The sequence below is a fragment of the Ruegeria sp. CDSB022 genome (assembly GCF_059611145.1).
This window is the reverse complement of sequence record NZ_JBXWOZ010000015.1, coordinates 1-56,845: the sequence shown is the minus strand read 5'-3', so window position 1 is coordinate 56,845 and position 56,845 is coordinate 1. Positions and strand designations below refer to the sequence as shown.

General features: G+C 55.8%; 56 protein-coding genes and 1 tRNA gene (1 of these 57 cut by a window edge). 40 read left to right on the top strand and 17 right to left on the bottom strand.

Annotated elements, in window-relative coordinates:
• From secY to rplQ, 6 genes are all read left to right on the top strand, one after another.
• Positions 1-1,039 carry the 3' portion of a preprotein translocase subunit SecY gene (gene secY, locus AC2FIZ_RS17410; protein WP_271951986.1) on the top strand. Its footprint begins 326 nt before the window's first position, so the window shows 1,039 of its 1,365 coding nt (coding positions 327-1,365); its start codon lies beyond the left edge, outside the window; it ends in the stop codon at positions 1,037-1,039.
• Positions 1,036-1,680: an adenylate kinase gene (locus AC2FIZ_RS17405; protein ID WP_142639768.1), complete on the top strand. Its 645-nt coding sequence runs from the start codon at positions 1,036-1,038 to the stop codon at positions 1,678-1,680. The genes secY and AC2FIZ_RS17405 overlap by 4 nt, the downstream gene beginning before the upstream one ends.
• A gap of 200 nt (positions 1,681-1,880) precedes the next feature.
• The gene (gene rpsM, locus AC2FIZ_RS17400) at positions 1,881-2,249 is read left to right on the top strand and encodes a 30S ribosomal protein S13 (RefSeq protein ID WP_142639766.1); all 369 of its coding nucleotides are present in this window, start codon (positions 1,881-1,883) and stop codon (positions 2,247-2,249) included.
• Between the two features lie 14 nt (positions 2,250-2,263).
• On the top strand, positions 2,264-2,653 hold the full coding sequence (gene rpsK, locus AC2FIZ_RS17395; protein ID WP_037311698.1) for a 30S ribosomal protein S11: 390 nt from the start codon (positions 2,264-2,266) through the stop codon (positions 2,651-2,653).
• 115 nt (positions 2,654-2,768) lie between these two features.
• Positions 2,769-3,785: a DNA-directed RNA polymerase subunit alpha gene (locus tag AC2FIZ_RS17390; RefSeq protein ID WP_281995981.1), complete on the top strand. Its 1,017-nt coding sequence runs from the start codon at positions 2,769-2,771 to the stop codon at positions 3,783-3,785.
• 118 nt (positions 3,786-3,903) lie between these two features.
• Positions 3,904-4,326 (top strand): 50S ribosomal protein L17, encoded by a 423-nt coding sequence (rplQ, locus tag AC2FIZ_RS17385; RefSeq protein ID WP_142639761.1) that lies wholly within the window; start codon positions 3,904-3,906, stop codon positions 4,324-4,326.
• Positions 4,327-4,430: 104 nt separating this feature from the next.
• Here the strand turns inward: rplQ and AC2FIZ_RS17380 are convergent, their stop codons facing one another.
• Entirely contained in the window at positions 4,431-5,030 is a 600-nt protein-coding gene (locus AC2FIZ_RS17380) for a TetR/AcrR family transcriptional regulator (RefSeq protein WP_496690416.1), read from the bottom strand.
• Between the two features lie 657 nt (positions 5,031-5,687).
• Between AC2FIZ_RS17380 and AC2FIZ_RS17375 the strand changes: the two genes are divergently transcribed.
• The 9 genes from AC2FIZ_RS17375 to AC2FIZ_RS17335 all read left to right on the top strand — a co-directional run bounded on the left by AC2FIZ_RS17375 (position 5,688) and on the right by AC2FIZ_RS17335 (position 15,650).
• Positions 5,688-7,070, top strand: coding sequence for a trypsin-like peptidase domain-containing protein (locus tag AC2FIZ_RS17375; protein ID WP_281973751.1), 1,383 nt, complete (start codon positions 5,688-5,690; stop codon positions 7,068-7,070).
• Positions 7,071-7,074: 4 nt separating this feature from the next.
• Positions 7,075-8,388 carry a replication-associated recombination protein A gene (locus tag AC2FIZ_RS17370; RefSeq protein WP_281973750.1) on the top strand — a complete coding sequence of 438 codons (1,314 nt, stop codon included), beginning with the start codon at positions 7,075-7,077 and terminating at the stop codon, positions 8,386-8,388.
• 109 nt (positions 8,389-8,497) lie between these two features.
• Positions 8,498-9,541: an RluA family pseudouridine synthase gene (locus tag AC2FIZ_RS17365; RefSeq protein WP_281973760.1), complete on the top strand. Its 1,044-nt coding sequence runs from the start codon at positions 8,498-8,500 to the stop codon at positions 9,539-9,541.
• The gene (locus AC2FIZ_RS17360; protein ID WP_496791408.1) at positions 9,538-10,209 is read left to right on the top strand and encodes an HAD-IA family hydrolase; all 672 of its coding nucleotides are present in this window, start codon (positions 9,538-9,540) and stop codon (positions 10,207-10,209) included. Before AC2FIZ_RS17365 ends, AC2FIZ_RS17360 begins: the two co-directional genes overlap by 4 nt.
• Before the next feature lie 4 nt (positions 10,210-10,213).
• Entirely contained in the window at positions 10,214-10,921 is a 708-nt protein-coding gene (locus AC2FIZ_RS17355; RefSeq protein ID WP_281973748.1) for an ATP12 family chaperone protein, read from the top strand.
• Between the two features lie 206 nt (positions 10,922-11,127).
• A complete protein-coding gene (locus AC2FIZ_RS17350; RefSeq protein ID WP_142639749.1) occupies positions 11,128-12,144 on the top strand; it encodes an amino acid ABC transporter substrate-binding protein in 1,017 nt (338 codons plus the stop codon).
• Between the two features lie 127 nt (positions 12,145-12,271).
• Positions 12,272-13,540, top strand: a complete 1,269-nt coding sequence (locus tag AC2FIZ_RS17345; RefSeq protein ID WP_282027693.1) for an amino acid ABC transporter permease — start codon at positions 12,272-12,274, stop codon at positions 13,538-13,540.
• A 1-nt stretch (position 13,541) separates the two neighbouring features.
• A complete protein-coding gene (locus AC2FIZ_RS17340; protein WP_142639745.1) occupies positions 13,542-14,846 on the top strand; it encodes an amino acid ABC transporter permease in 1,305 nt (434 codons plus the stop codon).
• A gap of 12 nt (positions 14,847-14,858) precedes the next feature.
• Entirely contained in the window at positions 14,859-15,650 is a 792-nt protein-coding gene (locus AC2FIZ_RS17335) for an amino acid ABC transporter ATP-binding protein (protein ID WP_142639743.1), read from the top strand.
• 47 nt (positions 15,651-15,697) lie between these two features.
• On the opposite strand, the gene AC2FIZ_RS17330 is transcribed toward AC2FIZ_RS17335, so the two are convergent.
• The 12 genes from AC2FIZ_RS17330 to rpmH all read right to left on the bottom strand — a co-directional run bounded on the left by AC2FIZ_RS17330 (position 15,698) and on the right by rpmH (position 26,197).
• A complete protein-coding gene (locus AC2FIZ_RS17330; RefSeq protein ID WP_271951999.1) occupies positions 15,698-16,195 on the bottom strand; it encodes a SixA phosphatase family protein in 498 nt (165 codons plus the stop codon).
• Complete coding sequence (locus AC2FIZ_RS17325) at positions 16,192-16,866, bottom strand: ferredoxin (protein ID WP_496690414.1); 675 nt, start codon at positions 16,864-16,866, stop codon at positions 16,192-16,194. Before AC2FIZ_RS17325 ends, AC2FIZ_RS17330 begins: the two co-directional genes overlap by 4 nt.
• A 20-nt stretch (positions 16,867-16,886) precedes the next feature.
• A complete protein-coding gene (argB, locus tag AC2FIZ_RS17320; protein ID WP_142639737.1) occupies positions 16,887-17,750 on the bottom strand; it encodes an acetylglutamate kinase in 864 nt (287 codons plus the stop codon).
• A gap of 61 nt (positions 17,751-17,811) precedes the next feature.
• Positions 17,812-18,465 (bottom strand): ribosome biogenesis GTP-binding protein YihA/YsxC, encoded by a 654-nt coding sequence (gene yihA / locus AC2FIZ_RS17315; RefSeq protein WP_281973747.1) that lies wholly within the window; start codon positions 18,463-18,465, stop codon positions 17,812-17,814.
• A complete protein-coding gene (locus AC2FIZ_RS17310; RefSeq protein ID WP_281973746.1) occupies positions 18,462-19,199 on the bottom strand; it encodes an MOSC domain-containing protein in 738 nt (245 codons plus the stop codon). The genes yihA and AC2FIZ_RS17310 overlap by 4 nt, the downstream gene beginning before the upstream one ends.
• Entirely contained in the window at positions 19,196-21,025 is a 1,830-nt protein-coding gene (gene yidC, locus AC2FIZ_RS17305; RefSeq protein WP_281973745.1) for a membrane protein insertase YidC, read from the bottom strand. The genes AC2FIZ_RS17310 and yidC overlap by 4 nt, the downstream gene beginning before the upstream one ends.
• A 123-nt stretch (positions 21,026-21,148) precedes the next feature.
• Positions 21,149-22,693 carry a putative bifunctional diguanylate cyclase/phosphodiesterase gene (locus AC2FIZ_RS17300; RefSeq protein WP_281973744.1) on the bottom strand — a complete coding sequence of 515 codons (1,545 nt, stop codon included), beginning with the start codon at positions 22,691-22,693 and terminating at the stop codon, positions 21,149-21,151.
• Between the two features lie 73 nt (positions 22,694-22,766).
• Positions 22,767-23,660, bottom strand: coding sequence for a tRNA 2-thiocytidine(32) synthetase TtcA (gene ttcA / locus AC2FIZ_RS17295; protein ID WP_281995977.1), 894 nt, complete (start codon positions 23,658-23,660; stop codon positions 22,767-22,769).
• A gap of 44 nt (positions 23,661-23,704) precedes the next feature.
• Positions 23,705-25,312 carry an acyl-CoA dehydrogenase family protein gene (locus AC2FIZ_RS17290; RefSeq protein WP_281973742.1) on the bottom strand — a complete coding sequence of 536 codons (1,608 nt, stop codon included), beginning with the start codon at positions 25,310-25,312 and terminating at the stop codon, positions 23,705-23,707.
• A gap of 66 nt (positions 25,313-25,378) precedes the next feature.
• Positions 25,379-25,615 carry a membrane protein insertion efficiency factor YidD gene (gene yidD, locus AC2FIZ_RS17285; RefSeq protein ID WP_281973741.1) on the bottom strand — a complete coding sequence of 79 codons (237 nt, stop codon included), beginning with the start codon at positions 25,613-25,615 and terminating at the stop codon, positions 25,379-25,381.
• Positions 25,612-26,037, bottom strand: a complete 426-nt coding sequence (gene rnpA / locus AC2FIZ_RS17280) for a ribonuclease P protein component (RefSeq protein ID WP_271952015.1) — start codon at positions 26,035-26,037, stop codon at positions 25,612-25,614. The genes yidD and rnpA overlap by 4 nt, the downstream gene beginning before the upstream one ends.
• A 25-nt stretch (positions 26,038-26,062) precedes the next feature.
• Positions 26,063-26,197, bottom strand: a complete 135-nt coding sequence (gene rpmH, locus AC2FIZ_RS17275) for a 50S ribosomal protein L34 (protein WP_005632162.1) — start codon at positions 26,195-26,197, stop codon at positions 26,063-26,065.
• A gap of 296 nt (positions 26,198-26,493) precedes the next feature.
• Between rpmH and AC2FIZ_RS17270 the strand changes: the two genes are divergently transcribed.
• The 4 genes from AC2FIZ_RS17270 (at position 26,494) to AC2FIZ_RS17255 (ending at position 30,188) form a co-directional block, all read left to right on the top strand.
• A complete protein-coding gene (locus tag AC2FIZ_RS17270; RefSeq protein ID WP_282022300.1) occupies positions 26,494-27,225 on the top strand; it encodes a TVP38/TMEM64 family protein in 732 nt (243 codons plus the stop codon).
• A 2-nt stretch (positions 27,226-27,227) separates the two neighbouring features.
• On the top strand, positions 27,228-28,646 hold the full coding sequence (locus tag AC2FIZ_RS17265; RefSeq protein ID WP_281973739.1) for a dihydrolipoyl dehydrogenase family protein: 1,419 nt from the start codon (positions 27,228-27,230) through the stop codon (positions 28,644-28,646).
• A gap of 18 nt (positions 28,647-28,664) precedes the next feature.
• Complete coding sequence (locus AC2FIZ_RS17260; RefSeq protein ID WP_281973738.1) at positions 28,665-30,047, top strand: ATP-binding protein; 1,383 nt, start codon at positions 28,665-28,667, stop codon at positions 30,045-30,047.
• Between the two features lie 64 nt (positions 30,048-30,111).
• Positions 30,112-30,188: transfer RNA gene (locus AC2FIZ_RS17255), tRNA-Arg, on the top strand.
• 765 nt (positions 30,189-30,953) lie between these two features.
• On the opposite strand, the gene AC2FIZ_RS17250 is transcribed toward AC2FIZ_RS17255, so the two are convergent.
• Positions 30,954-31,841, bottom strand: a complete 888-nt coding sequence (locus AC2FIZ_RS17250) for a LysR family transcriptional regulator (protein WP_281973737.1) — start codon at positions 31,839-31,841, stop codon at positions 30,954-30,956.
• A 122-nt stretch (positions 31,842-31,963) separates the two neighbouring features.
• Between AC2FIZ_RS17250 and cuyA the strand changes: the two genes are divergently transcribed.
• Positions 31,964-32,977 (top strand): D-cysteate sulfo-lyase, encoded by a 1,014-nt coding sequence (gene cuyA, locus AC2FIZ_RS17245; protein WP_281973736.1) that lies wholly within the window; start codon positions 31,964-31,966, stop codon positions 32,975-32,977.
• 3 nt (positions 32,978-32,980) lie between these two features.
• A complete protein-coding gene (cuyB, locus tag AC2FIZ_RS17240) occupies positions 32,981-33,682 on the top strand; it encodes a cysteate racemase (protein ID WP_281973735.1) in 702 nt (233 codons plus the stop codon).
• Positions 33,683-33,743: 61 nt separating this feature from the next.
• Here cuyB and AC2FIZ_RS17235 read toward each other — a convergent pair whose 3' ends face one another.
• Positions 33,744-34,622: a LysR family transcriptional regulator gene (locus AC2FIZ_RS17235; RefSeq protein WP_246097333.1), complete on the bottom strand. Its 879-nt coding sequence runs from the start codon at positions 34,620-34,622 to the stop codon at positions 33,744-33,746.
• 274 nt (positions 34,623-34,896) lie between these two features.
• Here AC2FIZ_RS17235 and AC2FIZ_RS17230 point away from each other — a divergent pair, with 274 nt between their 5' ends.
• From AC2FIZ_RS17230 to AC2FIZ_RS17210, 5 genes are all read left to right on the top strand, one after another.
• Positions 34,897-35,862 (top strand): ABC transporter substrate-binding protein, encoded by a 966-nt coding sequence (locus AC2FIZ_RS17230; RefSeq protein WP_281973734.1) that lies wholly within the window; start codon positions 34,897-34,899, stop codon positions 35,860-35,862.
• 67 nt (positions 35,863-35,929) lie between these two features.
• On the top strand, positions 35,930-36,985 hold the full coding sequence (locus AC2FIZ_RS17225) for a quaternary amine ABC transporter ATP-binding protein (RefSeq protein WP_271952026.1): 1,056 nt from the start codon (positions 35,930-35,932) through the stop codon (positions 36,983-36,985).
• Complete coding sequence (locus AC2FIZ_RS17220) at positions 36,982-38,523, top strand: ABC transporter permease (RefSeq protein ID WP_271952028.1); 1,542 nt, start codon at positions 36,982-36,984, stop codon at positions 38,521-38,523. Before AC2FIZ_RS17225 ends, AC2FIZ_RS17220 begins: the two co-directional genes overlap by 4 nt.
• On the top strand, positions 38,520-39,239 hold the full coding sequence (locus tag AC2FIZ_RS17215) for an alpha/beta fold hydrolase (protein ID WP_496791406.1): 720 nt from the start codon (positions 38,520-38,522) through the stop codon (positions 39,237-39,239). The genes AC2FIZ_RS17220 and AC2FIZ_RS17215 overlap by 4 nt, the downstream gene beginning before the upstream one ends.
• A gap of 328 nt (positions 39,240-39,567) precedes the next feature.
• The gene (locus AC2FIZ_RS17210) at positions 39,568-39,786 is read left to right on the top strand and encodes a hypothetical protein (RefSeq protein ID WP_496791405.1); all 219 of its coding nucleotides are present in this window, start codon (positions 39,568-39,570) and stop codon (positions 39,784-39,786) included.
• A gap of 218 nt (positions 39,787-40,004) precedes the next feature.
• On the opposite strand, the gene AC2FIZ_RS17205 is transcribed toward AC2FIZ_RS17210, so the two are convergent.
• The gene (locus AC2FIZ_RS17205) at positions 40,005-41,309 is read right to left on the bottom strand and encodes a tetratricopeptide repeat protein (RefSeq protein WP_496791404.1); all 1,305 of its coding nucleotides are present in this window, start codon (positions 41,307-41,309) and stop codon (positions 40,005-40,007) included.
• Between the two features lie 135 nt (positions 41,310-41,444).
• Here AC2FIZ_RS17205 and AC2FIZ_RS17200 point away from each other — a divergent pair, with 135 nt between their 5' ends.
• The 5 genes from AC2FIZ_RS17200 to AC2FIZ_RS17180 all read left to right on the top strand — a co-directional run bounded on the left by AC2FIZ_RS17200 (position 41,445) and on the right by AC2FIZ_RS17180 (position 47,244).
• The gene (locus AC2FIZ_RS17200; protein WP_496679028.1) at positions 41,445-41,723 is read left to right on the top strand and encodes a hypothetical protein; all 279 of its coding nucleotides are present in this window, start codon (positions 41,445-41,447) and stop codon (positions 41,721-41,723) included.
• 1 nt (position 41,724) lies between these two features.
• Complete coding sequence (locus AC2FIZ_RS17195; RefSeq protein ID WP_281973730.1) at positions 41,725-43,362, top strand: sulfatase-like hydrolase/transferase; 1,638 nt, start codon at positions 41,725-41,727, stop codon at positions 43,360-43,362.
• A 102-nt stretch (positions 43,363-43,464) separates the two neighbouring features.
• Positions 43,465-45,132, top strand: a complete 1,668-nt coding sequence (locus AC2FIZ_RS17190; RefSeq protein WP_496679031.1) for a sulfatase-like hydrolase/transferase — start codon at positions 43,465-43,467, stop codon at positions 45,130-45,132.
• Positions 45,133-45,176: 44 nt separating this feature from the next.
• A complete protein-coding gene (locus tag AC2FIZ_RS17185; protein WP_282022306.1) occupies positions 45,177-46,421 on the top strand; it encodes a DUF3179 domain-containing (seleno)protein in 1,245 nt (414 codons plus the stop codon).
• A gap of 70 nt (positions 46,422-46,491) precedes the next feature.
• Positions 46,492-47,244, top strand: a complete 753-nt coding sequence (locus AC2FIZ_RS17180) for an outer membrane protein (RefSeq protein ID WP_496791403.1) — start codon at positions 46,492-46,494, stop codon at positions 47,242-47,244.
• Positions 47,245-47,841: 597 nt separating this feature from the next.
• Here AC2FIZ_RS17180 and AC2FIZ_RS17175 read toward each other — a convergent pair.
• Positions 47,842-48,762 (bottom strand): LysR family transcriptional regulator, encoded by a 921-nt coding sequence (locus AC2FIZ_RS17175; RefSeq protein WP_496791402.1) that lies wholly within the window; start codon positions 48,760-48,762, stop codon positions 47,842-47,844.
• 100 nt (positions 48,763-48,862) lie between these two features.
• On the opposite strand from AC2FIZ_RS17175, the gene AC2FIZ_RS17170 reads away from it, so the two are divergent.
• From AC2FIZ_RS17170 to AC2FIZ_RS17130, 9 genes are all read left to right on the top strand, one after another.
• Positions 48,863-49,822, top strand: coding sequence for a tripartite tricarboxylate transporter substrate binding protein (locus AC2FIZ_RS17170; protein ID WP_281995967.1), 960 nt, complete (start codon positions 48,863-48,865; stop codon positions 49,820-49,822).
• A gap of 70 nt (positions 49,823-49,892) precedes the next feature.
• On the top strand, positions 49,893-50,360 hold the full coding sequence (locus AC2FIZ_RS17165; protein WP_281995966.1) for a tripartite tricarboxylate transporter TctB family protein: 468 nt from the start codon (positions 49,893-49,895) through the stop codon (positions 50,358-50,360).
• A 6-nt stretch (positions 50,361-50,366) separates the two neighbouring features.
• Complete coding sequence (locus tag AC2FIZ_RS17160) at positions 50,367-51,881, top strand: tripartite tricarboxylate transporter permease (RefSeq protein ID WP_281995965.1); 1,515 nt, start codon at positions 50,367-50,369, stop codon at positions 51,879-51,881.
• Complete coding sequence (locus AC2FIZ_RS17155; protein WP_281995964.1) at positions 51,874-52,980, top strand: lyase family protein; 1,107 nt, start codon at positions 51,874-51,876, stop codon at positions 52,978-52,980. The genes AC2FIZ_RS17160 and AC2FIZ_RS17155 overlap by 8 nt, the downstream gene beginning before the upstream one ends.
• A gap of 116 nt (positions 52,981-53,096) precedes the next feature.
• Positions 53,097-53,687: a TetR/AcrR family transcriptional regulator gene (locus tag AC2FIZ_RS17150; RefSeq protein ID WP_281995963.1), complete on the top strand. Its 591-nt coding sequence runs from the start codon at positions 53,097-53,099 to the stop codon at positions 53,685-53,687.
• A complete protein-coding gene (locus AC2FIZ_RS17145; RefSeq protein ID WP_281995962.1) occupies positions 53,684-53,947 on the top strand; it encodes a hypothetical protein in 264 nt (87 codons plus the stop codon). Before AC2FIZ_RS17150 ends, AC2FIZ_RS17145 begins: the two co-directional genes overlap by 4 nt.
• 9 nt (positions 53,948-53,956) lie before the next feature.
• Positions 53,957-55,120, top strand: a complete 1,164-nt coding sequence (locus AC2FIZ_RS17140) for an aromatic ring-hydroxylating oxygenase subunit alpha (RefSeq protein ID WP_281995961.1) — start codon at positions 53,957-53,959, stop codon at positions 55,118-55,120.
• 84 nt (positions 55,121-55,204) lie between these two features.
• Positions 55,205-55,576 (top strand): hypothetical protein, encoded by a 372-nt coding sequence (locus AC2FIZ_RS17135; RefSeq protein ID WP_281995960.1) that lies wholly within the window; start codon positions 55,205-55,207, stop codon positions 55,574-55,576.
• 101 nt (positions 55,577-55,677) lie between these two features.
• On the top strand, positions 55,678-56,757 hold the full coding sequence (locus tag AC2FIZ_RS17130) for a ferredoxin--NADP reductase (protein ID WP_282022314.1): 1,080 nt from the start codon (positions 55,678-55,680) through the stop codon (positions 56,755-56,757).
• Positions 56,758-56,845: the final 88 nt, after the last annotated feature.

Below are 56,845 nucleotides of genomic sequence, written 5' to 3'. Positions count from 1 at the left end.
CAAGAAAGAGGGCGAGCAGGGTCGTAAGAAGATCAACCAATATACCCGTTTCGGCACCGTGGCGCTGGCCACCGTTCAGGCCTATGGCTTGGCCGTTTCGCTGGAGTCGGGCGATCTGGCGACTGATCCGGGCCTCTATTTCCGTCTGTCGACTATGATTACACTGGTTGGCGGCACCATGTTCCTGATGTGGCTGGGTGAGCAGATCACCGCGCGCGGCATCGGCAACGGTATCTCTCTGATTATTTTCGTTGGCATCATCGCCGAGGTTCCGGCAGCGTTGGCTCAGTTCTTCGCAAGTGGCCGCAGCGGCGCAATCAGCCCCGCAGTAATCATCGGGGTGATCGTCATGGTCATCGCCGTGATCACCTTTGTGGTGTTCATGGAGCGCGCTTTGCGCAAGATCCATATTCAATACCCGCGCCGTCAGGCCGGTATGAAGATCTATGAAGGCGGCTCGAGCCACTTGCCGGTCAAAGTGAACCCGGCTGGCGTTATCCCGGCGATCTTTGCCAGCTCTTTGCTATTGCTGCCGGTGACGATCTCAACCTTCTCATCGGGTGCGACCAACGGGCCGATCATGTCCTGGCTGCTGGCCAATTTTGGACCTGGTCAGCCTCTGTACCTGCTGTTCTTTGCCTCGATGATCGTATTCTTTGCTTATTTCTACACGTTCAACGTGTCGTTCAAACCGGATGACGTGGCGGATAACCTGAAAAAGCAGAACGGTTTTGTGCCGGGTATCCGTCCGGGTAAGAAAACAGCCGAGTATCTGGAATACGTGGTCAACCGCGTACTGGTTCTGGGTTCGGCTTATCTGGCGGCGGTTTGTCTGTTGCCTGAAATCCTGCGGGGCCAGTTTGCCATTCCGTTCTATTTCGGTGGTACTTCGGTTCTGATTATCGTCTCTGTGACCATGGATACGATCCAACAGGTTCAGAGCCACCTGCTGGCGCATCAATACGAAGGGCTTATCGAAAAGTCCCAACTGCGCGGGAAGGGTAAGAAACGCGGCAGGAAGGGACCCGCTCGTCGATGAACATCATTCTTCTGGGCCCCCCGGGGGCGGGTAAAGGAACGCAAGCGCGTCATCTTGTTGAAACACGCGGCATGGTGCAGCTGAGCACCGGAGACATGCTGCGCGAAGCCAAAACCTCGGGCACCGAGATGGGCCTGAAGGTCGCAGCCATCATGGATGCCGGCAAGCTGGTCACCGATGAGATTGTCATCGGCCTGATCGAAGAGAAGCTGACCACCGAAACCGGTGCCGGTTTCATCTTTGACGGTTTTCCCCGCACATTGGCACAAGCCGACGCATTGGCGGCTTTGCTGACCAAGCTGGGCCAGTCACTGCACACTGTGATCGAGATGCGGGTGGATGACGATGCCCTGGTGGATCGGATCACCGCACGTTCGACCTGTTCGGGCTGTGGCGAAGTTTATAATGACAAGACCAAGCCGATCCCGGCAGATGGTCGCTGCACCAACTGTGGTGAGCAAAAAGAGTTCACGCGTCGCGCCGACGACAACGAAGACAGCCTGCGCACGCGGTTGATGGAGTACTACAAAAAGACGTCGCCGCTGATTGGTTATTACTACGCCAAAGGCGATCTTCGCCCGGTCAATGGGTTGGCCGATATCAAGGAAGTGACTGCGTCGATCGAGGCCGTACTCGGCTAGCTCCAATATGGCCTTGACGCCAAGCGCAAAAGCCCATATCGACCCCCATCCCTAAAGGGAATCAAGATCGCAGGCAGGATTCGTCCTAACTGCCCCGACCACCTCGAATAATACTGGGCCCTCTGGCGTCACTGCCACGGTCAAGTGTTGTGAAAAAAGGTTCCGGAGCTACGGAACCGCAACAAAAAGGAAAGTGACACGTGGCACGTATTGCCGGCGTAAACATCCCGACTGCAAAGCGGGTACCTATCGCCCTCACATATATCACCGGTATCGGCAACACCTCGGCGCAGGCCATCTGCGAAGCCGTAGGCATTGAAGCGCACCGTCGCGTCAATGAGCTGTCGGATTCCGAAGTTCTGGCCATCCGTGAACATATCGACGCTAACTTCACCGTTGAAGGTGACCTGCGTCGTGAAGTTCAGATGAACGTCAAGCGCCTGATGGATCTGGGCTGCTATCGCGGTCTGCGCCATCGTCGTAACCTGCCCGTTCGCGGTCAGCGTACTCACACCAACGCTCGTACCCGCAAAGGCCCCGCAAAGGCCATTGCCGGTAAGAAGAAATAAGGGGGGTCTGACTGATGGCACGCGAAAAGACTCGTACCAAGAAAAAAGAGCGCAAGAATATCGCATCGGGCGTCGCCCATGTGAATTCGACCTTCAACAACACCAAGATCCTGATCTCGGACGTGCAAGGCAACGCCATTGCATGGTCGTCGGCCGGGACCATGGGTTTCAAAGGGTCGCGTAAATCTACTCCGTATGCTGCTCAGATGGCTGCGGAAGACGCAGGCAAGAAAGCACAGGATCACGGCGTCAAGACGCTGGAAGTCGAAGTTCAGGGCCCCGGTTCGGGTCGTGAATCGGCTCTGCGTGCATTGGCTGCAGTGGGCTTCAACATCACGTCGATCCGTGACGTGACCCCGATCGCTCACAATGGTTGCCGTCCGCCGAAGCGCCGCCGCGTCTAAGCGAATTAGAATTGAGCTGGGGCCCGCATTTTCGCACGGCCCCAGCACGTCATTTTGAACCTCGGGCGTCTGCACCTTGTTGGTCATGGGGCGCGGACAGGAATGGAGGGATTACATGATCCACAAGAATTGGGCAGAATTGATCAAGCCAACCCAGCTGGAAAGCAAGCCGGGCAACGACCCCGCGCGCCAGGCAACGCTGGTTGCAGAACCGCTGGAGCGTGGCTTTGGTCTGACTCTGGGCAACGCCCTGCGCCGCGTTCTGATGAGCTCGCTGCAAGGTGCGGCCATCACCAGCGTTCAGATCGACAACGTCCTGCACGAATTCAGTTCGGTTGCAGGCGTGCGTGAAGACGTCACCGACATCATTTTGAACCTTAAGCAAGTCGCCCTGCGCATGGAGGTCGAAGGCCCCAAGCGTCTGTCGATCAATGCTAAAGGCCCGGCAATCGTCACCGCAGGCGACATCAGCGAAAGCGCTGGCATCGAGGTTCTGAACCGCGATCACGTCATCTGTCACCTGGATGATGGTGCCGACCTGTTCATGGAACTGACCGTCAACACCGGTAAGGGCTATGTCTCGGCTGAAAAGAACAAACCAGAAGACGCACCTATCGGCCTGATCCCGATCGACGCGATCTATTCGCCGGTTAAAAAGGTCGCCTATGATGTTCAGCCGACGCGTGAAGGTCAGGTTCTAGACTATGACAAGCTGACCCTGAAGATTGAGACTGACGGTTCGATCACCCCCGAGGACGCGTTGGCCTATGCCGCACGCATCCTGCAGGATCAGCTGTCGATCTTCGTCAACTTCGATGAGCCGGAAGCGGCTGGTCGTCAGGACGAGGATGATGGTCTGGAGTTCAACCCGCTGCTGCTGAAGAAAGTAGATGAGTTGGAACTGTCGGTCCGTTCGGCAAACTGCCTGAAGAACGACAATATCGTCTACATTGGCGATCTGATCCAGAAGACCGAAGCCGAGATGCTGCGCACCCCGAACTTCGGCCGCAAGTCGCTGAACGAGATCAAAGAAGTGCTGTCCGGCATGGGTCTGCACCTCGGCATGGATGTCGAGGACTGGCCGCCCGACAACATCGAAGATCTGGCGAAGAAATTCGAAGACGCGTTTTAAGCGCGTCTTCCCCAATACCCGGGCTGCCGGGGAATGTAAGGGCGATCATGCCCCAAGGAGAGCCGGTGACACGCATCGCCGGCCAGACAAAGCAAAACGCTGAAGAAGGAACTAGAAAATGCGTCACGCACGTGGTTACCGCCGCCTGAATCGTACTCATGAGCACCGTAAGGCTCTGTTTGCGAACATGGCTGGCTCGCTCATCGAACATGAGCAGATCAAAACAACTCTGCCCAAGGCAAAAGAACTGCGCCCGATCGTTGAAAAACTGATCACTCTGGGCAAGCGCGGCGACCTGCACGCCCGTCGTCAGGCCGCATCGCAGCTGAAAGAAGACAAAGACGTCGCAAAGCTGTTCGAAATCCTGGGCCCCCGTTACGCCGAGCGTCAGGGCGGTTATGTCCGGATCCTGAAAGCAGGCTTCCGCTATGGCGACATGGCCCCGATGGCGATCATCGAATTCGTTGACCGCGATCTGGACGCCAAAGGCGCTGCAGACAAAGCGCGTACCGCCGCCGAAGAGGCCGCAGACGAAGAATAAGAAAGCTTGGCTTTCATGTGAAAACCCCCGTGTCTCGGACGCGGGGGTTTTTCTTATGGAGCCAGTCGCAAGTCCGCTCTGCTCATGGTATGTGTCAGCTTTAGTCAGGGCCCGAGAAGCGTTTGCAAATGTCTGGTTGCTGCTTCTGCGCGCCTTGCCAATGTTCCCGGATCGGGCTTTTCTGTGCGCCCGATCGCGCGCTGGATCTGAAGATCACCAATCAACAATCCCAAATACAAATCAACCACGTCCGATATATCGTTGCTGACTAGCTCTCCATTGGTTCTGGCAGCTTCAAAAAGCTGTGCCAGGAGAGGGGAAATCGTTTCCCGACCTGCCTCTGACAAGGCTTTACCTAGTTGGCCGGTTGCGTCAGCTGCGGCCGCGCGATTCAGAGAAACTGCCTTCTCGCCCAATATGATTTCCAGCAATACCGGCCCAAAGGCGTCGAGTGTTTCGATCGAGGCTTCACGCTGTGCAAGCGCGTTTTCAAGCAACGTTTTTGCTTCCGCAGCGTTTCGTGACACCATGGTGCGGAACAAGCCAAGCTTATCGCCATACCAGTTGTAAAGCGTTTCGTTTGAGCAGCGGGCACGTTTGGCGATGCTCAGCATCGAAGTTCCCGCGAAACCTTTTTCTGCGAGCAGTTCATAAGCCGCTGTTTCGATCTGTTCCTGCCGGGCAGTGCGTAGGTGATCTTTCAATCTGGCCTCCTGAATGGTGTTGACACTCAGCCGTACATCGGGTTACGGCTTAACGCAACCGTACACTTTGTTACGGAAAAAGGAGGCGAATTTGATTTATGAGAAAGATCGGGCGGCCAATGCTGCTTTGTTGACACTTATCGTTTTGCAGATCGTTATGCTGAGTGCTCTCTATGCCGGAGTACCGCCACATCCGCCCACAGTTACACCACTGTTTGGGATCGCGCCTTTTATTGGGGCCGCACTCAGCGCAGCCTGCGCTGCGATCCTCCTTGGCGCCACGGAAACAAAGGCCGGCATATGCCTGACACTTTTAGCGGCACTTCTTGCTTCGGTTTCCTTCGGACCGCAAAAGTACGCAGACGCGCAGTTTCCCCTGATCTGGCCCGCAGTACTCGTAGGGCAGGGGGCCATACTTACGCTTGTCGTTTTGGCATACAGATCGGTTCGCTTGAAACCGAGACAGCTCAACTAATACCTATCCGTCTGACTATGAACGTCGTAGTCAGGCGGTCGGACATGTCAAATGTGGCTGGACTGGCTTTACCTCGTCAGGGTGGTGATGGCTGAAGTCTGGCAGAAACTCCAATACCGCGCTTGCAAACCCAGACATCGCGCCGCATATCCAAAACAGTCCAAAAATTTTCGGGAACTATGATGCTTCGCGCCACGGCCTTCGCTTTATCGCTTTTGTCTGCCTCTGCCGCGGCGGAAACCAGGGTGCCACGTTCTCAGGCCGAAATCAGCCTAGGGTTTGCGCCGGTGGTGAAACAGGCCGCGCCAGCTGTGGTGAATATCTACGCCAAGATCGTGCGCGAAGGGCGCTCGAATTCACTGTTCTCTGACCCGTTCTTTCAGGATTTCTTTGGCGGCGGCTTTGGTGAGCCGCGACCGCGCGTTCAGAACTCGTTGGGATCGGGCGTGATCCTGACGGATGACGGCTATGTGGTCTCAAACTACCATGTCGTGGGTTCGGCGACCGAAATACGGGTCGTCACGACGGACCGGCGCGAGTTTTCGGCCGAGGTGGTTCTGGGCGATCAGGAAAGCGACATCGCCATTCTACGTCTGAAAGATGCCGAGGCGTTGCCTTCGATCGACATGCGGGATTCCGATTTGGTTGAGGTAGGTGAACTGGCTCTGGCCATCGGCAACCCGTTCGGCGTCGGGCAGACGGTATCATCGGGCATTATCTCGGGGTTGGCGCGGACCGGTACGGCCACGGGCAATGCGCGGGGCTATTTCATTCAGACGGATGCGGCGATCAATCCCGGCAATTCGGGCGGGGCGCTGATCGATGTGAACGGTGATCTGATTGGCATCAACACCTCGATCCTGACACGTTCTGGAGGATCGAACGGGATCGGCTTTGCCATCCCTGCCAATCTGGTTGCCGAATTCCTGCGGCAAGCCCAGGCCGGCAATGACAGTTTTGTCAGCCCCTGGGCCGGAATGGCCGGGCAGCACATGAGCGCGGATATCGCTGAGTCTCTGGGCTTGGTCATCCCGCAGGGTGTGGTGATTTCGGATCTCCATGCGCTCAGCCCGTTGGCCGAGGCAGGGTTGCAGGTTGGGGACGTCGTGACCCATGTCGACGGGGATGAGGTGAACTCGCCGGCAGAGATGAAATTCCGCATGTCAGTGGCCGGTGTGGGCGGCACGTCGGTGGTGACGCGACTGCGCGGCGAGGACCGAGCTGAACTTGAGGTCGCTTTGGTCAAAGCGCCCGAGGTTCCGGCAGCGGAAGTGACGACGCTGAACGATGAAACCGTGATGCCAGGCCTGACCGTGTCGCGGATCAACCCTGCTGTTATCGCGCGGCTGGGGCTTTTGCTGTCGCAGACGGGGGTGGTTGTGGTCGACGCGGGCCGCTATGGCGGTCGGTCCGGGCTGCGTCCGGGCGATGTGGTCGATGGGATAAACGGCGCGCGGGTCGAGCGACCTGCTGATGTCGTGAAGGCGCTGACCGATCCGGGGCGTCGGATCAATCTGGATATCCTCAGGGGCGGCCGGCCGGTTTCCTTGCGGTTCAGGCTGTGACCGGATGAGTGACCTTTTCGATACCGGGTCATCTGACCCTGCGCCGCCTGTACATCGCCCGCTGGCCGACAGATTGCGCCCGCAAACGCTGGCCGAGGTGATCGGGCAGGAACAGGTGTTGGGCCCGGATGCGCCTTTGGGCGTGATGCTGGCCTCGGGCAGTCTGTCGAGCCTGATATTCTGGGGGCCGCCCGGCGTCGGCAAGACCACGATCGCGCGGCTTCTAGCGCAAGAGACGGACCTGCATTTTGTGCAGATCAGTGCCATCTTTACTGGTGTTCCCGACCTGAAGAAAGTGTTCGAAGCTGCGAAGATCCGGCGTCAGAACGGGCAGGGGACGTTGCTGTTTGTTGACGAAATCCATCGCTTCAACAAGGCGCAGCAGGACGGGTTTCTGCCGCATATGGAGGATGGTACGATCCTCCTGGTCGGGGCGACCACGGAAAATCCATCGTTCGAGTTGAACGCCGCTGTGCTCAGTCGGGCACAAGTGCTGGTGCTGGAACGGCTCAGCCTGGCTGATCTTGAGCGTCTGACGCAGCGCGCTGAACAGGAATTGGACCGCGGGTTGCCGTTGGACCCTGCGGCCCGTGATGCGCTGCAGGAAATGGCCGATGGTGACGGGCGCGCGCTGTTGAACCTGATCGAGCAGGTTGCCGCGTGGAAAGTTGAGGGCCCGCTGGACCTTGAAGCCCTGTCGACCCGGCTCATGCGCCGTGCCGCGAAATACGACAAATCTGGAGATGAGCATTACAACCTGATCTCGGCCCTGCACAAATCGGTGCGAGGATCCGACCCCGATGCCGCCCTGTACTGGTTCGCGCGAATGCTGACAGGAGGCGAGGACCCAAGGTATTTGGCGCGCCGGATCACGCGAATGGCGGTCGAGGACATTGGTCTGGCTGATCCGCAGGCTCAGGCGATCTGTCTGCAGTCCTGGGAAACCTATGAGCGGCTGGGCAGTCCCGAAGGCGAGTTGGCTTTGGCGCAGGCGCTGGTCTATCTGGCTCTGGCTCCGAAATCGAACGGGGCCTATGTGGGCTACAAGGCAGCGATGCGCCTGGCCAAGCAATCAGGAAGTGAGCCGCCGCCCAAACATATTCTGAATGCACCAACCTCTTTGATGAAAGATCAGGGTTATGGTGCGGGCTATGCTTATGATCACGATGCCGAGGATGGGTTTTCTGGGCAGAACTACTTTCCCGAGTCCATATCGCGCCCTGTTCTCTATCAACCTGTCGAGCGTGGGTTTGAACGTGAGCTGAAGAAACGGTTGGACTACTTTGCCAAGCTGCGTTCGCAACGGAAACCAGACTAGCACCGGCTTGACTCTTTGGCCGATGCGCGCGACAGACGCGCATGTTTTCTGGGACAATGTTTACAGCGTGGTCCGGGCGGGTCTGCCGCGCGGCGCAAGGGGCAATGGCATGAGTGGCGTGCAGATGATTACGGTTGCGGATGGGGATGGCGATCAGCGGGTGGACCGCTGGCTGCGGCGTCTGTTTCCGCATGTCAGCCAGGGGCGCATCGAGAAAATGTGCCGCAAGGGCGAACTGCGTGTGGATGGCGGACGGGCCAAGGCCTCGACCCGGCTTGAGGTCGGCCAGGTTGTACGCGTGCCACCTCTGCCGGATGCGGACCACAAACCGGTCGAGGTGAAACCGCGGATCACAGATGCGGATGCCGAGATGATGCAGGCTTGCGTGATTTATCGCGATGATCACGTGATCGCGCTGAACAAACCGCAAGGCTTGCCGGTGCAAGGCGGCAGCGGCCAGACCCGGCATGTGGACGGCCTGTCCGAGGCGCTGCGCTTTGGATATGACGAAAACCCCCGATTGGTGCACCGACTGGACAAGGATACCTCGGGCGTGCTGTTGCTGGCCCGCACACGCGAGGCCGCCAAAGCACTGACCGCCGCTTTCCGTCACCGGGACACGCGCAAGATATATTGGGCCCTGGTCGCTGGGGTGCCGACCCCTTATCTGGGCGAGATCAAGACCGGTTTGGTCAAGGCCCCGGGCCATGGCAGCCAGGGCGAGGGCGAAAAGATGATCCCCGTTCATCTGAACGAAATCAACGACACGCCAGGCGCGAAGCGGGCCCATACACTTTACGCTACGCTATACCGCGTGGCTGGACGCGCCGCCTGGGTCGCGATGGAGCCGATCACCGGCCGCACCCATCAGTTGCGTGCGCATATGGCAGCGATTGGGCACCCAATCATCGGGGATGGAAAATACGGCGGTTCGGGTCAAGAGAACCTTGGCGATGGCTGGGGTGCGCAGTTGGGCGGTGTGATCAGCAAAAAGCTGCACCTGCATGCACGGCAGGCTTCGTTTCAGCACCCGGTGACGCGTAAGAAGATCACTGTTACCGCACCCTTGCCTGATCATATGAAACACAGCTGGGACACATTCGGATGGGCCGAAGACCTGGCTGCGGATGATCCGTTCGAGTCTTTGCAATGAGCAGACCCTTGCGTCTGGTACTATTTGATGTGGACGGTACCCTGGTCGATAGCCAGGGCAGCATTATCGCGGCCATGACCGCCAGCTTTGATGCCTTGTCTCTTCCGGTACCGGATAGGGCGGGGATCTTGTCCATAGTCGGATTATCTCTGCCACAAGCCATGGCACAGTTGGTGCCCGAGTGTTCTGCTGTGGATCAGGCGCGGTTGGTAGAGGGCTATAAACAGGCCTATCACGCACATCGGCTGGAACAGGGAATGGCCAGTTCGCCGCTCTACCCCGGAGCCCGTGAGGTTATCGAGGCACTGCATGCAATCCCCGAGATGTTGCTGGGCGTGGCGACAGGCAAATCGCATCGTGGTCTGGATGCTTTGATCGAAGGTCACGGTCTGCAAGGCTATTTCGTGACCCGGCAGGTCGCAGATCACCACCCGTCAAAACCGCATCCTTCGATGATCGACACGGCTAGGGCCGAAACCTGCGTCGATGCGGTTGATACTGTCATGATCGGGGATACCCGATTCGACATGGATATGGCCGCCGCCGCCGGTGTCACGGGAATTGGCGTCACCTGGGGGTATCACGAACGGCCTGCCCTGGCCGCTGCCTCTCGTATTATCGAAACGTTTGACCAGTTGCCGGGCGCACTGGACGATATCTGGACCTGAAGACATGAGTGACTGGAAACCGAAACGATTTTGGACTGCATGTCAGGTGGTCGAGGCCGATGGCGGATTTACGGTCGAACTGGACGGTCGTCGGGTCAAAACACCTGCGCGGGCCGGACTGATCCTGCCGACCTTGCCGATGGCTCAGGCCGTTGCGGCCGAATGGGACGCGCAGGAAGAACAGGTTGACCCAGGGACGATGCCCTACACGCGTTCGGCCAATGCAGCCATCGACAAGGTACTGATTCAGCACGCCGAAGTTGCAGACATGCTGGCCGATTATGGCGATTCGGATTTGCTGTGCTATCGCGCCGCTCACCCGCAAGAGTTGCAGCAGCGGCAAGCTGAGCAGTGGGACCCGGTGTTGGACTGGGCCGCGGAAGCCATGTCGGTTCGCCTGCAGCCCGTCACAGGTATCCTGCATCAGCCGCAAGACGTGGCGGCGCTGGATCAGTTGCGCCGGCGAGTGCATGATTTCAACAACTTCCAACTGGCTGCCTTCCACGATCTGGTCAGCCTTTCGGGCTCGTTGATCCTTGGGTTTGCGGCCACTTCCGATTGGTGTGATGCGCAAGAGATCTGGCGGATTTCGCGGTTGGACGAGCAGTGGCAAATCGAACAATGGGGCCATGACGACGAGGCGCATGAAGCAGCCGAAGTCAAACGTTCTGCCTTTTTACACGCTAAACGCTTCTACGACGTCTCTGATTGATCTTAGATTTCTGAATTTTTACCGCTCTGATGGACATCTGTGAGTTGATCCATCGTTTTCCCTGATCCGACCCTTGACGTTTGTTTATGAATGCGACCAAACTCGTGCGCACTAAAGGGGAGACACCTTTGGGGAAACCTTTCTGGTACCTGAGGTGCCGGATAGAACCGTCCCTGAACGGGATGGACAATCAGGAAGAGGTAAAAATGAAAAAATCCGTAATCTTGGGCGCGGCCACAGTTGCCGGTCTGGCCGCAGGCGCAGCCATGGCGGGAACCGTGGACGACGTCAAGGCGCGCGGTAAGCTGAACTGCGGTGTGACCACCGGTCTGGTCGGCTTTGCCGCGCCCGACGCAAATGGTGAATGGCAGGGCTTTGACGTTTCGTTGTGCCGCGCCGTTGCCGCTGCGGTTCTGGGTGACGCAAGCGCCGTTGAATTCGTTCCGACCACAGGTAAGACACGCTTTACCGCGCTGGCTTCGGGCGAAATCGACATGCTGGCCCGGAACACCACCTGGACCTTCAGCCGCGACGTAGACCTGAAGTTCGAATTCGTCGGTGTAAACTATTACGACGGTCAGGGCTTTATGGTTCCCAAAGCGCTGGGCGTAAGCTCGGCCAAGGAACTGGACGGCGCGACTGTCTGCATCCAGACCGGCACCACCACCGAGCTGAACCTTGCGGATTTCTTCCGCTCGAACAACATCAGCTACGAGCCGGTTCCGATCGAAACCAACGCAGAAGCGCAGCAGCAGTATCTGGCTGGCGCATGTGACGTCTACACCACCGACGCATCGGGCCTGGCCGCAACTCGCGCCACGTTCGAAAACCCCGGTGATCACATCCTGCTGCCCGAAATCATCTCGAAAGAGCCGCTGGGCCCGCTGGTCCGTCATGGCGACCACGAGTGGGGCGACGTTGTTCGCTGGACACTGAACGCACTGGTTTCGGCTGAAGAGCTGGGTGTGACCTCGGCGAACATCGACGAGATGTCTGCTGGCACCGACAACCCCGAAGTGAACCGTCTGCTGGGCAGCGAAGGCACTCTGGGTGAGATGCTGGGTCTGGACGCACAGTGGGCAATGCGCGCTATCAAGGCGGGTGGTAACTATGGTGAGGTCTTTGCCAAGAACATCGGTGAAGAAACGCCAATCGGTCTGGCACGCGGCCTGAACGGTCAGTGGACCGATGGCGGCCTGCTGTACTCGCCGCCGTTCCGCTAATATCCATTGAAGAGGGCGCAGTTCATCCTGCGCCCTTTTTCAATCCATAAGAAACAGTCCCGGTTAGATTGAACAGAGATCAACTCTGTCTGCGAATAACGGGATGACACGGGGATATACATAGGTCATGTCGACTCTCACTGACCCGCCAAAGGAGCAGTTCCGGCTGTCCATGCTCCTTTACGATACGCGGTACCGATCTGCGACCATCCAGGTCATTGCAATGATCGGTTTCATGCTTTTGGCAGCCTGGATCATTTCCAACACCATTCAGAACCTCGAAGCACTTGGTAAACCCGTAGAATTCGGGTTCTTCGGCGAACCTGCAAGTTACGATATCAACCAACGCCTGCTGGAATACGATTCTCGAGACAGCCACTTGCGTGCTGGGTTTATCGGATTGCTTAACACACTTGTTGTTGCAGTTCTCGGCTGTATCACGGCGACAATTATCGGTGTTTTCGTTGGTGTATTACGACTTTCCAACAACTGGTTGATCGCGCGGATCATGACTGTTTATGTCGAGATGTTCCGTAACGTGCCTGTGCTGCTTTGGATCGTTCTGGCTATGGCCATTCTGATCGAAGGTTTACCGGCACCCAATGCATTCCGAGGCGAAACCCCGACGGCCACGATGGATTTTTTCAACTCTGTCGCCGTCACCAATCGCGGTGTCTATATCCCAGAGCTCCTGTTTTCACGCAGTCTTGGCGATATCCACTTGTTTGGTGCGTCCAGCTTACGCTTCGACATTTCATTGGATCTGGTCGCCTTTCTGGTCGTTTTGGCGGGCAGCATTTTTGTGATGCGCAAAGTATCCGCTAATGCCGCTGCAAAACAGGAAGCAACTGGTGATCGCCCAACCATCTGGCACATTCAGTTGGCTATACTGTTTGTGCCGATGTTGATCCTGCTGACTGCGTTGGGATTCCATTTGGGATACCCGGAACTGAAAGGGTTCAACTTCAAAGGCGGCACCCATTTGCGGAACTCGCTTATCGCATTGTGGTTGGCCCTGTCCCTTTACACTGCAGCTTTCATCGCTGAGATCGTGCGGGCCGGAATTCTCGCCATTTCCAAGGGGCAGACCGAGGCCGCCGCCGCGCTGGGTATACGCCCGAGCCGGATTATGCGTCTGGTGATCCTGCCGCAAGCGTTGCGCGTGATCATCCCGCCAATGATCTCGAACTACCTGAACCTGACCAAGAACTCGTCTCTGGCGATTGCGGTGGGATATATGGATATCACAGGTACCCTGGGTGGCATCACCATGAACCAAACCGGCCGCGAGCTGGAATGCGTTCTACTGCTGATGCTGGTCTATCTGTGCATCTCGCTGAGCATCTCGGCAGTGATGAACTGGTACAACAATAGTGTCAAATTGGTGGAGCGGTAATATGAGTGATGTTTCATTTGTCCGCGCGGAAATGTTGCCGGAGAAAGCGCCACCAGCGTCCGAAGTGGGAATAGTAGGTTGGGTTAAGCACAATCTGTTTTCTGGTTGGTTCAATTCGATCCTGACTTTGGTTTCGCTCTATGCGATCTACTATGTGTTGTCGGGCGTTCTGCCATGGACGTTCCAATCCGTCTGGAATGCCAATTCACTGACTGAGTGCCGTGAGATCATGATGGCAACCTGGGGAGACACCCATGGTCATGCTTGCTGGGCTGTCATCAATGATCGCTGGCTGCAGCTGTTGTTCGGATTCTACCCGAGCCATCTGTACTGGCGGCCGATTCTGGCGCTTGTTCTGTTGCTGGTTGCGCTGGCACCAGTGCTGTATTCGGACCGTGTTCCGAGCAAGTTGCTGATCTTTAGCGCGATCTACCCCTTCCTGATGCCTTGGTTGATGTGGGGTGGTACCATCTGGGGGCCATTGTCGGCGGCACTTGGATTTGTTGCCGGCTGGGCCGTCTACACCGTCGTCAGCAAGCAACAAAGCGAATTGCTCGGGATGATCGGTGGTGCAGTGGCTGCATTGATCTGGTGGCTGTTTCTATCGAGCTACTTCGTTGGTGCCATGGATTCGATCCTGCCGATCGGTATCGAAGCCGTGCAAAGTCGTCAGTTCGGTGGTTTCATGCTGGCGATCCTGCTGGGTGTTGTGGCCATCGGTGTCTCGCTGCCGATTGGTATCGTGTTGGCGCTGGGCCGTCAGTCGGACCTTCTTATCGTCAAATACATGTGTGTGGGCTTTATCGAGTTCATTCGCGGCGTACCGCTGATCACGCTACTGTTCGTGGCCTCGCTGCTGTTGAACCTGTTCCTGCCACCAGGCACCAATTTTGACATCATCCTGCGGGTGATGATCATGATGACCCTGTTCTCAGCCGCCTATATGGCCGAAGTGATCCGGGGTGGCCTGGCTGCATTGCCACGCGGTCAGTACGAGGGCGCCGACAGTTTGGGCCTGAACTACTGGCAGGCACAGCGTTTGATCATCATGCCGCAAGCCCTGAAAATCTCAATTCCGGGCATCGTGAGCACATTCATCGGGATCTTCAAGGATACGGTTCTGGTGTCGATCATCGGACTGTTCGACGTGCTTGGCCTTGCCAACGCGATCCGCGCTGATACCGCTTGGAACGGCATCTACTGGGAACTGTTCGCTTTTATCGGCGCGCTGTTCTTCGTCGTCTGCTTCTCCATGTCCCGTTATTCCATGTATCTGGAGCGCAAGCTTCAGACTGGCCATCGTTAAGGAGTTCAACACATGTCTGAACTTGCAATAGACCGCGAAATCGACCGATCCAAGATGCAGGTGAGCGACGAGGTCGCCATCGAAATCAACAACATGAACAAGTGGTATGGGTCTTTCCATGTGCTGCGCGACATCAATTTGACCGTCAATCAGGGCGAGAGGATTGTTATCGCGGGGCCGTCAGGGTCGGGTAAGTCCACCCTGATCCGCTGTCTGAACGCGCTGGAGGAACACCAGCAAGGCACGATCATGGTGGATGGGACGGAACTGTCGAATGACCTGAAAAACATCGACAAGATCCGGTCCGAGGTCGGGATGGTGTTCCAGCACTTCAACCTCTTCCCGCATCTGACCATTCTGGAAAACTGTACGCTGGCCCCGATCTGGGTGCGCAAGACGCCCAGGAAAGAGGCTGAAGAGCGTGCGATGCACTTCCTAGAGAAGGTGAAAATCCCAGAACAGGCCGACAAGTATCCTGGTCAGCTTTCGGGTGGTCAGCAGCAGCGTGTGGCGATTGCCCGTTCGCTCTGCATGATGCCGCGGATCATGTTGTTCGATGAACCTACATCGGCGCTGGACCCTGAGATGATCAAAGAGGTGCTCGACACTATGATCGAGCTGGCCGAAGAAGGCATGACCATGCTTTGTGTGACCCACGAGATGGGTTTTGCCCGTCAGGTCGCCAACCGCGTGATCTTTATGGATGCCGGTCAGATTGTGGAACAGAACGAACCAGAAGAGTTCTTCAACAACCCACAAAGCGAGCGGACCAAGCTGTTCCTGAGCCAGATTTTGGGTCACTGATCCCGATCGGAAGAACCATGAAAGGCGGGGTTTTTGCCCCGCCTTTTTTACTCCGGCAACTCGCGTGGAATGACGAACCCCAAGACATCCCCACTGTGCCACCGAAGCGCGGCCCAGGAGTTGATCTCGAACTGTATGACTGTTGTTGCGCAGGTCGGGTAGTCATCGAAACGGCCGTGATCTGGCGCCTGCCGCACAAGCTGTCTGGCGAATTCAGCGATCCCGGGGTTGTGGCCCAGCATCAGCACGGTTTGGCCAGAAGCCTGCGACAGGGCCCGCATCATGAGATCGGGACCGGCCAGATACAGCGAGCGTTCGAACTGGATCAGATCGGCCTGCAGCCCCATTCGATCCCACGTCTCGCGGGTTCTGAGGGCGGTAGAGCTGAGCACCTCATTCGGTAGCCAGCCATTCCTGAGTAGCCAGCCGGACACAGCAGGTGCCGAGCAGCGTCCACGTTTGTTCAGTGGCCGATCATGATCGCTGAGCGTCGGCTCATCCCAACTGGATTTGGCATGGCGGGTCAGGATCAGAGTGCGAGTCATGACGGGTGAAAAGACCTCATGTGGTGGGCGGACTGTTCTGGGTCCCGCCTGGCCCCGGGGCTGAGAGGGCAGGCCAGGCGCGCAAGGCAGCCACCGGTCATGCAGGTTTGGCCCTGCTCTGTGTTCAGATGCCCGTGGCAGGCCTCAACGTCATAGAAGCTGTGGGTGTTCAGGGCCCCGACTGGGCAGGTCTGAGCGCAAGGGGCATCGCATGTAACACAGGGCGATGAATTATGGGCACCGGGAATCTCGAATTCCTGATCAAAATGCAGCGCGCCGCGATACGAGATCATCATACCGACCGTGTCATGCACCAAGGCGCCAACCGGGCTGCTGAATGTACGCCCCGATTTCAGCGCCCAGTCGATAAACGGCACATAGGGTGGGCCACCGAATGGGAAATAGGCTTGACCCCCCAAATCCTGCGCCATCTGATTGACGACGCGGTACGACCACCGGTCAACAGGGTCGGGACCTTGCCATTCAGGGGCTGATTTCAAAACAGGCCAGAACGTGGGCCCTGCACCTAGCAGGATCAGGGTGCCGCTGTCCAATTGCTTGGCATTAGCGCGCCCAGGATGTAACGCACCCATCACGATAAGCCCAACCTCAGCAGCCGCGCTGTCGACACGTTGATAAATGTTCGGGGAAGGTGCGGTTTGAACTGTCATGTCACCTCCGTCGCAGTCGATCAATCGGGTCGGATCAGCGACCCAGCTCCGTGTTCGGTGAACAGTTCCAGTAGCACCGCATTGGGCGCGCGCCCATCCAGAATGACTACGGCCCGCACCCCACTATGTAGTGCGTCCAGCGCGGTTTCGGTCTTGGGGATCATTCCGCCTGCGATGGTCCCGTCCAGGGTCATCTCGCGGATCTGACCGGCTTTTAGCTCGGTCACGACCTCTCCGGCAGCGTTCTTGACGCCTGATACGTCGGTCAGCAACAGCAGACGGTCTGCCTTCAAGGCCGAGGCGATGGCACCGGCGGCGGTGTCACCGTTGACGTTGAACGTCTCACCCTCGCGCCCGGCGCCCAGAGGCGCAATTACCGGGATCACGTCATGCGTAAACAGATCGTGCAGGATTTCGGGTTTCATCTCGGAAGGAGAGCCAACAAACCCCAGCGAGGCATCGGTTTGATCACAGATCATCAGGTTGGCGTCCTTGCCCGACAGGCCAACCGCAGTCCCTCCCTGTCCGTTGATGGCCTGAACAATGCGTTTGTTCACGAGGCCCGAGAGCACCATCTCGACCACTTCGACAGTTGCCTTGTCCGTCACACGCTTACCGTTCACGAAATCGGATTGGATATCGAGCTTGTCCAGCATCGCGTTGATCATGGGACCGCCGCCATGTACTACAACCGGGTTGATGCCCACCTGGCGCATCAGAACCACGTCACGGGCAAAGCTCTCCATCGCTTCATCGCTGCCCATGGCGTGTCCGCCCAGCTTGATGACGACAATGGCCCCGTCATAGCGCTGCAGATAGGGCAGTGCGCTGTTCAATGTGGCGGCGGTGGCGATCCAATCCCGGTTCATATCTCTTGTCTTCATGGCTAAAGGTCCCTCTGGCCCACCGTGTTAGGGCCTTTGAAAGGTGCTGCCAAGGGCCAAGCTATTCCAGATGCGTGATGATCGAGCGCAACGTTGGGATACCATCCCCTTTTTCGGACGACGTCAGCACGATTTCGGGGAAAGCGGCGGGGTGTTTTGACAGGGCCGAGCGGACCTGGTTCAGAACCTTTTCGCGTTCATTGGCCTTGACCTTGTCTGCCTTGGTCAGCACGCATTGAAAGGTTACGGCACTGGCGTCCAGCAGCTTCATGATCTCGGCATCAACAGGCTTTACCCCATGGCGCGCGTCAACCAGGACAAAGGCCCGGCGCAGGGTCTGTCGGCCACTGAGATATTGTTTCAGCAACCGCTGCCACTTTTCCACTACCTTAACCGGCGCATTGGCATAGCCATAGCCGGGAAGGTCGACCAGATACAGTTCTGGGCCCTGAGTGAAAAAGTTGATTTCCTGCGTGCGGCCCGGCGTGTTCGATGCACGCGCCAGCCCCTTGGTTCCGGTCAGCGCATTGATCAAACTGGACTTGCCAACATTGGAGCGGCCCGCAAAGCAGACCTCAAGGCGGTCAGGGTCGGGCAGCCCACTCATGGCGACGACACCTTTGACAAACTCGGACGGGCCAGCAAACAGCTTGCGCCCGCGCTCCAACGAGAATTCATCGGGATCTTGGGCCAGAGGGAAGGGTAGGGTGCTCATAACGGTATCACCTTGTCACCGACCGAGATTACCCCGCCGCGAACCACTTCGGTATAGATGCCGAAATCCTGATGGCCCCAGCTGTTCAGCGCGCCCAAAGTGTCGGCATCGCGGTCGCCGGTATCCGGGTTCGCAGTGGTCGCCAAACAGCGCACAATCCGCTCGCGGACGCGGAACACGGCCTCACCGATTTGCAACTCGCGGTCGAGCCAGTCGAATTCTTCCCATAGGGGCAGGCCATCGAACCAGATGTTACCGCGCCAGCGTTTGATTGACAGGTCTTGCCCCAGTTTTTGTTCAACCGCCCGGTGAGAGGCCATGTTGCACAGGCTGATTGACGGGAAATCGCTGTCTGTCATCCCACGCCCTGGTATCCGAACGATCCGGGCAGATGCCGCCCTGTCCGCGGGCATCAGCGGGCGCACCCAATCCAGAAACACGTCCTGTTCCCGATCTGGGTCAAAGGTTAGATCGGGGCGATTGGGATGGGTCAGGGTCAGCAGATCCGCGTTCAGCTTGGCGGAAATGGCCATCAGGTCTGGGGCTTTTGACCCACGGCTGAAATTGACGCAGGGTACCCATTTCGTGCCATCCGCCTTGGACGCTTCGTGCGCAACTGCCCAAACGCGATCCCCGGGCATTGTCTGCCCGGGGGTCACTGTCACGGTCTGCACGGCTTCGTGGCCGTGGCTTTTCATAGGATGCCGCCAAATATGGGTGACTTTAGCCGTCATTTGTCATCCGTCTTAGCGGCGCGCTTGAAGCCGGATTTGATGTTGCCAAATACATCCGGTTTATAACCCTGGCTGCGCATGATCAGATACTGTTGGGTAAAGGTGATCGTGTTGTTCGCGATCCAGTACACCACAAGGCCGCTGGCAAACCCACCGAGCATGAACATGAAGACCCAGGGCATCCAGGCAAAGATCATTGCCTGTGTCGCGTCTGTTGGTGCCGGATTCAGCTTTTGCTGCAGCCACATCGAAATCCCCAGCAACAGTGGCAGGATGCCGATGAAGATTAGCGCCATAAGGGTGTCAGGTTGCGGCCCGGCCCAAGGCAGCCAGCCGAAGAAGTTCATGATTGACGTTGGATCCGGTGCGCTGAGATCCTGAAACGGGCCAAACCACGGTGCTTGACGCAGTTCGATGGTGACAAAGATCACCTTATACAGCGAGAAGAAGATCGGGATCTGCATCAGGATCGGCAAACAGCCCGCGGCGGGGTTAACCTTTTCCTTCTTGTACAGTTCCATCATACCTTGCTGCATTTTCTGACGATCGTCACCAGCGGCCTCTTTCAGGGCCTCCATCTGCGGCTGCAGTTCCTTCATCTTCGCCATCGAGACATAGGACTTGAACGCCAGCGGGAACAAGATCGCCTTGATGATCAGGGTCAGGCCGATGATCGACCAGCCCATGTTGCCGATCTGGGCGTTAATGTTGTGCAGCAGCCAGAAGATCGGCTTGGTCAGGAAATAGAACCAGCCCCAGTCGATGCTGTCGATGAACTTTTGAACGCCTTCAGCCTGATATTCACGAATGGTTTCCCATTCCTTGGCACCGGCAAACAGCTGGGTTGTGACCTCTTCAGTAGCCCCAGGTGCGATAAGCAATGTCGGCAGTACAGTTTCCGTCTGATAGATCTTGCGACGGGCATCGTATTTGGCTGCTGCCTTGAAGGTCGTGCCCTCAGCCGGGATCAGGGTGGTCATCCAATAGTGATCAGTAAAGCCGACCCAGCCACCGTCTTTGACCTGAAAGACCTCGGCTTGCGCCCGTTCGTTCGGATCAATGTCAAAGTCGCGCACATCGCCGTAGTCGATTTCATCCAGAACACCGTCGGCCATGACCATCACGCCTTCATGCAGGATGAAGAAATTCTTAAGTCCGGGCAGGTCGCCATCTTCGCCGATGCCATGGCGGGCGAGGATGCCATATGGCGCCATGCCGACCTCGGCTTGTGTGTTGTTTTCCACCGCTTGTGTGACTTCGAACATATAGTTCTCGTCTACCGAGATGGTACGGCGGAAGGTCAGGCCATTGCCATTCTCCCACTTCAACGTAACTGGAGCGTTCACCCCAAGTGTTTCACCATTTTCGACCATCCAGACCGTGTTCGGCCCGGGTACGTCCGTGCCGGTGACACCAGCGCCAGGTGCCCATCCGTAGAGCGCATAATATGCAGATTCAGATCCGACCGGAGAGAACAGTTCGACAATCGGTGCGTTGTCCTGAATCGAGACTTTATAATCCTTCAGGTACAATTCATCGATGCGGCCACCGGACAACGACAGGCTGCCCTCAAGGCGGGGCGTGTCGATCTTGATCCGCGCGGCCTCGGACCCGGGCAGCGTTTCTTCTGCGCTCGCCGTGGCTTCGCCTACGGTACCCGCGCTAGAGGCGCTGGGGGTCTGAACCTCATCGCTTTCGATGGCGCTGATTTCAGCCTGATCTGTAATGGTGGTTTGCTCGGGCGGTGGAAACAGCACGAACCAAACCAGGATCACGACAAAGCTGAGCGCGGTTGCGAGGATGAGATTCTTGTTCTGATCGTCCATCTGGGACAGCCACCTTAAGCAGTGAAACACACCCGGTGGGTTCAACAGAGTGCAGCCCCAAAGGTCAAGCGGATTCGCCCGCCTTATGGTTCCAGATTGGGCTTTTGTGGTGAAAACCTGCGATCAAGAACCCGCTTGCCGTCCAATCTTGGGAATGCCTTTGACTTTGTTCTGATGGGCCGAGATCCAATCCATGGTCTTTTCGAACGGCATGGGCTTGCCAATGCCAAAGCCTTGAACGTGGTCACAACCTAGCTGTGCCATCAACGCGTGCTCACCGGTGGTTTCAACACCCTCGGCGAGTGTTTCCACATTCAACCTTTCGGCCATAGTGAGAATTGCACTGACCAATTGTTGTTGCGATGCATCACTGTCCGCCTTGGCCACAAAAGTTCGGTCTATCTTGATCCGCGTCACATCAAACCGTTTGATCGAGGCGATCGAGGCATGTCCAGTGCCGAAATCATCCAGATCAATACAACAGCCAAGTGCTGCAAGGCTGGTCACGTTGCGGGTAATCACATCGTCCGGACGTCGCGAAAACACGGTTTCCAGAATTTCGACAGCCAGTCGGTCGGGCGTCAGGTCGTTTTGGTCCAGTTCCCATTTCAATCGGTCCAGCAGAGCGGGGTCTCGTAGCTCGTCCGAAGAAAAGTTGATTCCGATTCGTGGGACGTGAATCCCGTTCCGGTCCCAGCAGCACATCGCGGAAAATGCATGATGCCGCATCGTTTGGCCAAGCCTCTCCATAAGCTCGGCCTGTTCGGCAAAAGGCAGAAATATCTGTGGGTTCAATATGCCTTTTTCCGGGTGCTCCCAGCGGGCCAGGGCTTCAAACCCCGTAACCCGCCCTGTATCTGTGGAAACCTGAGGCTGAAACCAGGGGCGGATTTGTCCGTTGTCCAGCGCAGCCTCAAACTCTTTGCGAAGGTTGGCCCTGATATTGGATCTACGGCGGGTTTCGTTTGAAAAGGCGCGGATCGTTGAGGGCCCATTACGCTGAGCTTCGCATAGCGCAGCAGATGCGGCATCAATCCAATTTTCAAACCGGGATCCGCGAACTGCGGATTGCAGGCAAAAACCGATTGAACACGAGACATAGGCAGTGGTGCCGTTTAGGGTGATCGGCTCTTCAACGGCGGATTGGATGCGGCCCGACATCTGAATGCAGGCTTCGAGATCGAGATGCTGTGACGGGCGCAGGCCGATGGCTATTCTGCACTCGTCTAATCGTGTCGCAATATCGCCGGTTCGAATGACCGAGAAGATGCGGTCACAAAATTGGCTGGACAGATGAGTCGCAGCCGCATTTCCGTGCAGGTCAACAAATTCTGTGAACCCGTCTAAGGCTATGATCATACAAGCCGATCCCATGTTATTGTGATCGGTACGGTCAAAGAAATTTTCAAGTTCGGCGGCAAACTTATCCGTTGGCGCGAGTCTTCCGTGATGGTGCAGTGGAGAGATGCGTGCAGTTAGTGTGCGTCTGACTGAGGCGAAGGCGACGATCAGCAACGGAAGGCTTAGTGCCACAACGACAAGCGCACGTTCTCCACCGATCCAGAAAGCCGCAAGCGAAATGGCGGGAGCAAAGGCCAGCACCGGCGGGCCACTCAGATACGTGGTGAGAGTATCGAGAAATTGATCAACGGAAACAGATTTCCTCATCGGTTCGTCTTCGCCTTTACCCTGAGCATCTTGCGCTCAGGTCAAACCGTAGAAAATCAGTCTGAGTCACTCGTTAACGCAGCTGTGGAATATCATCCGTTTTTTCAGTTTTTTCGCTCGAATTGATGGAAAGATTAACAAAATCAAACAATTTCGGGTCCAAAAGGTGCGAAGGGCGCGCATTGGTTAAGGCGCGGAACATCACTTGCCGCCGTCCGGGGCTGTTTTTTTCCCACTGATCGAGAATCTGTTTGACCTGCTGGCGTTGTAACCCGTCCTGGCTGCCGCACAGGTCACAAGGAATGATCGGGTAGTTCATCGCATTGGCGAATTTCTCGCAATCCGCCTCGGCGACATGGGCAAGGGGGCGAAAGACGAACAGGTCGCCTTCTTCGTTCACCAGCTTTGGCGGCATCGTTGCTAGACGGCCGCCGTGGAACAGGTTCATGAAAAACGTCTCAAGGATGTCGTCACGGTGATGACCCAGCACCACGGCCGTGCAGCCCTCTTCCCGCGCGATGCGGTACAGGTTGCCACGGCGCAGGCGCGAACATAGCGCGCAAAAGGTGCGGCCTTGGGGAACCTTGTCCATGACGACTGAGTAAGTGTCCTGATATTCGATGCGGTGCGGTACACCCATGCGTTCCAGAAACTCGGGTAGGACGGTAGCAGGAAAACCCGGCTGGCCCTGATCCAGATTGCAAGCCAGCAGATCGACCGGTAGTAGGCCGCGCCATTTCAGCTCGTACAGAACCGCTAGCAAGGTATAGCTGTCCTTACCGCCTGACAGGCAGACCAACCAACGGGGTGGCTTGCCGTCTTTCTCATGCGCGGACGGGTCCACCATGCCATATTGTTCGATGGCTTCGCGGGTGTGGCGCACGATGCGTTTGCGCAGCTTCTTGAACTCGGTGGTCGAAGGCGCGCCGGCAAACAGCGGATGGATATCGTCAGCTTCGTCAAACATGCGCTGCCCCTACAGCAGATGGCGTATCCGGGCAAGTGTGCGGGTCAGCCCAACCGCGCAAGCAGGGCACCAGTATCCAGCCCGGACACCGAACCGGGGATGCGGCCATTGTTACCTGTCAGCCGAGACGCCACAAATCCATCAGCGACCGGCCCGGGCGCTTGGCGTATCAGTTGAGAGGCCGTCAGCAGTTGTGCGGTGCGCTCCGCAAACCAGCGCGCCTCGGCTTCGGGTGGGATATTGGTCCAGCGGGCGCGGTGGTCCCTCAGCGCCGCATCATAGTGGCGGTTCACTCCGGTTGCCGCCTCAAGCTCAGCCTGCAGGACCTGGGCGGCCAAGGGGTCGCGGGTCAGGGTGCGCAGGATATCCAGACAGATCACATTGCCCGAACCTTCCCAGATGCCGTTCAAAGGGGCTTCACGGTAGAGCAGGGGCAGGGGGGTGTCCTCGACATAGCCAATGCCGCCCAACACCTCCATGGCTTCGACCACGACGACTGGACAGCGTTTGTTGTTGAGGAACTTGGCGAGTGCAACAGCGATGCGGGCAAAGGCTTTATCCTCGGGTGTATGACCGTCATAAGCCTGCGCCACACGCATTCCCAGTGTCAGCGCCCCCTCCCAGTCCAGCACGAGATCGGCCAGAACGATGCGCATCAGGGGTTGGTCAATCAACCGGCGCTGAAAGGCGCTGCGATGGCTGACCCAGTGATGCGCTTCGCTGAGGGCCGCCCGCATCAAACCTGCCGGGGCCATCGCAGTGTCGAGCCGTGTGTGATGCACCATCTCCAGGATTGTGCGCACACCCGCGCCCTCATCTCCAAGCTGATAGGCCAGCGCATCATGGTATTCAATCTCGGCCGAGGCGTTGGACCGATTGCCCAGCTTGTTCTTCAGCCGCATCAGGTGGATTGCGTTGCGTTCGTCGTCCAGCCAGCGGGGCACAAGGAAACAGGTCAGACCGCCGGGGGTCTGGGCAAGTGTCAGGAAACCGTCGGACATCGGGGCCGAGCAGAACCATTTATGCCCGCGCAACCGCCAGTGATCTCCGTCGCGTGTGGCCGTCGTGGTATTGGCGCGAATGTCCGAGCCGCCCTGTTTCTCAGTCATCGCCATGCCTAGCGTGGCGCTTTTTTTGGAGGCGATAGGAGCGATAGAGGAATCGTGGTTCCATTCCGTCAATCGGGGAACCCAGATCGAGGCAATCTCTTCATTCGCCGCAAGTGCTGGAACGGCTGCGTAAGTCATGGTCAGCGGGCAGCAATGTCCGGGTTCGACCTGACTGGCAAGGTAGACCATGGCGGCGTGGGTGGCGTGACCATTCGGTAGGTCAGACCAGGCAACGGCTGCGTATCCGGATGATTGACTGAGTTGCATCAGGTGATGGTATGAATGAGTGAAACGCACTTCATCCAGGCGGCGTCCACCTTGGTCAAACAGAACAAGTTCTGGGGAGTGGAAATTGGCCTCGCGCGCCATGTCTCTCACTGCAGCACGCCCAAGGTCTGCACCATAGTTGCGAAGAATAGAGCTTCGCGCGCCTGCCACATTTTGCAGTACTGGGTCAGAGGCCCAAAGGTCTAAATCTCCGCGCACAGGCGGCTGGTTCAGAACGTCATGCGTGGGTAGGGAATGGCGCGCGTCAGATGTCATCTGGCCCTCGAATTGAACAGCACAACTGTTCAGCGAAGGTGCGCTCCGGTCAAGTCCGACGACGGGTCAGGAGGGATCTTCACGGTCCGGAACCGGATCATACCCGTCACCACCCAAAGGGTGGCAGCGCCCAATCCGTCGTGCGGCCAGCCATGTGCCTTTGATGGCACCGTGTTTTTCCAGTGCCTCCAACGCATAGGCCGAGCATGTAGGCTGATAGCGGCAGTTGAACCCGACCCAAGGGCTGAACAGCAACCGGTACGCCCGAATGGGTAAGGCAAGGATATGCGAGAGCAATGTCATTTCCGCGCAGCATGGACTTTACGCAGAGCATAGCGCAAATCATCCAGCAGCGCTGCATAGGGGCGTCCGGCTGTGACATCGGCGCGACCGATTAGCACGTAATCCCAGCCGTCCTGCCCCTTCTCAGGCAGTACCGCGCGCGCAGCTTCGCGCAGGCGTCGCTTGGCCCGGTTGCGAGCCACGGCATTGCCGACCTTTTTGGAACAGGTGAAACCGACGCGAATCCCGTCCGCCTCGCCCTCGGCGCGTTTGCGCGCCTGCACCATCATTGATGATGTGCCCTGCCGACGCGCACGCGCGGCGTTCAGGAAATCGGATCGTTTCCTGAGGATGATCAATGTTTTGGATGCGCAAACGGACGCCGCCGGGGGCGTATCCCCAGGTTGGTTCTTACCATCCTCAGGGGCCTCCGGCGGCGTCACGTTCATAACCTGATCGGTGAGCGGTTTATGCGCTCAGCGACTTGCGGCCACGTGCGCGGCGCGAGTTCAGGATCTTGCGGCCGGCCTTGGTGGCCATGCGCGCGCGGAAACCGTGGCGGCGTTTGCGAACCAGGTTCGAAGGCTGATAGGTGCGTTTCATCGCTCCGTCTCCAATCTATTCGGTCGGGTGCAGCGCGGATTCGCCTGCCCGTGGTGTTCGAAGCCCGTCCTCTACTGCCAAGCGGGGGGTAAGTCAAACCCCTTGGTGGGGGTTTTGCAGCCTTTTGCAACAATTCTATAATCCCGCGCGGTAAAAGATTTCAAAAATACGGATTTTAGGCACAAAACACTCACATTCACTGTCGAAAAGATCAAGGCAGCGTGAGGCCCCTGTTGCCCGGGCGCGTGACGTCGCATGTTGAGGCCAGAATGAGACGCACAAAACCGGACACCATTATGAGCGATACAACTCAGGCCCCGCGTAGCGGGCTTGCGCGACATATTCCTTTGCTGGTGATTCTTACCGTAGCCGCTGTGGGTTACTTTACACTGGGTGAATACCTGACTTTTGAAACCCTGCGCGACAACCGAGAGGCCCTTTTGGGTTGGCGTGATGCCAATTACTGGGCAATGGCAGGTGCGTTCATCGCGATCTACATTGCCATCGTTGCGTTCTCGCTGCCTGGCGCAGCGGTGGCCTCGATGACCGGAGGGTTCCTGTTTGGCCTTTTCGCAGGCACGGTCTTCAACATTTTTGCAGCAACCATCGGCGCCTCGGTGATCTTTCTGGCGGCGCGCTGGGGGTTGGGGGCGTCCTTGACGGCGCGTCTTGAGGCCTCGGAAGGCACGATCAAAAAGCTGAAGGATGGCCTGCGCGAGAATGAGATCTCGGTCCTGTTCCTGCTGCGCCTTGTCCCGGTGGTTCCGTTTTTTGTGGCCAATCTGGTGCCGGCGCTGGTGGGGGTGAAGTTCCGCAACTTTTTGTTCACCACGGCGCTGGGCATCATTCCCGGCGGTATCGTCTATACTTGGATTGGCGTCGGGCTGGGCGGAGTGTTCGACCGGGGTGAGACGCCGGACGTCTCACTGCTGTGGGAGCCCTTCGTTATCGGCCCGATTGTTGGCTTGTGCGTGCTGGCGGCTCTGCCCATTCTGATCAAAACGCTGCGCGGCCAAAAGGACAGCTGATCATGCAAGAACTGAAATCCGATATCCTGGTGATCGGGGCCGGGTCAGGTGGGCTGTCGGTCGCCGCGGGGGCGAGCCAGATGGGTGCGGATGTGATCCTGCTGGAAGGTCACAAGATGGGCGGGGATTGTCTGAATTTCGGCTGCGTCCCGTCCAAGGCCCTGATTGCCAGCGGCAAGGCCGCCTATGGGCAGGCGCATGCCTCGGCGCTGGGTGTGGCGGATGTGGTGCCACAGGTGGATTACGCCGCCGCCAAAGATCACGTGCATGATGTGATTGCGCAGATCGAGCCGATGGACAGCCAAGAGCGGTTCGAAAGCTTTGGTGTCAAGGTGATCCGGGAATATGGCAGCTTTGTCTCTCCGACACAGGTTCAGGCGGGGGATCATCTGATCACCGCGAGGCGGGTTGTGATTGCAACAGGCTCTTCACCACTGATTCCGTCGATCCCCGGTTTGGACAAGGTGCCGTATTATACCAACGAGACTATCTTTGATCTGCGCGACAAGCCCGATCATCTGCTGATCATCGGCGGTGGCCCCATCGGGATGGAGATGGCGCAGGCGCATATTCGGCTCGGTTGCAAGGTCACAGTCATCGAAGGGCAAAAGGCGCTGGGAAAGGATGACCCCGAGGCGGCAGAGGTCGTGCTGGACAGTTTGCGCGCCGAGGGCGTTGCGATCCATGAACAGGCGATGGTGGCACAGATTCGCGGCTCCGATGGCGCGGTTGAAGTGGTGACCGAGAACGGCGAGATCTTCTCGGGCACGCATCTGCTGCTGGCTGCGGGGCGAAAGGCCAATACCGACCGCCTCAACCTTGCCGCTGCCGGGATCGAGCCCATCCGAACCGGCATCAAGGTCGACGACACCCTGCGCACCACGAACCGCAGGGTCTATGCGATCGGAGATGTCGCGGGTGGGCTGCAATTCACTCATGTGGCGGGCTATCACGCGGGGATTATCATTCGTTCGGCGCTGTTTGGGCTTCCCTCCAAGGCGAAAACCGCACATATCCCCTGGGCGACCTACACCGACCCCGAGCTGGCGCAGGTTGGCCTGACCGAGGTGCAGGCGCGCGCCGAGCATGGCGATAAGATGGAAATTGCGCGGTTTGACTATCACCACAACGACCGCTCCATTTCCGAGCGTAAAACGAATGGTTTCATCAAGGTCATGGTCGTCAAAGGCCGTCCGGTGGGGGCCACAATCGTTGGTCATCAGGCGGGCGAACTGATCAACTTGTGGTCGCTGGCCTTGGCCAATAATCTGAAGATGGGGCAGGTCGCCGCGATGGTTTCGCCCTATCCGACGATTGGAGAGCTTAACAAACGGGTGGCGGGCGCTTATTTCTCTCCAAGGCTGTTTGAGAATCAAACGGTTAAACGCGTAGTCAGGTTCGTCCAGCGCTGGATGCCCTGACCTGGAAGGGAGAGCAATGTGAACTCGCTGTCAGGCCGATTTCTGATCCTGACGACGGTCTTCGTGATGTTGGCCGAGGTTCTGATTTTTGTCCCTTCGATTGCGCGATTCCGCGAAGATTTCCTGCTGAACCGGCTGGAGCGCGCTCAGATCGCATCGCTCGCTTTGTTGGCCGATGATATGCTGGCCGAGGACCTTGAGGCTGAACTGCTGGCCAATGCGGGCGTCTATAACGTGGTTCTACGGCGAGACGAGATGCGCCAGTTGATGCTGTCCTCTCCTATTCCAGGGCAGATCAGCAAGACCTATGACCTGCGTGACGCGCGACCATGGGTTTTGATCCGGGATGCTGTCGTGCGGTTGTTCACGCCGGAAAATGAAGTCATCCGTGTAATTGGCGAGCCTGTGAAAGGCGCAGGTCTGCTGATTGAGGTGACGACTGACAGCATGCCTTTGCGTATGGCGATGACGGATTATGGGTTACGCATTCTGGGCCTGTCATTTGTGATTTCGATCATCACGGCTTTTTTCCTGTTTCTTGCGGTTCGGGTGGTTCTGGTAAAGCCCATCAAAAGCGTTGTCGGATATATGCAGCGCTATGCCAGCGCCCCCGAAGATGCCCGTGGAATCATCTCACCGGATTCCAAAGTGACCGAGCTGCGCGAGGCCCAAGAGGCGCTGAAACAGTTGCAAACCGAACTGACCCAGGCCCTGAAACAGCGCGAGCGTCTGGCGCAGCTGGGCGGGGCTGTGGCTAAGGTGAGCCACGATCTGCGCAACATCCTGACCTCGGCCCAGCTGTTTACCGACCGGATCGAATCCAGCGAAGACCCGTTGGTGCGTCGCATGGCCCCTAAGCTGGTGAACTCGATCACCCGAGCGGTAACCCTGTGCGAAAGCACATTGGCATTTGGCCGCGCTGAAGAACCTGCACCGTCGCTTACACTGGTTCCGCTCCGCATTGTGGCCGAGGATGTGGTTGCGAGCGAGAAACTTGCCGTTGCCGATGCCTGTGTCGAGATCATCAATGATGTGCCGGAAGAGTTGGTCGTAAGAGCTGATCCTGAACAGATTTTCCGTGTCATGATGAACCTCGTTCGAAATGCCCGTCAGGCGCTGGTTGCATCAGGAAAGCCCGGTCGGATCACCTTGTCCGGGCAAGAGCAGGACGCCAACTGGTGTATTCAGATCAGCGACACAGGGCCGGGCCTGCCGGCCAAAGCGCGTGAAAATCTGTTCACACCCTTTCAGGGTGGCGTCCGCAAAGGCGGGTCGGGTCTGGGCTTGGCGATCTCACAGGAACTGTTGCGGGGCCATGGGGGTGACCTTGTTCTGACCGAGACAGGGTCAACAGGTACCACCTTTGAAATTCGCCTCCCGCGGGGCGATGGGGCTTTTTGAATTATTTTTACAGAATCGACTTGCACGTCCCGAATGCCGGGTCTACATAGCGCCTCACCAACGCGGACCGATAGCTCAGCTGGATAGAGTACTTGACTACGAATCAAGGGGTCGGGGGTTCGAATCCTCCTCGGTCCGCCACTGGTTTCCTGTTGAACGTCACACGAACCTGACCCAACCGTCATAGTTGGACCAGAAAAGCAGTGAACGTTCGACATCAGAAGGCGCCCCCAACGTTGGACATCGGTTGAATTTGACCTTTGCGTCATCAAATAGCACGCCGCCCCCATTTCATACTCCCGCAGACAGTTTGGTTTGATCTGATCCCCCCTCTTGGAAAATCAGAGCTGATTTGTAGGTCTGACAGCGAAGCTGCCTGTTCCTGCTAATCTGCCACGTGGCGAACGCGGGAGGGTGCGAGGCAATGCTATTCGACGGGGGTGGCGCGGCCCGCAGGCACAGCCGAGGACACGGTTTTGTCTAATAGGGTTGCCCGAGGGGGAAGGCAGCGTCTTTCCCCTGATGGCCAGGGGCGTTTGGCTAGTCCAAATCCCGCTGGCCCCAAAACAAGTGCGACGGTGTGGGCTGCGCCGTAACTCTTTGCGCCAGAACACGTTGTTTTTCGAAAAAATGGGCGGAATGCGGAAGTTCGCCGCGTATTCGAATTTCAAAAACCACAACGGTCAAAGTGGCCACTCGCTTGTATCGCTTCTTTGGCAGCTGGGCATGTTCGAGAGACGACTGCTGCCAAGATCAGGTGCTTAGGATGTAGCAGTTTTTGCGATAACGAAGCGTTTTGCGTGTGGGCTTCGTTTTTTTCGGTCTGGCGAAGGGTGTGTAAGGGAAAATCCAGCCCTTCTGATTAGGGGCGGCTTGCCATTTGGGATAGAGAGTGCAGCGGGAAAACTAGAAACTTAAAATGTCTTCAAGTTGTTTCCATATTTGCTCTGCGTGATCTGGCTGAGATTCTGCCAGGCGGACTACCCTGATTGCCAGAAGCTGTGTGGGCAGCACGTCGTCAATACACACAAGCGCGCCCTCAGAAAGGTGGGTCGCCACTAGAGAGCGGGGCAACCACGCGATGCCGATTTCATTCAAGGCGTATTGTAGTATGGCCAACGTAAGTGCGGTTTCAGCTCTGGGTACTGCGGTTTTACCTTCAGGTAATCGCGGCGCAATCATTCTGGAATAGACCTGCCCGAGAAAGACTTCGGGCGGGTAGCTGATTGTAGGAATTACGTCTTCCGTCACTTGCGTGCGCACAGTAGGCGCACAGACTGGAATCAAAGTATCCATCCCGAGTGTTTTGGTTTCAAACGCGTTAGCGGGTTCTTGAATACTGTCATCAGGCACCGCGTACATGATGGCAAAATCGACCTCCTTCGAAATCAGATGCAGTAGGCACTCGTCTTGATTTCCTGACCGCACGCGAACCGAGGTTTCGCCATCTTCAGTCAAAACACGCACAATTTCGGGGGAAACCGTCGTTGTGAGGGCGTGTTGGCAAACAAAAGACAGCGACTTGCCGGCCTGATCACTCGCGGTTTTTAGGCTGTGCCGAAGCCCATGCAGCCGGGTGCTGAGTTCACGTAATTCAAATTCCAGTTCCCGCACGCCTGGCATCAAAGAGACTGGCTTGCGGCGGCGATCAAACAGCGTTGCGCCGATGTTGTCTTCGATAAGCCGCACCCGCCGAGTAAACGCAGATTGCGTCAGCAATCGCTTTTCAGCGGCGCGGGCGAGAGAGCCGCTATCAAGCACCGCCAATATATCATCGATCCACTCAAGACGCATGGCGGATCGATAGTGCAGTTCGTGACAACATGCAATTCCTGCAATTTATGTACCGAAGTTCGAATTAGGAATGCGCCTCAGCGCGTAGTAAGTTGAAAAAAGCAAATATTAGGAACCATGACATGCACCTTGCCCGTTTTCCCCGCCTGCATCTTGCCCATCTTCCAACACCGCTTGAACCCATGACTCGATTGTCAAAAGAGCTGGGGGTCGAAATATGGATCAAACGCGATGATTGCACCGGTATGTCGACCGGCGGCAACAAGACCCGCAAGCTTGAATTTCTAATGGCTGAGGCCGAGGCGCAGGGTGCCGACATGGTGATGACCCAAGGGGCCACGCAAACCAACCACGGTCGGCAGACGGCTGCATTTGCCGCCAAGCTGGGGCTTGCCTGTCACATCCTTTTGGAGGATCGCACCGGTTACCAAAATGGAAACTACAATAAGAACGGTAACGTCCTGCTAGACCATTTGCATGGCGCAACCACCGAGAAGTTTCCCGGCGGCCATGACATGCCGGGTGAGATGGAAAAAGCAGCCGAAAAGAAGCGCGCGGAAGGGCACAATGTCTATGTCATCCCTGGCGGCGGATCGAACCCGACCGGCGCACTTGGCTATGTTAACGCGGCCTTTGAACTGTTGGCACAAGCAAATAACAGTGGTTTGCAAATTGACAGATTGGTGCATGCAACCGGTTCTTCAGGAACGCAGGCCGGGTTGGTGACTGGCATGTGTGCCATGAATGCGCAGGTGCCCGTGCTGGGCATCGGCACAAGGGCGCCTCAGCCCAAGCAAGAACAGATGGTATATGACCTGGCCTGTAAAACAGCCGAGAAACTGGGCTGTGCTGGTGTAGTCAAGCGCGAAGACGTGAAGGCCAATACTGACTATGTCGGCGAGGGCTATGGCCTGCCGACCAAAAGCGGCATTGAGGCGATCCGGATGTTTGCAGAGCTCGAAGGTATCCTTCTCGACCCGTGCTATTCGGCCAAGGGCGCAGCCGGTCTGATTGATCTTGCGCGCAAGGGTGAGTTCAACGGCGAACGGATTGTTTTCCTGCACACCGGGGGGGCGGCAGCTCTTGGCGGATATGATTTTGCCTTTGATCATCAAAACCGCTGGGTGACTGTCTAGGCTATGACACTGCGCCCGGTTGGAATTCTTGGCGGTATGGGCCCCGAAGCGACGATCCTCCTCCAGCGCAAGCTGGTGGCGGCAGTACCCGCAACTGATGACCAAGACCACATACCTTTGTTGATCGACATGAACCCGCAGGTGCCGTCGCGGGTTCGTCATCTGCTCGACGGCGTCGGCGAGGATCCGGGGTCGACGCTTGCCGCTATGGCGCGTCGGCTAGAAGATGCTGGAGCCTTAGCGCTGGCGATGCCGTGCAACACCGCCCATCACTATGCCAAGGCGATTACGGACTCCGTGGAAATACCCTTGCTGAACGTGGTCGAACTGACGGCTGATCATGCGGCTGGGAGGCTCGGATCAGGGGGATGTGTCGGGATGCTTGCCTCGCCTGCCGTACGACATACGCAGCTATTCGAGACAGCGTTGCACAGGCGCGGGCTGTCGGTGGTTTGGTCCGCAGGTGATGAAAAGATGCTTGCAGCGATCCGGAAAATTAAGACGGACGGTCCGTGCGAAGAGGCGCGCGAAACACTAAGAGTTGCCTCGAAAGAACTTGTTGCCGCAGGGGCCGACCTGCAGCTTGTGGCTTGCTCAGAATTCTCGCTCATCGCTGATAGTGTTGCGGCCGAGGTCAATGCCATTGATACGATTGACCTGCTTGTCCAGGCGATTGTCGAATTTTCCCACGCAGGGCAAGTTTAGGCGATTGAATAAGTGCGCCACAGCGTTCGGAGGCAATCTGCAAGTCAACAGATACCTTTGTTCATAATTGGTCCCAAAGCTGTTGCGCTGTCTGATCAAAGGTCGCCGGATTGGCAAATGCGGAAATCGTCAAGGTGGCACACCACGCGTCATCGCCGATTGGCACCAGCAATCCTGCGTCCAGCTCTGGCGAAATTGCAGTTTCGGGCATCCAGGCAAAGCCGCTTCCGGTAATCAGGCGTCTCTTGATTGTCTCAACCAGACTATCAACATAAATCGTCTCGGCGTTCAGGGGTTTGCGGTCTATGGTATTTTCTACAACCATGCCTAAAAACGAAGAACGATCATATGCCAGATAGGGGATGGGTGGGCCATCCTGCTCTGCGAGACTCCAACCCATGGCACGCGCTGAATCAGCTGTAGCCACTGGCACCAGACGATCCTTTAACAGGTCTTTTCGCTCAAATGCGGTTTCATCAATCATCGGTGAAACCGAGTGGTGATTGTAACACAAGAGAATGTCCACTGCGCCCTCGACCAACAGGTCACAGCAGGTGCTTAGGGAATCGGACAATACTCGAGTGCGCAGATCGGGAATTTGCATCTGCAACTCTTCGATGCGACTTGCCAAAAAATTAACCGCGATCGTGTGGAGGACCGAGAACCGGATGAAACGGCTATCCCCACGATCGGCATCCCGCAGCGATTGACGGGATTCTGACAGTTGTGAGATCGCCGCTAAAGCGACCGGCAAGAATTGTTGACCTGCTTCTGTCAATTGAACAGGATAGGTGGCGCGATTGACCAGAGGCAGCCCGACCCAGCTCTCCAACGCTTTGATTCTACGACTGAATGCGGATTGTGTGATGTTGCGTTCATCGGAGGCTCGGGTGAAGTTCAGTGTCCGGGCGAGGCATTCAAAGTCGCGCAGCCAGTTCAAATCCAATGTGTGTACCTGCATTTCCAAGGAAGCATTGGTCGAGCATACTCAAAACTATGCATTGCGGGAATAGTTTGATGAAATGTTCGAATTGGCCCTCAGAAAACCTCATGCTCTAGACTTTAAGCTAGGGCCTGGCGGTTTGTCCCCCTTTTCCCCTTCCGTCCGAAGTCGCAGCCTGAGACGACTTTGTACGACACCGCCGAGCGATGGGAATGAGATTGACTAAAAAAACGACGCCAAAATACGGCGCAATTCAACAGAGGAGACTATCATGAGAAACAAGCTAAAGGCATTTGGTATGGCAGCGGCGGTAGGTATCTATGCGATGCCCGTATTCGCGGCGGAAGAGGTTAAAATCGGTGTGCCGTCTTGGACCGGGGCGCAGGCAATCGCTCATCTTCTGGGTGCCGTTGTTGAAACGCGCATCGGCGGGACAGTTGAATATGTGCCCGGTAACAATGCAACCATCTTTCAAGCCATGGATCAGGGCAAAGGTGACATCGACGTGCATCCAGATGTGTGGCTGCCCAATCAGGAGAGCTTTACCAAGAAGTATGTCGACGAGGCCGGTACGGTAACATTGTCCTCGAACCCCTACGAAGGCAATCAGGGTTTTTGCGTCAGCAAGGACTTTGGTGAGGCCAACAATATCACCGACATAGCTGATCTGGGCCGCCCTGATGTCGCCGCCCTGATGGACAGCGATGGCAACGGCAAGGGTGAGATGTGGATTGGCGCCCCCGGCTGGGCTTCGGCCAATGTGAACGAGGTGAAAACGCGCGACTACGGTCTGCTTGATTTCATCGAGCCCGTGCGTGCAGAAGAAAGCGTGAAGACCGCGCGTATCAAAGACAGCATCGCCAAAGGCGAGGGCTATGCCTTCTATTGCTACAAGCCACACGCGGTCTGGTACATGTTCGACGTTCAAATGTTGAGCGAGCCGACGTTCGACCCGGCAAAATACGTGATGGTGCAGCCATCGGACGATCCGGATTGGTATAGCAAATCCAGTGTTGCCACCAAAGACGCCCTGAAGAACGTCCAGATCGCATGGTCCAATACGTTGCCAGACCGCTCACCTGCGATTGCTGATTTCTTCGCGAATTTCGCATTGACTGCGGATGATGTCAGCGGTTTCGCCTTTGAGATCAGCGGCAAAGGTCGCGATCCGGCAGAGGTTGCCCGCGAATGGGTCGAAGCGAACCCGGATCGCGTCGACGCTTGGCTGGGCCTCTGATCCCACTTCCAGAAACAGGGTGGCGGCATCTGTTGGCGCCACCCAAAAGCAGATCTCTGGAGGACCTATGAGCGACGACACCGTTATCGAAATTTCGAATGTCTGGAAAATTTTCGGAGGCAGACCCGAGGTGGCGCTGCAGGCGATCCGCGACCGTGGGTTGGACAAGTCCCAAGTGCTGGCCGAATACAACTGTGTTGTCGGCGTCGCTGATGTCAGCCTGTCGGTAAACCGGGGTGAGATTTTTTGCATCATGGGTCTGTCAGGCAGCGGTAAATCCACCCTGGTTCGCCATTTCAACCGACTGCTGGAGCCGACAGCTGGTAAGATCGAAATCGAAGGCACTGATGTCATGGCCTTGGGGCCAAAAGAGCTTCAGCAGTTTCGCAACAACAAAATCGGTATGGTGTTTCAGAACTTTGCGCTGATGCCGCATCGGTCGGTGTTGGATAACGTGGCAATGCCACTGGAAATCCGACAGGTCAGCAAGAATGAACGCATGCGTCAGGCTGCTGCTATTCTCGATATTGTCGAACTGGGAGCCTGGGGGTCAAAGTTCGCACACGAGCTGTCCGGTGGCATGCAACAACGTGTGGGCCTGGCCCGCGCCTTGGCCGCCAACCCCGACGTGCTTTTGATGGATGAACCGTTTTCGGCCCTTGATCCGCTGATCCGGCGACAATTACAGGATGAATTCATCCGGCTGAGCAAGATTCTCAAGAAGACTACGATCTTCATTACCCATGACCTTGATGAAGCCGTCCGCATCGGCAATCGGATCGCCATCATGCGGGACGGCAAGGTGGTGCAGATCGGGACAGCCGAAGACATTGTCATGAACCCCGCTGATGACTATGTGGCTGATTTCGTTGCAGGTATTTCACGCCTCAAAGTGGTGCGCGCCCATGCGGTCATGCGGCCAATTCCAGAACATATTGCGGCCCATGGGCCGCTATCGGCGGATGCCCCGCGCGTGAATGAAGACGAAAATCTGAGCACGCTGATCAATCTGGCGATCGACAACAGTAGCGCAATCCTTGTGGAGGACGGCGGCGTGGATGTTGGCGTCATAACCCGTGCCGATCTGTTGCGCACCGTGATCGAAGGGACCGAAGTGTCATGAGCATTTCTGATGTGAACCCGCTGGAAGATACCGAAAGCGAAGCGGCCCTTGCCTATGCCGAAGAGCGGCGTGAAAGCATTCGCACATTTGTGCGCACCAGCCCTGACTACTATATCCGTAATTTCGACAAGATTGGTGCATCGTCCCGCTTTACACCAACTTTCAATCTGATGGCCGGATTGTTTGGTCCGGTCTGGTTCGGTGCGCGAGGTCTGTGGTCATGGGCGTTACCATTTCTGATCCTCGAAACTATAGCCTTTGTGCAGATTGCGCGAGGGTTGTTCGGCGATCTGGCAGCCGAGGCAATGGAGCGTATTGCATCGATTGAAGGGACGCTTGAACTGCGCCGTCAGCAATTGGCGGCGGCTATCGAAAACAATTCGGACAAGATCGATGTCTATCAGCGAACGGTGGACTCGCTTGAAGAAAACATAGGGGGTATCCGTGCCGAGGCCGAGGCGATGGCAGCTGAAGGTCCTTACATCATTCTAACCGGCCTGATCATACTGATCATCATCAAATTCATACAGTCGCAGGTGGCGAACTGGGCGCTTGAGGCGCGTTTCTCGGAGTGGCTATCGGATCGTTCGATCCGTTCGGCCATGCCGGTGTCGCAGATCGTGTTCAGCGCAATCTTCATGGCGTTAATCGTCGCCGCGGCAATGTTGCATTACAGCTTCCCAGGGCGCTTTTCACTGCTTAGCCATTTTCCGACAGACCCAAACATCCGCCTGACCAGTATCACTTGGGTAGAAGATTTCATCGCCTGGTGCGTACGCAACAGCGAGACCTTCTTTGATGGGCTGACATTCGGCATCCGCACTCTGTTGGATGCGCTAGAGGTCATACTGGTTCAGACGCCATGGATCGTGATTGCGAGCTTGATTATTCTGCTGACCTGGCTGACAGCGGGCATCAGCACGGCGATCTATTCGGGCGCATTTCTGGCCTATATGGGCCTGCTGGGTTTCTGGGAAGGTGCCATGACGACGCTGGCCTTGTTGGGGACAGCGGCGTGTCTGTCGATTGTTATAGGAATTCCGCTCGGCATGTTTGCTGCCCGTCGCCCACGGTTCTATGCGTTTATCCAGCCGATCATGGATTTCATGCAAACCATGCCAGCCTTCGTGTTCATGGTGCCTGTGATTGCGTTCTTCGGCGTTGGAAAGCCAGCGGCGGTTGTGGTCACGATGATTTTTGGCGGCACACCGGTGGTACGATTGACCGTTCTTGGTCTGCGTGGTGTACCAGAAAGCGTGCGCGAAGCAGCTATTAGTTTCGGTGCCAATAAGTGGTACTTGCTCACTAAGGTAGACCTTCCATTAGCAAGCCCATCGATCCGCGCGGGGATCAACCAGACGATTATGTTGTCGCTGGCGATGGTCGTCGTGGCCTCGCTGATTGGCGCCAAGGGGCTGGGTGAGGACGTGCTGGAAGCATTGCAATATGCCAATGTGGGCCAAGGCATCCTCGCCGGGTTTGCGATCCTTTTCTGCGCCATGATCCTTGATCGCATTGTACAGGGTGGGCGCAAATGACACCTGTCGTATTCGTCCATGGATTTTTGGGCGGCAGTCGACAATGGTTAGGGCAAGTCGAAGCCCTGGCCGGTTTCAACGTCGTAGCCTTGGACTTACCGGGATTTGGTGAGAATGCGCATCTCGAGGCCCCTACCAGTATTGCTGGATTTGCCGAGTGGGCGCTGTGCGAATTAACCGGGCTGGGAATTGAGCGATTTATCCTGATCGGCCATTCAATGGGCGGGATGATCGTCCAAGAAATGGTTACCCGCGCACCCGAACGTATCGACCGGTTGGTGCTTTACGGCACCGGAACGATTGGCATTTTACCCGGCCGGTTTGAGACGATCGACACTTCAAAGCGCCGGGCCAATACAGAAGGACCAAGAGCCACGGCCAGACGTATTGCGGCAACCTGGTTTCTTGATCGGGGAAAAGCTGCGGCCTATGAGGACTGTGCTATGATTGCAGAACAATGCAGCCTGCAAACCATGCTAATTGGGCTCGACGCAATGGAAAGTTGGAGCGGCGCCAAACATTTGGCGGATATCATGACCCGTACGTTGGTGATTTGGGGTGACCGGGATCGGACCTATCCATGGAGCCAAACCGAACAATTGTGGCAATCAATTCCCGACGCCAACCTCGCCGTGATACCTGGATGTGCTCACGCGACGCATTTAGAGAAGCCGGGGCTCTTTAATTCGATACTGCGAGATTTTTGTACCGCCTGACAGCTTGTCTGCAGCCAAAATGTTAGAACGACCGCTGTCGTGACCAATTCCGGTCTTTCCCGGATAGTGTAGATATTGCTGCGAATGGGTATGCACGGGCAGCAAACGCCGGTTTGCAACGCTGTATTTCAGTAATCCGTTCGGTTGTAGAATGTCTCTTATGGGCCGTTCTGCCACGATGCTAGTTCTGCGAAACTGGCAGATGCCGCGCCGCATCTGAGGTCGGCTCTGAGCCCAAAGTCACGAATGCTGAGCTTTGCGCATCGGACAGCTCCCATGTCTACGACCCCGGAACTCACCGCCTATATTGCGGCAGGCAGGCGGGCAGTTGAGCGGCATCTGCGGAAATATAGATGGCGACAGCGCACCAGTGACCGTTGATTGCGAAGCTTGCCGCATCAGCAACACGTCCGTTCTGATTCAAGACAGTTGTCCACGCTTCGTACAGACCACAGCAACGCAAACTTTCGAATTTATCGCCAAGCGCGTTGCCGAGCGCAATGATCTCGATCCCGCGCGTTTGACCCGCGACCTGCCTCACGCCTGATTTCATTACCTTCTATTGAAATCAAAGATGCCCGTATCCCGCTGGATGCGGCGCGATTGTGCTTGGAGGCCACTAGATGACTATTACCGATACACCTGCGCTGTCCGAGGGCGGCGCAAACAAACTCTACTTCGCGGCATGGCGCTGGCATTTTTACGCTGGTCTTTATGTCATTCCAATCTAAGCAAATTGATTGTGACACATCCTACTGCGTAGAATCAGGGCCTGACGGTTCCTGACCAACCCGCAGCCTTCATTGCACTGATCAGCTCTTGAACTGGCTGCGGGTCTACAAACACTCGAGCCTTCAGTGCTTCGAGAGGGAAGCTTGGCCAAGTGTCCGAAAATACTTTTGCAAGCCGCTGTGCCTCTGCTTGTTCTCCGTTCCTCCAGTGGGCTGCCATAAGGTAAGCTGCGGAAATTGGTCCGAACGGCCCACCACGCGATATTGTTTCATCAAACGTCCTGATTGCGGCAGCATAGTCTCCCGTATGGAACTGAGCCGCACCCAATGCATTGTCAAATACAAGTCCCCCTCCTTGTGAGGCCAGGACTCTATATCGCGCTGATTGAGACAAAACTCGTTCAAAATCAGATGTATAAAGGGAAATCAAGGCATCGAATTCAGCAACATGTGAATCATCGGGTGCCAAACCTACGGCCCGTTGGGATAATCGAACTGCGCTATCGTAATTGCCCACCCCAAATTCAAACCAGGCTCGCGCTGAAAGCGGCCATGCTGCATCCGGAGCCAATTCCAAAGCATAAGCACTATTCTTGTCGGCCGCGTGCAAAAACTCATCAGAACCGGGATCGCCAGATTTCATGATGGCGAACATGGTTTCGACCTGAGAAGCGCCAGCATACCCCCCGTAATAAAACGGATCTCGTTCAGTTGCTGTTTGAAATATCAACAACGCTGGTTGAAGGCCTGCCAAATCTGTAACCGGAAAAATCAGATCCCGGCCAGCGTTGCTTAGGTTCATTGCTTCGACGCGGGCGGGCGACACGTCGTAGATCGCAGCTTTGCCAGTTATTGGAGCAACAGATTGCGAACCGCGGCCGATCAGAACACCAACTAGAATACCGGCTACTAGAAGTGAAAGCGAGATAACGACTGCGTAAGCCTGCCGCCTTCCGCGTAATGGTTGGCTGCGTCGATTGGAGCCTGGCAAAAACTCGGGTGCGTAACTTCCGACAGGCAATGAGATTACCAATTCGTCAGCAATCCCCTTACTTTCATAATAAGCTTGGAGTTTTCGCCGAACACGTCCCGCATCCACACGTACGACGCCTTCGCGTTTCAATAGCTCATCCGCGTCGTATCCATAAACATCCATCGCAATGGTTTTGGCGCGTATCTGTTCGGAACGACCCTCGAGCGATTCCATCACAACATAAGACAGAAAAGACCGCATGCGGGCGGACCCTTTGAATTCATCTGACTTCTGAACCCTATCCAACGCATCGCGCACCTGCTCGGCCGAGAACTGTTGAATGTCATTCTGTTCCTGATCGTCCATGCTGGCGGTCAAAGAACTATCCTTTCGCAATAAGGGTTTGGCGCCATGGTGCTACGGTAGCATGCGGCTTTGTACGTTCAATACATTTTCTGTTGGGTGCATGCTTGGCAAACGAATGCCTGAAGGGCGCTGCCAATGACGGATGATGAGTTCTTTGAATCCCAATTTCCCGAAGCGGGTCGCCTGCTGCGGGACCTGCGGGCAAAAGACCAAGAGTTTGATCGAATTTGCCGCGACTACAAAGAGGTCTTCGCCGAACTGGCGGTGCCGCCAAGGTCGCAGTCTGTTCTTCAGATGCGCTATCTCGCCGATCTGGCAGAAAGCCTTTCGGACCTGCGCAGCAGTATTGACGGACGGCTGGAGGCGCATGGCCTTGATTCGGAATCGGTACGGAACAAAGATTTGGAGGTTTGACATGAGACTTAGATACATTTTGCCTGCGTTGTTGATTGGTGCCGGCTCCGCGCTTGCTCAGGAAACCCCGATTGTTCATGACGGCGAGTTCGAATTCCTTCGCGCGCAGTTTGGTGAGGCATGGGATGCGCAAGACGTTGAAGTCGACGCAAAGCTGACCGAAATTCGTGCGGCCAATGGCGGCAAACCTCCTAATTTCCTCTACATCTTGATCGATGATGTAAGCTTTGGTCAGATGGGTGACCGCAAGATGAATTACGTCATGGGGATCGAGACACCCAGCATCAATCAGTTGGCTACCGAAGGCATGTCGCTGATGCGCATGTATACCGAACCCTCTTGTACTCCCACACGTACCGCCATGCTGACAGGGCGCCACCCGATACGCGCCGGTGTCGAAGAGGTCAAAGTGGCTTTGGTCGGAGAAGGTCTTCCGACCAGCGAAGTGACACTGCCGGAGATACTGAAACAAGTCGGCTACAATACGGCGCATATCGGCAAATGGCACCAAGGTGACATTGAGCAATCGTACCCACACAATCAAGGATTCGATTGGGCCGCATTTCCACTACACCAGCAAGTGCAGCTGAGCCTCATGATCCCCGAGGCAATGAGGTCCAACGCCATGCTCGGTTACGTGCCCGAGGGGCAGAACAATCAGTTCCTGCTGGATGAGCGCTTCAAGCCATATGGTCTTGTCACCGGTGTCGAGGCCGAAGCCGGTGGGCCCGCCCTGGAAGTAGACATGTCAGCCGGTGAGGTTTGGACGCAGGCTAAATATGAAGAGATGAACGAACGATATCAACGGCAGGCGCTGGAGCAACTCGAACGTGTAGCCTCCGAGGATGCGCCGTTCTTCTTGCAATACTGGCCTCTGTACCCGTTGAACTTCGTCTACCCGGATCAGGCAATTTCACGAAATGGCGGGTTTCATGCCGACAAGCTGCAACTGCTTGATGGATGGATTGGAGATCTCTTGGCCAAGCTTGAAGAAACCGGCACGGCGGACAACACAATTGTTGTTCTGATGGCAGATAATGGTCTGATGTATCATTATGAAGGCTCATCCGGCCTGAACCAACTAATCTATCGCGGAGGCAAAACTCAGCATCTTGAAGGCGGAGTAAGAACCGACGCGTTCATTCGCTGGCCCGGTGTGATCGAACCCAACAGTGCAGCTGGCGACATCGTTCATGTTTCAGATATCTTCACCACAATGGCGCGAATTGCCGGAGCCACCGCCTTTATCCCAAGGGACCGAGTGATAGACGGCATTGACCAGACGGCGTTACTGTTGAACGGCGAGGGGAACGGTCGGCGCGACTATGTCTATGTCTACGAAGGTCCTGTCTTGCGCTCGGTCGTTAAACAAGAATTTAAGATGCACCTTCCTGCCCCTGGTCAACCCGGCGCGGCTGCTCCAACCTATAACATCTATCGGGACCCTCGTGAGGAACACCCGTTGGTTGGCTACTCGCTTTGGGCCGGTGCATCTTTTCAGGATATGATAAAGCGCCACCAGAAAATGATCGCCAAATATCCACATTCAGAGATCGGCAAAGGTACCCCTTATGAGGGCATCGAAAACCTGCGTCCGGAAACTGAACTGACCCGTGATGTATTCATGAGCTGGCAGTGACGTCGCAAATTTAAGTAAATATTTGAATATAACGATGTTACAAATGGTTAACGCATCTAAGATCAAACACCGAAGCTCGGCTTCAAACCTGGGGGAGACGGAATGAAACTACAATGGCTTCTGGTTTTTTGTGCAGGCGTTACGGCACCACCCTTGCAGGCGCAGGAAGACCCAATCCAACACGATGCTGAGTTTTATGTTTTGCAGGCACAACACGCGGATAAATGGGTGCAAGATGACATCGCTGTTGATGAGGCTCTGGCGGCTTTTCGAGATAGGAACAAGGGGCAACCCCCAAACATAGTCAGTGTCTTGATCGATGATCTTGGCTTCGGAGATATGGGAATACCCGAGTTGAATGCCGTCCGGGGCTATGAGACGCCCAACATCAATGATTTCTCTGATGAAGCGATGCGTATGGTTCGGATGTATACCGAACCGTCCTGCACCCCGACCCGCGTTGCCCAAATGACCGGGCGGCTACCCGTCCGTATGGGAATGGGCAACACGCAGGTTGATATCGCCGGGGAAGGCCTTCCAGGGGAAGAGGTTACACTGGCGGAAGTACTAAAACAGGCTGGATACTCTACCAGCCACGTTGGCAAATGGCACATGGGGGATATTTCAGAAAGCTGGGCGATGAATCAGGGGTTCGATTATGCCCAGCATGCAATCCACCAACAGGGGCAACTAACGATCTTCCATGACGACGCGATCAAGGAACAGGTTTCGGTGGCTATTCGGGACTACGATGATAAGTACACCATCGACCAGTGGTTCCGTCCTGATGCCTCGGCCATGATGACCGTTATTGAAGGCGAAGCTGGCGGCCCGATCCGCGAAATCCGAATGGAACCTGGCGAGCGCTGGAACGCCGCAAAGTATGACGAGATGAACCAAGCCTTCCAGGACAAGACCATGGACGAATTGGAGCGTTTGGCTGGCGATGAAGAACCATTCTTCCTGCAATACTGGCCCATGATCCCGCTGGACAACACACGAACCGGCAGAACGGGTCCTAAAAGCGCTAACGGCGGACTTTATGTCGACAAGATGCAGTTGCTGGATCAATGGCTTGGTGATCTGTTCACCAGAATTGACGAGCTCGGCTTAGCAGAGAATACAATCGTTATAGTAATGGGCGACAACGGTCATTTCACCAAGTACTCACCGCAATCAGGGTTCACTCCGATGATCTTTCGTGGCGGTAAAGCCGATACCACCGAGGGCGGTGTACGGGTTGATGCATTTATCCGGTGGCCCGGCATGATCACAGCAGATGGCCTTCTCAACAGCATCATCCACATCTCCGATCTCTATACAACGATGGCTCGCTTCGCCGGTGCCGATCAGTTTGTCCCACGCGATCGCTTGATTGACGGCGTGGATCAATCTGCTGCATTGCTTTTCGACGACGAAGCAAAATCGCGCCGCGACCACGTGATCATCTATTCAGACAAAAAACCCGAAGCCGTCGTCAAAGATCAACTCAAACTCATCTTGCCGCCACCTGGCAAAAACCCCATCGCCGCCGAATTCTTTGACCTATATCGCGACACTCGCGAAGAATTTTCAGTCTCAACCGAGGTTGGCGCCTGGGGTGGACAGGAGTTTGTGCGAATTCTGGGCCGACACATGGCCCGTAAAGAGAAATATCCAGATAGTCCGCCGGCCTATGGCGTGCCCTATGAAGGGATTGAAAACACGCGCCCAGAATCGCGACAAGCGGTTGAGGCGTTCCTGATCAAACGCCAAGCCCCGCAGCAATAACACCGATAACGGCAGCGACGCACCAAAGCCTTTAGGATCATCACATGATTGGACTACTTTTCTTTGCACTGGGTTTGATCACATCCCTTGGGATCGGCTTTGTCTATTTCAGAGACCTTGGCGACGTCTCTCAAATGCTGCTGAAGGTAAAGCGCGAGAATATGGTGCGCTTTATCCGCAATGAATATCGCCTGATCGGTATCGGACTTGGCGGATTTGCAGCGGCAACACTTGCGCATTTCCTTTTGGGCGCTGGCCCTTTCTGGCTTTGGCTCATAGCGGCTGTGCTTACTCTTCTTCTTTATGGGTTTCCCTACGTTTGGGTGCATTTGGGTCTAAGGAACCAGCTCAATGACGCACAGTACTTTCCAATTGAAGAAGCCCGCAAATATGTCGGACCAACTGCGCCCGTCGTAGTCATCGAAAACAACGGCCAAGCCCGCGCGCACCCGGATGCGCAGATTATGCGCCCTCATCTGGCCGGGAATGTAGATGGCTTGGGTGGCGAAGACGTGGTCATGACCTATTGCGCTATGGCCAATCTGGGTCAGGGTTACATTCCGCGAATAGAAGGACGACGGTTGAATCTCGAGGTTTTGGCCCAGCATGGCAATAACCTAATCCTGCGCGATAACGACATGGGCGAGCCGATCCAGCACATCTATGGTTTCCGCGAGGCGGACCGCGACCCTAACTCCGACGGTCCTGCCTGCCCCCTTCGACCCGAAGCGCAAATGGAGCCCTGGCCAACCTTTCGAATGACGTTCCGCGGGTTTCAGAAGGCCTATCCTGACGGTGAGGTATTTCTGAACAAGCCATCCCCGAACCCATTTTTGCGCCTGCTGGATATGATGACCGAGATCACGTTTGGCTGGGGCATCGGACGCCAGCATCAGGAAGATGCGCCCGTGATGGACAACATGGATCGTTCGGACGATCGGTTACCAAATAAAACCTACGTTTGGGGAATTACGATCGGTAAGGATGCGGTTTGCTGGACTGATGATTTCATCGTCGAGAACGAGTGGATCGTGAATTCCAATGTCGGCGGACGAGATGTCGTGGTCAGCTTGGATCCAAAGTATGAAAGCCTAGGCGTTTGGTACAACGACTTTGGTCAACCTGTGAGCCATTGCGATTTTTGGGGCCATTCAGATCAGGGTCAGCTAAAACGTGTCGAAACCCTGCGCGCAGGCGCATTCTGGCATGTCTGGTCCGAGTTCTTCCCGAACACAGATATTAATCGTGTCGGCAGCGGTTCCATGGCAACCGAAGGAGCTGTAGAATGAGGCCCATGGCTAAACAACCACAAACCAAAGACCATTTATTCAAACTTGATTGTTTGACGGGAGGGACAGAATGACTTCGTCAATTTGGGTGAAAAGCTGCGCTTGCGGAGTAGCTTTTTTTGCATCTGTGGCCACAGTGGCTTCGGCTCAACAATCCGATTGGTCATATGAGGCCACAATCTACCTGTTCATGCCGGAAACAGAGACTACATTGGACACACCTTTGGGCACTCTGGACGGTACTCTCAGCTTTTCGGATGCGTTGGAAAACCTCGATTTTGCCTTTATGAGTGCGTTCTCGGCCACCAACGGACGTTGGCTGATACTTGCAGATTACAACTACACAGACTTATCTTTCAGTAACAGCGCTCCTGGACCTGTCGGCTCGGGTCTGGAGACATCATTTACCACACAATACCTAAGTGGCTATGTTGGCTACAGAGTGTATGAAGCGCCAACTATCACCGTTGACGTCGCCGGGGGTTTCCGGTGGTTCAGCACTGAAACGGAATTTACCCTTCTACCCGGCGCGGCACCGGGGCGCACAACAACGGCAGATGATAGCTGGACCGACCCTGTCATCGGCGCCAGAGCACGGGTACAGTTCTCGGATAAGTGGTCGGGCTCCGGTTTTGTCGACTACGGAGGCTTCCGCAGTGAAAGTGAAACCTGGCAGATTCTGCTGACGGCAGATTACGCAATCAACGACAGGTGGCTGATCCGCGGTGGCTATCGCTATATCTCATTCGATCATGAAATCAACGGCAACGATTTTACATTTGATCAGTCGGGGCCTGTGCTAGGCGCGACTTATCGGTTCTAAAATTCTTTGTTGGCGAACCCGAGACAAGGTTGTGATGTTACGTACGTCGTTTGATTGGCGCGATTCAATTGTAAAAAGTTTTAGAGAATCAAATTCGCATGTGCCCTCAGATTTGTTTTCGTGCCTGGCCCCAGATCTTGACCCCCGGCATCGATAGCTGGCTGGAGTTTGTTGTAGCCATAGAAATCTAGCAATGAATGAGACAAGTCTGAGGTAGCGATTCCACTGTCGAACGCGGAGTGAGAATTCACCTAGACTAGCTTTCGCAATCGCAGCGAATGTCTGAAATGCGGGCTGCTAACGCAGTATTTCAAAGGGCTGATGGATGTCGGCTATGGGCCGTTCAAATTGATGGCGAGTGGTTCTTGAACCGAAATGCTGCGCTGCACCCAAGGTCTTGAAAGAGCCCACACCTACCAATGCTGCGCGCGCCACAAATGGGGGATAAGTTCACTAAGCTCCCATTGTCAATCAAACGAACAAACCTTGGTCGCCCTTCTCGACACTGCGATGTGGATCATTTCTGCAACTGCGTCAGCGTAGAGCCTGACGCATTCAATGGCGATTGAACCCCGAGCATCTGATCATCGAATGGTCCTAATCCATGGCCACTTCCAACGTTGGGCTTTGACCCGCCAGTTCCCTAACCACATCGCGCAAAACTGTTTGAAAGCGGCAAAGAGCTTCGGTTCTGTCCTGCGAGACGGGGTACAACAGCCCGAATGTCATCCATTTTTCGGGAACAACCGGCACCAGGATCAAGTTTTCGAGACCAATCTGAGCTGAGACCAATTCATCTGCGATAGTTATACCTGCCCCTTCTGCAACAAGTGAACACGCCAGTTGGGAAGACGCAACTTCGCAAGACTGGCCAGGAGAAACGCCAGCAGAATGAAAGATGTCATCCAGTTGATCTCGCAGTAGCAACCCCTGCATCAAACGGATGATAGGTTCATTCACAAGCTCAGTCGCTGAGAGTTTCTGTCGTTTGGCAAGTTTGTGATCTGCAGGCAGGATCGCCTGTGCCCGAACTCTCAATAACGGTTGTGTGCGAATTCCCGGATGTTCAACGGGCAATGCTCCAATACCGATGTCGTATTCGCGCCCTGCTAACCACTTTCCGGCTTCGCGCCGTGCTCGGACATCCAGGCTGATGTTGATGTCAGGGTGTTCTTTGAAAAACCTTGCCACTGCGCGGGCCGATAGGGTTTGCGCAATTCGGGGCATAGTGACAATGCGCAGTGATTCCGTTCGCCCAGCACGAATTTCCGCCGCGATCCTGGGCACTTCATCCAGATTTTCCAGAATTCGACCTGCCTCGCGGTAGAATGCGAACCCTTCTGGAGTAGGTGTAAGGTTGCGGCCGCTTCGATCAAATAATGTAAGCCTTAGTTCTGCTTCCAATCCCGATATCAATCGGCTGACAGCGGGTTGGCTCAGGTGCAATATTTCCGAGGCGGCAATCAGAGAGCCTTCGGACAACGTGATACTGAATGCGCGCAAAGCTTTGATGTTCATTCACCCAGTCTTTCGTTTTTTGCAAGAGTAGATGTTTTCTTTGCATTTTTATCAATACCCAAACTTAGATAGTTTAGGGTCGAGCTTATGGGAGGACCCGATGAAACGCAGAACACTACTTAACGCGGCCATTGCCGCCGTTGCCGTAGCGACAACAGCCACAGCCAGCTTTGCTGCCGACTGGCCCAAGCGCCCCATCAACCTCATCGTGCCGTACAAGGCCGGTGGTGGTACAGATGCTTATGCACGTGCCATCTCGGCAGCAGCCGAGGGCATATTGGACGTACCAGTTGTAGTCGTGAACAAGCCCGGTTCGGGCGGTCTGAACGGCGCCAACTCGGTCGTCGGTGCGCGTCCGGATGGATACACGATGATGATGACGTCGGGTGGGTCGTTCCTTTTGTCGACCATGACGCGGGACACCGACATTGACGCATTGGAAAGTTTCAATTTTGTCGCTCAGGTCGGTCAGTTGCAGACATCGCTGATGGTGCCAAAGGACAGCCCATTCCAAAGCGTGCAAGACGTGATCGACGCGGCAAAGGCTGATCCAGGATCGCTTCGTTGGGCGCATTCGGGACGCGGCGGGTTTCACCATGTTGGCGGCCTGGGCTTTCTGGCCAACAACGGCATCGAGGCACAGGATGTACCATTCAAAGGTGGTGGTCCGACCCGTGCAGCACTAATTGGCGAACAAGCTGATTTCGGTTTCCTTGGCGTGCAGCAATTGGCCGGTTTTGAGGATCAGCTGCGCGCGCTGGCGGTCAACAGTCAGGACCGCGACGGGATTATGTCGGATGTGCCATCATTTGGTGAACTAGGGATACCCTTCGCTGCCGTATCGTCCCCGGTGATTGTATTCGCACCAAAAGACACGCCGCCCGAGGTGGTTGCGGCCATGGAAGACGCACTGGAACAGATCGCAGCGAAACCTGAGCTTGCCGAACTTCTGGCCTCACGCGGAACCGGCCCGGTCTATCAAAACGGCGCAGATGCCAAGGCAACACTTTCGGCGATGAAAGAAGACGCCGCGCCTTTGGTGGATAGCCTGACGAACTGAGACTGACAGGATCAGGTGGCGATATCGCCACCCGATCTCTCTCAACGACCAATGTGTGACGGAGGGAATTATGCGTGCTTATGCCGAAGGGCTTGTTCTGGCAGCTATTTCATGTGTTGCCATCTGGAGTGCCTGGCAAGTGCCAGCGGCCTCGCCCGGTGATACATGGGCTGGCATTGTGCCTTTTGCTGCAGCTGTTGCGCTGCTTGCTCTGTCCGGATTCCTGATCATCGGGGCCACACGTCAGAACGCAGGTGAAGCACAAGGCGAACCCGACAATGGGGCCACGCTTGAGATCATCGGCCTTTTCATCATTGCGCTGATCTATCAGCAATCTTTCCGATGGTTCGGATACCTTGTTCCGACTGCGATTGTTGCTCCGCTGGTTCTCTACATTTTTGGCGTCCGTAGTCGGACCGGATTGGCGCTATCAGTCATTCTGTGCCCGCTGGTCTTTCACATCATTTTCTTTGTGCTGCTCGGCGTATTCCCACCCTATGGCGAGGTCTTTGATCTGCTGAACTGGATTCAGGGGTAACAAAATATGGATATCTTTCCCGCTCTTCTTTCGGTGATTACAGATCCGATGCTGCTTTTCGCCATCGTATTGGCGGCGTTTGTTGGCATGATCGTGGGTGCGACCCCCGGACTGACCGCATCAGCGGCCATCGCAATGCTGTTGCCGATCACTTTCTATATGTCGCCCCTTTTCGCCTTGGCGTTTCTTTACGTGATTGGCAAATCCGGACGCTATGGTGGATCAATCGCGGCCATTCTGTTCAATACGCCGGGCACAGCTGCCAGTGCTGCCACCCAGATCGACGGCTATCCGCTGGCGCGCGCGGGAAAGGCAGGAAAGGCGATGAAGGTTGCCACCATCTCGTCAGTCATTGGCGATCTGATGGGGGATATCATGTTGGTCATCGGTGTAGGGTTCATCGCGTCCATCGCATTGAAACTGGGACCGCCGGAAACCTTTGCAATCTATTTTGCCGCTTTTGTTGTGATTGGATCGGTAATCGGCAAATCCGTAGTCAAAGGACTGGCGTCGGCCCTGATGGGAATTCTGGTCGCCATGGTTGGGCTTGATCCGATTTCGAGCGAGGAACGCTACACCTTTGGCTCCTTCGACTTGTCCAATGGCATTGGACTGGTTCCCCTGATGATCGGTGTCTTTGTTCTAGGCGAAGTAATTGCCCAATTGGAAGAGCGTCGGAAAACCCATGGTGAGACTAAAGAGAACGACAGCACGCAAGACGGCAATGATCTGACCTGGGAGGAATACAAACCCTGCCTGCCGCACGCCTTGCGTGGTGGCTTTATCGGGGCAGGTATCGGCGTCCTGCCGGGGCTGGGCTCAGCGATTGCCGCTTTCATATCCTACGGTGAAGGGAAGCGCCGGGCGAAGAACCCCAAGCAATGGGGCAAGGGCGCATTGGAAGGTGTCGCAGCACCCGAAGCAGCAAACAATGCGGTTTCCGGCCCATCTATGGCTCCCCTGTTGACGTTGGGCATTCCGGGATCGACCATTGGCGCCATCCTTCTGGGTGTCTTCCTGATCCATGGCATTCAGGTTGGACCAACACTTTTCCTGACCGACAAGGAATTGGTCTATAAACTGTTCGCTTGCGGAATGCTGGGTATCATTGCGTATGGCGTGATCGGTTATTTTGGAGCCACGCAAGTGGCGCGCTTGATCCTGAAAATTCCGACTAATGTCCTCTATCCGATGATCTTCATGACCGCCTTTGTCGCCGCCTATTCTGCACGTGGGTCAATGTTCGATGTGACAGTGATGACCGTGGCAGGGTTTGTAGGTTGGCTGATGCGAAAGCACGACTTTAATATCGCCGCATTTGTCATCTCATTTGTGTTGGCAAAGGGCGCCGAAGAGACCTTTCGCCAATCGCTGCTGATGTCGGATGGGGGCGCTCTGATTTTTGTCGAACGCCCAATCGCGCTGGCTTTCATAATCATCGGTGCTGGCGCGATAGCGTTCCGTGTCCGGGGTGTCCTAAAAGACCGAAAGCTTGCCGCGGGAGGGTTGGGTGATGCTTGAGTTCGGTCTTTATCGCGACTGTTTCTCGACCCGCGACATGCGCGTCATTTGGTCAGAACACAGCACGATCTCAGCGTGGTTGAAGGTTGAGCAAACCCTGGCTCGATGTCAAGCCGAGGCGGGGCTTATTCCTAATGATGCAGCCCGTGCGATTGAGGCTTTGTCGCCTCAGATGCTCGACAAGGACCAAATGCAGGCGGACATGTTGATTGTGGGTCGACCTATTGTTGGGCTGATTCAGCAGATGCGCGAAGCGCTTAGCGATCATGCGAAATACTTTCATTTCCGTGCAACGACGCAAGACATCATGGACACGGCTCTTGCAATGCAAATGAAGATCGGACTCGCAGAGATCGGTCTGGACTTGCAGCGGCTCCTTACATTGCTGGATCAGCAGATCGTTCATCATGGGGGCACGATGATGATGGGGCGCACCAACGGCCAGCACGCCGTTCCGATGTGCTTCGCCACCAAACTGCAGGTCTGGAAATCTGAGCTGGTGCGTCGACAGAACGCAATCGATGACGCCGCGCAGCGAGGGTTGAACGTTCAAATCGGAGGACCAGTTGGGGATCTGAGAGCCTATGACAATGATGATGGGTCACAGATCAAACGTGCTGTTGCACATGCGTTGGGACTGGGCGTCATCGACCCGCACTGGCAAAATGCGAGGGATGGAATAGCGGACATCGTGACAGCGCTTGGTGCACTGTGTGCAACCATTTGCAAAATCTCACATAACGTGAATTTGTTGTCCTCAACCGACATTGCCGAAATCGCGGAAACTCATGAAACAGGTCGGGGTGCCTCATCTGCAATGGCGCATAAGCAGAACCAACGGGCGTCAGAATTTGGCGAGGCTGTCGGAAGACTGGGACGTCAACGCGCCGAGCAGATTGGCGAATTGACTTTGCACCAGCATGAGCGTTCCGGGGGTGTGTGGATTGGCGAGTGGATTGTGGTACCAGAGGTTTTTCTTTTGACATCCGGGGCCGTCCATTGGGCCGGAAAACTTTTCGCCATACTTGAAGTCGACACCGATTCTATGCGGCGAAAGCTACCTGAAGAGGCAGCAAACACTGATACCTTAGTGCATTGAAGTAACCTCTCGGGGTTGTGGGCGCACCGGCTCTTGCAGAGATTTTATTAATTGTCATTATTGACAATATACTTTGAATAGTTATTTGTCAGATGTGACAATAAACGAGAGAAGCGATGCCCCGTCCCAGCCTCAAAGACCAGCGATCAGAACAGATTCTTGATGCATATCTCACGTGTGTGTCCCGTTTCGGATTGGAGGGGGCCACCCAAGAGCGCGTCGCGACTGAGGCTGGTGTCAAACGACCCATCCTGCGTCATTATTTGGGCAACAAGGAAGAGATGACCGGAGCCCTTATAAGCCATGTCGTAGATAGGTTTGCACAGGCGACAACAGCCCTTCAGGACGCGTTGGAACCAACGGGCACAACAGCTGATCTGATCGATCTACTGTTTGATAAATCTGTCCCTAATGATCCGCGTGTAATGCTGGCCTACCAGTCGCTTGTCACATCCGTCGCCAATCACCCGTTAATGCGGCAGCCCCTTGTCGACAGCTTGGAACAGTTCTTTGAAGTGATTGAAGTCGTGTTGAAACGCGCCTTTCCGAACGCCCCTCCTGCCCAGATCCGTGCCGTTTCGCAGGGGATTTCCGCAACATATGTGAACCTGGATTCGCTGACCCCGCTAAATCCGCCCGAGGTCTGGCGCGAAGAGCTGAAACAGGCTGCAACGATCCTTGCCGCCAGTTTGGAGCCGAACGTATGAGCACCCGACGCCTTGTCAATCATATGGCATTACCAGTTCTTTTGGTTGCGGCTGTGCTGGGGCTCTACTGGGTTTGGGGCCTGCTGTTTCTGTGGTGGTTGGTGCCATCGATTATGACGGGTCAGACCGCACTTGTCTTTGATATCTCGCGCGAACACGATCCGATCCTTTTCTGGGCAGTTGCGATCCTTTGGGCTGTGTTCGGCCTGATGATGATCGCGGCCAGTCTGTTTCCAACCTACGCCATGTGGCTTGTTTAAGAGGTTGCCATGACCCAAATGTACCACCGCCTTTCCGTTGACGCCTATACGACGCAAGACTGGTTTGATCGCGAACAGCGGCTGATTTTCTCACGCACATGGCGCTATGCAGGTTTGGCCGAGGACGTGCCAGAGCCCGGTCATTTTGTTTCGGTGCAGGCCGGGCTGAACAACATCTTTATCGTGATGGGGCGCGATCACCGTCTGCGGGCGTTTCATAACATCTGCCGACACCGTGGCACCCAGTTGATCCGGGCCGTCGGGAAAACGCAAAAGGCGCTGACGTGTCCCTATCATGACTGGACCTACGATCTCGAGGGCAACCTGATTTCTGTTCCGGATGAGGCAAAGGAATATCCCAATGGTGTCGACAAATCCTGCCTCGGCCTCAAACCCGCCAGTGTGGATATCTGGCGCGGCATGCTCTTTGTGCATCCTGATCCAAATCCGCCAAGTCTTGCTGAATGGTTTGGTACGGTTGATCCGCTGTTGGGGCCACACAAGCCGGAAGACCTGGTGGAATATCCCGATGCGCGGCAAAGCTATGAGATCAAGGCCAACTGGAAGATCGTGGTCGAAAACTATATCGACGTCTATCACCTGAGCCATCTTCATTCGAACACGCTGCACATGTATGATCATGCGCGGGCGGAATACGGCTGGAAAGGTCCGCACTATCACTTCTGGGAACCGCCAGCGCCTGATTATGCCAAGGATTTGGAGAAAAACCTACCTACACCACGGGCAATACCAGAACCCCATATTGGGGCCTGGGTGCCAATGCTGTTTCCCGGTATCGGGCTTGGCGCGGGTGAGGATAGCTGGAACATCTTCATTATCACGCCCTTGGGTCCTGATCTGACGCGCGTGGAGAACCGCACCAAACTGGCGAATGCCTCAGGGTGGGAATTTCAGAAACAGGAATGGAGCAGTTGGAGTTTCTGGAAGGATTTCGGCGGTCCAAAATATCCGGACAGCGACGCAATCGGCGAAGATGATCCTATGGCGTCAGGTGATTTTACAGCCGAGGATATTTACGCCTGTGAGCAACAGCAAAAGTCTTTGACCAGCCCGTATTTTGAAGTCGGTCCAGCCGCCAACGGAGAAAGCCCGGTAGTCAGACATCAACAAGCAATCCTGGACTTCCTTGAGGCACAAGAGGTCGAAACTTAGCCAGATGCCTTGGGTCAATATCGGATCACTCCTTCAATTGCCCGGTCGTACACCTCCATCCACTCCGCCGAATTCGGAAAGTAAATGAAACGCATTGTTGCAACCTTGATCGGTACAATTCTGGCAACCGGACTGGTCTTGGCCAGCCCGTCAGACGAACCCGAGGACCTGACGGCGCGCTATCTCAATGCAACAGATGAGACAGCAATCGCCGCGACGTGGAAAGACTGGCACCCGAAGGCAGTACATACTGTCACAATCAAATTCGGGCTGGGTCAGCCAGATGAGACGTTTTCCTATCCGGTGGCCGATTGGGAAACACTTCCTGATTGGCATCAGGATTCCACATTGGCCGACGCGATGCAGGGATACAGGGAAACAAGGCGCGGTGCGCCCACGTTTTTCCTCGGAATCCACCGAGGGCGGCACGCGTGTCATCGCCAAGACCAGTATTGATTACATCTGGGACGACACAACTGGAACGATGAACCAGACGGATAGGTTTTTCATCGTCTCCCAAGCTGGTCGGCTGGCAATCCGAGCTCTCGACACCACGTTTGATTATCGTTGAGGAAACCATGAACCCAGATTTCTTTTCCCTGAAAATTTCTGAAATCCGGCCTGAGATCAACGGCAAAGCCACAAGCGTGACCTTTGATCTACCGACCAGTCTGGCAGAAACCTTTTGCTGGCAAGCCGGTCAGCATGTCACTCTTCGATTCCACCTCAACGAGAAAGAGCAACGCCGCAGCTACACCATTTCCAACCCGCCGGGTGCCCTTTTGCGCATCACGGTAAAACGGGTGGCCGGTGGGCTGGTGTCCAATCATATCGGAGACCATCTAAAGCCCGGCGATACGGTCGATGTCATGCCGCCATTCGGTCAATTTTCCCTGACGCCGGACCCGTTGAAGCGCCGCACCCACTATTTCTTTGGCGCAGGCAGTGGCATCACGCCGCTTTTTGCAATGATCAACTCTGTCCTCGAAAAAGAACCTCATTCAGTGGCTCATCTGATTTATGGCAACGCCGATGGCGAAAGCATCATCTTTGGCGAAGAATTAGACATATTGAAAACTGATCATGTCGTCCGGTTCACATTGCGCCATGTCCTGTCTGCACCCTCGCTGTGGAGTTGGTCCAGCTCGTGGCGAAAAGGTCGCGTGGATGCAGATGCCATAAAAGCCGCCGTGAAGGAAACCCCACCTGTGGCGCAAGATGTCCACTACTGGATTTGCGGACCCGGAGCTATGAATGCGGACGTGAGCAACGCGCTGATGGCACTGGACGTACCTGCGAGCCGAATTCATATGGAAAGCTTCGGCGGGGCTACAGTCACAGCCTCCAGTGTGACGGGTATCGCCGCCAATGCACAAGTTGAACTGGGCGGGGCGACACACGAGGTTCCTGTTGCCGTAGATCAAACGCTACTGAATGCAATATTGTCGGCGGGCTTAACACCACCTTTCAGTTGCCAGTCCGGAGTATGCGGCGCCTGCAAAGCGCGTCTAACAAAAGGTCAGGTCCATATGCATGCTCGAATGGCCCTTGAAGACAGCGATGTCACCCGAGGAGATATATTAACCTGCCAGAGTATCGCTACCTCAGATAAACTGAGCATTAGCTTCGACAATTAGAGGCGCGGTTCTAGGGTCAGGACTCATAGCCAATAGATGACGAGAGCTGCGATGGCGATTGCTGAGAGGAAGACCTTCGGGCACCTGT

What these genes read in the sequence shown, in the direction of transcription:
- AC2FIZ_RS17350 (WP_142639749.1), top strand. Translation starts at nt 11,128, where the DNA reads ATGAAAAAATCCGTAATCTTGGGCGCGGCCACAGTTGCCGGTCTGGCC.
- AC2FIZ_RS17365 (WP_281973760.1), top strand. Translation starts at nt 8,498, where the DNA reads ATGAGTGGCGTGCAGATGATTACGGTTGCGGATGGGGATGGCGATCAG.
- AC2FIZ_RS17270 (WP_282022300.1), top strand. Translation starts at nt 26,494, where the DNA reads ATGAGCGATACAACTCAGGCCCCGCGTAGCGGGCTTGCGCGACATATT.
- AC2FIZ_RS17250 (WP_281973737.1), bottom strand. Translation starts at nt 31,841, where the DNA reads ATGCGTCTTGAGTGGATCGATGATATATTGGCGGTGCTTGATAGCGGC.
- cuyB (WP_281973735.1), top strand. Translation starts at nt 32,981, where the DNA reads ATGACACTGCGCCCGGTTGGAATTCTTGGCGGTATGGGCCCCGAAGCG.
- AC2FIZ_RS17370 (WP_281973750.1), top strand. Translation starts at nt 7,075, where the DNA reads ATGAGTGACCTTTTCGATACCGGGTCATCTGACCCTGCGCCGCCTGTA.
- cuyA (WP_281973736.1), top strand. Translation starts at nt 31,964, where the DNA reads ATGCACCTTGCCCGTTTTCCCCGCCTGCATCTTGCCCATCTTCCAACA.
- AC2FIZ_RS17195 (WP_281973730.1), top strand. Translation starts at nt 41,725, where the DNA reads ATGAGACTTAGATACATTTTGCCTGCGTTGTTGATTGGTGCCGGCTCC.
- yidD (WP_281973741.1), bottom strand. Translation starts at nt 25,615, where the DNA reads ATGACATTGCTCTCGCATATCCTTGCCTTACCCATTCGGGCGTACCGG.
- AC2FIZ_RS17300 (WP_281973744.1), bottom strand. Translation starts at nt 22,693, where the DNA reads ATGAGGAAATCTGTTTCCGTTGATCAATTTCTCGATACTCTCACCACG.
- AC2FIZ_RS17375 (WP_281973751.1), top strand. Translation starts at nt 5,688, where the DNA reads ATGCTTCGCGCCACGGCCTTCGCTTTATCGCTTTTGTCTGCCTCTGCC.
- AC2FIZ_RS17225 (WP_271952026.1), top strand. Translation starts at nt 35,930, where the DNA reads ATGAGCGACGACACCGTTATCGAAATTTCGAATGTCTGGAAAATTTTC.
- yidC (WP_281973745.1), bottom strand. Translation starts at nt 21,025, where the DNA reads ATGGACGATCAGAACAAGAATCTCATCCTCGCAACCGCGCTCAGCTTT.
- rplQ (WP_142639761.1), top strand. Translation starts at nt 3,904, where the DNA reads ATGCGTCACGCACGTGGTTACCGCCGCCTGAATCGTACTCATGAGCAC.
- AC2FIZ_RS17405 (WP_142639768.1), top strand. Translation starts at nt 1,036, where the DNA reads ATGAACATCATTCTTCTGGGCCCCCCGGGGGCGGGTAAAGGAACGCAA.
- AC2FIZ_RS17330 (WP_271951999.1), bottom strand. Translation starts at nt 16,195, where the DNA reads ATGACTCGCACTCTGATCCTGACCCGCCATGCCAAATCCAGTTGGGAT.
- AC2FIZ_RS17145 (WP_281995962.1), top strand. Translation starts at nt 53,684, where the DNA reads ATGAGCACCCGACGCCTTGTCAATCATATGGCATTACCAGTTCTTTTG.
- AC2FIZ_RS17325 (WP_496690414.1), bottom strand. Translation starts at nt 16,866, where the DNA reads ATGACAGTTCAAACCGCACCTTCCCCGAACATTTATCAACGTGTCGAC.
- AC2FIZ_RS17165 (WP_281995966.1), top strand. Translation starts at nt 49,893, where the DNA reads ATGCGTGCTTATGCCGAAGGGCTTGTTCTGGCAGCTATTTCATGTGTT.
- AC2FIZ_RS17345 (WP_282027693.1), top strand. Translation starts at nt 12,272, where the DNA reads ATGTCGACTCTCACTGACCCGCCAAAGGAGCAGTTCCGGCTGTCCATG.
- AC2FIZ_RS17360 (WP_496791408.1), top strand. Translation starts at nt 9,538, where the DNA reads ATGAGCAGACCCTTGCGTCTGGTACTATTTGATGTGGACGGTACCCTG.
- AC2FIZ_RS17140 (WP_281995961.1), top strand. Translation starts at nt 53,957, where the DNA reads ATGACCCAAATGTACCACCGCCTTTCCGTTGACGCCTATACGACGCAA.
- AC2FIZ_RS17185 (WP_282022306.1), top strand. Translation starts at nt 45,177, where the DNA reads ATGATTGGACTACTTTTCTTTGCACTGGGTTTGATCACATCCCTTGGG.
- yihA (WP_281973747.1), bottom strand. Translation starts at nt 18,465, where the DNA reads ATGAGCACCCTACCCTTCCCTCTGGCCCAAGATCCCGATGAATTCTCG.
- AC2FIZ_RS17160 (WP_281995965.1), top strand. Translation starts at nt 50,367, where the DNA reads ATGGATATCTTTCCCGCTCTTCTTTCGGTGATTACAGATCCGATGCTG.
- AC2FIZ_RS17390 (WP_281995981.1), top strand. Translation starts at nt 2,769, where the DNA reads ATGATCCACAAGAATTGGGCAGAATTGATCAAGCCAACCCAGCTGGAA.
- AC2FIZ_RS17155 (WP_281995964.1), top strand. Translation starts at nt 51,874, where the DNA reads ATGCTTGAGTTCGGTCTTTATCGCGACTGTTTCTCGACCCGCGACATG.
- AC2FIZ_RS17220 (WP_271952028.1), top strand. Translation starts at nt 36,982, where the DNA reads ATGAGCATTTCTGATGTGAACCCGCTGGAAGATACCGAAAGCGAAGCG.
- rpsK (WP_037311698.1), top strand. Translation starts at nt 2,264, where the DNA reads ATGGCACGCGAAAAGACTCGTACCAAGAAAAAAGAGCGCAAGAATATC.
- argB (WP_142639737.1), bottom strand. Translation starts at nt 17,750, where the DNA reads ATGAAGACAAGAGATATGAACCGGGATTGGATCGCCACCGCCGCCACA.
- AC2FIZ_RS17340 (WP_142639745.1), top strand. Translation starts at nt 13,542, where the DNA reads ATGAGTGATGTTTCATTTGTCCGCGCGGAAATGTTGCCGGAGAAAGCG.
- AC2FIZ_RS17355 (WP_281973748.1), top strand. Translation starts at nt 10,214, where the DNA reads ATGAGTGACTGGAAACCGAAACGATTTTGGACTGCATGTCAGGTGGTC.
- AC2FIZ_RS17135 (WP_281995960.1), top strand. Translation starts at nt 55,205, where the DNA reads ATGAAACGCATTGTTGCAACCTTGATCGGTACAATTCTGGCAACCGGA.
- AC2FIZ_RS17150 (WP_281995963.1), top strand. Translation starts at nt 53,097, where the DNA reads ATGCCCCGTCCCAGCCTCAAAGACCAGCGATCAGAACAGATTCTTGAT.
- AC2FIZ_RS17175 (WP_496791402.1), bottom strand. Translation starts at nt 48,762, where the DNA reads ATGAACATCAAAGCTTTGCGCGCATTCAGTATCACGTTGTCCGAAGGC.
- AC2FIZ_RS17200 (WP_496679028.1), top strand. Translation starts at nt 41,445, where the DNA reads ATGACGGATGATGAGTTCTTTGAATCCCAATTTCCCGAAGCGGGTCGC.
- ttcA (WP_281995977.1), bottom strand. Translation starts at nt 23,660, where the DNA reads ATGTTTGACGAAGCTGACGATATCCATCCGCTGTTTGCCGGCGCGCCT.
- AC2FIZ_RS17215 (WP_496791406.1), top strand. Translation starts at nt 38,520, where the DNA reads ATGACACCTGTCGTATTCGTCCATGGATTTTTGGGCGGCAGTCGACAA.
- AC2FIZ_RS17310 (WP_281973746.1), bottom strand. Translation starts at nt 19,199, where the DNA reads ATGACGGCTAAAGTCACCCATATTTGGCGGCATCCTATGAAAAGCCAC.
- AC2FIZ_RS17205 (WP_496791404.1), bottom strand. Translation starts at nt 41,309, where the DNA reads ATGGACGATCAGGAACAGAATGACATTCAACAGTTCTCGGCCGAGCAG.
- AC2FIZ_RS17290 (WP_281973742.1), bottom strand. Translation starts at nt 25,312, where the DNA reads ATGACATCTGACGCGCGCCATTCCCTACCCACGCATGACGTTCTGAAC.
- AC2FIZ_RS17180 (WP_496791403.1), top strand. Translation starts at nt 46,492, where the DNA reads ATGACTTCGTCAATTTGGGTGAAAAGCTGCGCTTGCGGAGTAGCTTTT.
- AC2FIZ_RS17265 (WP_281973739.1), top strand. Translation starts at nt 27,228, where the DNA reads ATGCAAGAACTGAAATCCGATATCCTGGTGATCGGGGCCGGGTCAGGT.
- AC2FIZ_RS17190 (WP_496679031.1), top strand. Translation starts at nt 43,465, where the DNA reads ATGAAACTACAATGGCTTCTGGTTTTTTGTGCAGGCGTTACGGCACCA.
- AC2FIZ_RS17335 (WP_142639743.1), top strand. Translation starts at nt 14,859, where the DNA reads ATGTCTGAACTTGCAATAGACCGCGAAATCGACCGATCCAAGATGCAG.
- AC2FIZ_RS17230 (WP_281973734.1), top strand. Translation starts at nt 34,897, where the DNA reads ATGAGAAACAAGCTAAAGGCATTTGGTATGGCAGCGGCGGTAGGTATC.
- rpmH (WP_005632162.1), bottom strand. Translation starts at nt 26,197, where the DNA reads ATGAAACGCACCTATCAGCCTTCGAACCTGGTTCGCAAACGCCGCCAC.
- AC2FIZ_RS17170 (WP_281995967.1), top strand. Translation starts at nt 48,863, where the DNA reads ATGAAACGCAGAACACTACTTAACGCGGCCATTGCCGCCGTTGCCGTA.